Below are 56,845 nucleotides of genomic sequence, written 5' to 3' on the forward strand. Positions count from 1 at the left end.
TAGAGAGGGGGCTCGTCCCGCCACCGAAGCGCGTGTGATCCAGATCTCATGCAACCCGCGCGCGCTCTGGCGCGTGTAACAGGCGACGAGGTGCGGGTGGCGCCACTATCGGGGGTGCGCCACCCGCCGCCCCGGAGCCGGGCCGGGCCGAAGCCCATTTCTCTGAGCTTGCCGCCGAGATCGAACTCGACGATGGTGGCGCCGGGCTCGATCTCAATGCGGTGAGATTGCTGGCGGCGAGACGCTTCGCGGCCTCAGCTGCAGGATCAGGTGCGGTCATGATGGAGGTCCTCCCCGTCGAAAGTCGGCCGCTCAGGCGTTGTGCTCGGCCAGGCCCTTCGCGTGGCCTTCGTCGAGCAGCTCCTGCGCCCACGTGGTGTCGTGGATCAGGTCGACAGGCATGTTGACCTCCTTCAAGGCTCTCTCGATATTCTCGCGCCAGTGGTACGGAGCAACTGGTCGCAAGCTACTAGGTCCGGGACTACTCTTCGGTGACCGCCGCGGTGATGCGGTGCAGGGCGAAGGTGTGCAGGGACTCGCCCCGCTCGTCCTCGGCCCGCAGGTAACCGGCGCTCAGCGACACCGGGCGGACCAGGCGGGACAGGGTCGCGCCGTGCGAGTCGACATAGCCGACCCAGACTCGGGCCTTGTCGCGGACCGCCTGCTGGAGGACCGCCATCGCCTGGGTGTGCTGCTGGACCGCGGTCAGGCCGGGGATCGCCTGGCCGTGGGCGGCCCGGACGGTGACCGGCGCGCGGCGGGCGGCCCGGGTGGCGATGTCGCCGCGCCGCAGTTGTTCGACCACACCGGCCAGGCGGGGGCCGGCCAGCAGGGGCGCGGACGGCTCCGGGACGCGGGCCGAACGGGTCGGCGCACGCCGGGTCTTCGGCCTGGTCAGCACGGTGGCGCCGCCGGCGTCCTCGGCGACCGGGGCGTACCCGGCCTCGCGCAGCGCGCCCAGCAACCGGGTCACCGGGCGCGGGCTGACCAGCACGGTCGGTGCGATCCGGCGCATCTCCAGGGTGCCGAGCCGCTTGTCGGCGACCACCTCGGCGAGCAGCGCCTCGTCGTCGCTGCGCAGGTAGGAGCCGGCCGAACCGCTGCGCAGGCCGCCGTGCCGCCGGGCGGCGTCGTCGATCAGGTAGGTGAGGGTCTGCGGCACCGGGGTGCGGGACCGCCGCCGGAACAGGTCGTGCAGGTCGGCGGCCTGGTAGCCGACGTCGAGGGCACGTCGCACGCTGGCCGGGGTGACCCGGAAGACGCTGGCCCCGCCGGCTGACTCGGGTTCGGCGAGCACGTCGAGTTCGCCGGCGAGTTCGGGTTCCGGCGGGCCGGGCACCACGACGGTCAGGTCGGCCTGCACCAGGATGTGGTCGACGGGGGCGGGCAGCAGGTCGTCCAGGGCGCGGACCGCGTCGGCGTGGCTGTCCTCCGGGTGCAGGCCGAGCGGATCGTCGCCGTCGTCGCGGGGGTCGGTCAGGAGCACGCGTGCGTACGACGTGAGGGCACCGAGCCCGGTGACGCCCAGCAGCGCGGCGCCGGCCCACGCGTCCCGGTGTGCTGCCTCCCGGCCGCGGGATCGGCGGGGCGCCTGCCAGGCCAGCAGGGCCAGCAGTTCGTCGACCGGCGGGGCGGTGCCCGGGTCGAGATCGGCGAGCACGGCCAGAGCCTCGCGGCGGGCCTGGGGCGCACCGGCCCGTTCGGCGTCGGGGGCGAGGGCGTTGATCGGCCGGTCCCGTTCGTCGCGGCGGCCGATGAGTCCGGGCTGGCGGGTCATGGCGAGCCAGGCGCGGGCCAGGGCGGCCCAGCGGTGGGCGATGCCGGTGGAGCGCCACAGGTCGTACGCCCCGGTGGGCAGGAACAGGTCCGGGCCGGTGCCGTTCTCGGATTCGCCGAGCAGGCCGGCGGCGTACGTCGTCTCGATCAGCAGCGCGGCGCCGGCCTCGTCGATCCCGGCCGCTTTGGCCAGCCGTTTCAGGTCGCGGACGCCGAGCCCGCCGGTGCGCAGCACGGGGGCCGGCTCGACGGCGAGCGCCTCCAGCAGGGCCTCGGTGGCGCGGACCGCCTCCATGGTCTGCCCGGCTCCGGCGGAGTCGGTGGACCGCGGGTCCCGGGCCGGGCCGTCGAGGGTGGGCGCGGTCGGGCGCAGGACGCCGAGCGGGCCGGTGTCGCGGCGCAGCAGCATGCCCACTTCGCGGGGGAGCTCGACGAGTTCGCCGTCCGGCCGGGGGGCCCGGCCGGCCTCCGAGACGGGCACCAGCACGTGCTGGTCGACCAGCCAGCGGACCGGCTCGGCGACGGACTCCCGGTTGAGCGCCCCGACCGGGGGACCGGCGGCCAGCCGGTCCAGCACGGCACGGGCGCCGGGCGGCGCGGCCAGCACGGTGCGGCGCAGTTTGGCGCGGTCGGCGCAGAGGGCGGCGGCCCGGGGGTCGAGGAAGTCGGCGGGCCGGCCGAGCCCGGCCGGGTAGGGCGAGGTGACCTCGTCGACGGCGCCGGTGACGTGCAGCGCCCCGGCCGGGCCGTACAGCAGGAACCGGGCGCGCAGGCGGTCGATCGCCGCGTGCACACCGTCGGTGGCGGCGAGTTCGGCGATGGCGTCGACCGAGGTCAGGGCGGTGTCGGCGGCCCGGCTGAGGCGGGCCGCGTCGAGGACGGTGAGGGTGAACTCGTCGAGGCCGTCGAGACAGCGGGCGACGGAGTTGCGGGACTGGGCGCGTACGGCGAGGGCCGAGATGTCGGCGGGCACCGGCACGACGAGGTCGGGGCGCAGCTGTATGAGCGCGCCCAGAGCCTCGTCGGTCAGCGACCGGAGTTGATCGGCGAATGTGGTGGCCATCGTCTTCAACGCTAACGTTCATGGGACGATGGTGTCGGGTCCGGGCGTGGCCGGACCTCGATCTGAGGAGGACCGAAAGTGGCGAAGCCCAAGACGGCCGGAAGCTCGACGCCGGCGAACGAGCAGACCGGGCTGCGCGGAGTGGACATGAAGGGCAAGATGCACGTCTCCGAGCTCATCTCGGACCGCGCCGCCGCCCCGTCCCCCTTCGGTGACGATCAGACGTTCCCTCTTCCGGTGGAGACCCTGAGCTACCGGGCGTCCAGCCGGCACCCGTGAAAGCTGTCCCGGTCCTGGTGATCTGACCGGTTCCCCCGCTTTTCCTCAATGAGATTGCAGTTGGGTCCGGGCCGTCCGCTGGATAGCCTTGGCGTGAGCGGTTGTGTCCATTGAGTGAAGTTGAGGTCAGCGGTGCCCACGGGTCGAGTGAAGTGGTACGACGCTACGAAGGGCTTCGGATTCGTCACCAGTGACGAGGGCGGAGACGTTTTCCTTCCGAAGGGTGCGCTGCCGGCGGGGGTCACGGAACTGAAAACGGGTCAGCGGGTCGAGTTCGGCGTGGTCGACAGCCGGAAGGGCGCGCAGGCCATGGGTGTGAAGCTCCTGGACGCTCCACCGTCCCTGGCCGAGTTGCGCCGCCGTCCGGCGGACGAGCTGGCCAGCATGATCGAAGACATGATCAAGGTCTTGGAGAGCTCGGTGCAGCCGCAACTGCAGCGGGGTCGCTACCCAGACAAGAAGACCTCGCTGAAGATCGCGCAGCTGGTGCACGCGGTCGCCCGCGAGTTCGAGATCTGAGTGATAAGCGGTTTTATAGCAACGACGGCACAGCAGGAGTCAAACCCGCCGCCGCCGCGCGCCCCAACAGGGCGTCGGCGGCGGCGAGTCCGTCTTCGCCCAGCTCCAGGGTGAACTCGTTGACGTAGAGCTCGATGTGCTGTTTCACCACCGCGGGCTCCATCTCCTGCGCGTTGGCGAGCACGAATTCCTGGCTGGCGGCCGGGTCGCGCCAGCCGTGCCGCAGCGACTCGCGGATCCACTCGGTGGCGGCGGCAGGGTCGACGGTGCCGCGTTTGGCGAGGATCGCGCCGAGCGGGATCGGCAGGCCGGTGTCGCTCTCCCACCACTCGCCGAGGTCGACGAGGGCGGTCAGGCCGAACCGGGGGTACGTGAAACGGGCCTCGTGGATGACCAGTCCGGCGTCGAAGCGGCCGTCGGCGACCCCGGGCATGATCTCGTGGAACGGGACCACCTCGATGCGGGCCGGGCTCTGCTCGGCGGCCCAGAGGCGGAACAGGAGATAGGCGGTGGTCCGGTCGCCGGGGACGGCGACCGTCGCGCCGTTCAGATCGGTGCGGTCGCGGGTCAGCACGAGCGGGCCGCAGCCCCGGCCGAGCGCGCCCCCGCAGTGCAGCAGCTGGTAGTCGCCGAGCAGCCAGGGCAGAGCCGCGTAACTCACCTTGACCAGGTCGAACCGGCCGTCGAGGGCGGCCGTGTTGGTGACGTCGACGTCGGCGAAGGTCAGGTCGACGGGCGGGGCGCCGGGCACCAGCCCGTGCACTAGCGCGTGGAAAACGAAGGTGTCGTTGGGGCACGGGGAAACCGCCAGGGAAAGCGCCACGACCCCCACGCTAGTCCTGTCAAGTAACAAGTGCCCGGACACGCGGACCAGATCACAGGTTGACTCAGGGAAAAAATATTCATGTCCACCTCTGGTCTCCGAGGTGTGGTCTTTCTTACACTCCGCTTTGTTGGATCAAGTGATCGACCAAAGGGGGTGCCGCGTGACACGTTCGCTGGTCGCGGGCGTCCTGGTGATCGGCCTCGTCGGTGGGCTTCCCTCGCCCGTCAACGCCGCCGCTAACTGGACGCCGGCCCACAATCTGGAGGGCGCGTGCGTCACCCTCCAGGCCTTCAACGGTTCGACCTCGCTCGGCTATGTCTGGAAGGACTCGGTCGGATACGGCTTCAAGAGCGCTGTGGCCGGCGCCGAGCCATTCCGGCTGGAGGCCACCCAGCTCGGGCGATACCTGCTCCGCGACGGTGACGGAGCACCCCCGTACCAGAGCGTGGTCAACTGGGTGTGGGCCGGCGCCGAATACGGCGGCCGGGCCGACTGGACGATCACCACCGACGGCACCAGCCACAAGTTCGTGAACACCGAGACCGGCCAGCAGATGGGCTCCTACCTGGGTGGGCTCGGCACCGGCGGGGCCACCTTCAAGCTCGCGCCGACCACCGGATGCGCCGCCGTCCCGGACATCGCCACCGGTGTCAGCGGCACCCCCGCCCCCGGCGTCGACGCCAACGGCAAGCTGGCCGGCTGGATCGACGCGCACGCGCACATCACCGCGGGCGAGGCGTTCGGCGGTGCGCTGCACTGCGGTGACGCGTACGCCCCCGGCGGTGTCGCGGTCGCGCTCAAGGGCTGTGCCTCGCACGGCACCCTCGGCTGGGGCGCCCTGCTCGAAGCCATCATCTCCGGCACCGACCCGATCGACTCGGCCGAGGACGGCTGGCCCACCTTCAACGACTGGCCGCAGTACGACACCCTGCTGCACCAGGCGTCGTACTTCCGCAGCCTGGAGCGGGCCTGGAAATCCGGCCAGCGGGTGCTCAACGTGCTGCTGGTGGCCAACCGGGTGATCTGCGAGCTGACCCCCGAGCACACCTCCTGCGACGAGATGGACCAGATCCGCGCGCAGGCCGTCTACCTGCAGAAGATGCAGGACTACATCGACGCCCGCAGTGGCGGCCCGGGTAAGGGCTTCTTCCGGCTGGCCAAGACCCCGGCCGAGGTACGGGCCATCGCCGCCCAGGGCAAACTGGCCGTCACCATCGGTGTGGAGAACAGCGAGCTGTTCGGCTGCCGGGAGATCAAGGGCGTCGCCCAGTGCACCACCGCCGACATCGACGCCGGGCTCGACGAGCTGCAGGCGCTCGGGGTCAGCGGAATGTACCCGGTGCACAAGTTCGACAACGCGTTCGGCGGCACCCGCTTCGACGAGGGCGTCACCGGCGCCGCGATCAACGTCGGCAACCTGATCTCCACCGGCCACTGGTGGCAGGCGACCAGCTGCACCGGGCCGTCCGACAACGAGCAGCCGCTGGTCAACGACGACATCGCTCGTCTGCTCCAGCTCGGCGTCAACCTGCCGGCCGGCACGATCCTTCCGGTCTACCCGAGCGGGCCCATCTGCAACACCCGGGGATTGACCTCGCTGGGCACGTACCTCATCAATCAGATGATCGACCGCGGGATGATCATCCACCTGGACCACATGGGGGTGAAGACCGCGTCGGCGGTCCTCGACATCGCCGCGCAGCAGAACTACCCGGGTGTCGCCTCGGTGCACACCTGGTCCGACCCCGCCCTGATCAACCGGATGCTCGGCCTCGGCGGCTTCGTCGCCAGCTACGCGTTCTCCGCCCACGACGACGGCCAGGGCACCCCGACGTTCCTGGACGAGTGGCGGACCCATCGCGGTCTGGCCAACGGTTCCAAGATCACCGGGTACGGGGTCGGCACCGACGTGAACGGGCTGGGCCCGCAGGCCGCCCCCCGCCTCAACGCCGGGTCCAGCCCGCTCACCTACCCGTTCACCGCCACCAACGGCACCACCGTGAACAAGCAGGTGATGGGGACACGCACGTTCAACCTCAACACCGACGGCGTCGCACAGTACGGGCTCTACGCCGACTGGATCACCGACCTGATCAACCAAGCCGGCACCGACGGCCCGGCTCTGAAGAAGCAGCTGCTCAGTGGTGCTGAGGCGTACACCGTGATGTGGGAAAGGGCGCGTGGGTGACAACCGTCTCCCTGACGCCGGTCCGCCGGAAGTGGATGACCGCTTACGCGCTGGCCATGATCGGCGTCGCCGCCGGCTGGTTCGGGCCGATTCAGATCCTGCTCCCCGAGCAGGCGGCCCGGCTGGCCGGCGACGGCGGTAAAGAAGCGCTGCTCGCCCTGGTCACCGCCTGGGGCGCGGCAGCGTCCATGGTGGCCAATCCGCTGTGGGGAGCCCTGTCCGACCGGCTGGGCTCCCGCCGCCCGATCTTCGTGGCCGGCACCGTGGTCGGTGTGGCCGGCCTGCTCACCCTGTCCGCCGCGGACACCACACCGATCATGGTGACCGGCTGGATCCTGGTGCAGGCCGGGCTCAACGGGCCGCTCGCCGCGCTGGCCGCGATGATCGGCGACCGGGTGCCGGAACAGCAGCGGGGTACGGTCGGGGCGCTCTTCGGCGTCGCCCAGATCGTCGGTGTCATCCTCGGCACCGCGGTGGCGGTCGCCGCCGGTGACGAGACCATCGGATATATCGCGGTGGCCGTGGCGGTGCCCGCCCTCGGCGCCACCATCCTGATCATCAACCGGGAGAGCGCGATCGTCAGATCGCCCTCATCAAGGCTGCGCTGGCCGGGTGGGCAGTTCGCCTGGGCCTGGGTGATCCGGTTCCTGCTCAACCTGGTCAACGCCCTGGTCCTGGTCTATCTCCTCTACTACCTGTCGGATCGGGTGGGCGTCGACGACGCGGCGACCTGGGTGCTGGTGCTGACCGTGGTGAACGTGCTGTTCGCCGGCATCTGCGGCTTCGCCGGCGGCATGCTGTCCGACCGCTGGGAACGGCGGAAGGTCTTCGTGGCCGCCGGGGCGATCATCCTGGCCGCCGGCACCACCCTGATGGCGCTGGTCCCGACCGTACCGGTGGCGCTGATGGCCTCGATGTTGATCGGTATCGGCTGGGGCGCCTACATCGCCGTCGACATGGCCGTCATCACCCAGGTCCTGCCCGATCCGGAAACCCGGGCCACCATGCTCGGCGTCGCCAACATCGCCGGAACACTGCCCCAGCTGCTCGCCCCGGTACTCGCCGCGCCGATCGTCACCATGCTCGGCGGCTACCGGACGCTCTACCTGGTCACGGCGGGTTTTGCGCTTGTCGCGCTGGCTCTCCTGCCGCGCCTACGCTCGCTCCACTGAAAGGATCCACTGTGCACCCCCAGTTCCCACCCGGCTTCCGCTTCGGCATGTCGACCTCGGCCTACCAGATCGAAGGCGCCGCGGATTCCAAAGGACCGAGCATCTGGGACACCTTCACCGCGGCCGGCGGCACGGTCCGGCACGGGCAGGACGGCCGGGTGGCGATCGACCACTACCACCGGTACGCCGAAGACATCCAGCTCATCGCCGACGCCGGGGTGCAGGACTACCGGTTCTCGTTCTCCTGGCCCCGGGTGCTCGCCGGAGATGTCGGGTTCTACGACCGGCTCGTCGACACGATCATCGGGGCCGGGCTGCGGCCGGTGCCCACCCTCTACCACTGGGACCTGCCGCAAGAGCTGGAGGACGCCGGCGGCTGGATGAACCGGGACACCGCACACCGGCTCGCCGACTACACCGGCACCCTGGTGTCCCGCCTCGGTGACCGGGTCCGGGACTGGATCACCATGAACGAGATGAACGTGCACACCCTGTACGGGTATGCGCTCGCCGATCACGCGCCGGCTCGTGGTCTCGGACTCGGGGCGCTTCCGGCCGGACATCACCAGCTGCTCGCCCACGGGCTGGCGGTGCAGGTGTTGCGTACCCACGGCGCTCGCAGCGTGGGAGTCGCCAGCCAGCACTTCCCGGTGACGCCGGCCACCGAAACGCCTGAGGACGTCGCCGCGGCGACCCTGTTCTCCGACCTGACCAACTGGACCTTCTCCGACCCGATCCTGCTCGGCGACTATCCCAGCGAGATGATCCGGGCCGGCGCCGGCACCCCGGACGCCCAGCTGGACCGCGACCTGGAACTGATCAAGGCCCCGCTCGACTTCTACGGGGTCAACTACTACGAGCCGACGATGATCGAGGCGCCGCGGGCCGGGAAGGACTACAGCGGAGTGCTCGAAGTGGACATTCCGGACGGCATGCCGTTCTCGCCGGTGCCGGTGAAGAGCGATGAGCGCACCGACTTCGGATGGGCGATCGTGCCGTCCGGGCTCACCGAGATCCTGGTCACCTTGCGGGACCGCTACCCCACGCTACCGCCGGTGATCATCACGGAGAACGGGGCGTCGTTCCACGACGCCGACCCCGGCCCCGACGGGCGGGTCCACGACGAGCGGCGCATCGCCTACCTGGACGCTCACCTGCGGGCGGTGGCCGACGCCATTACCGCGGGTGTACGGGTGGACGGCTACTACGTATGGTCAGCCCTGGACAACTTCGAGTGGGCGGCCGGCTTCGACGAGCGTTTCGGCCTCATCCACGTCGACTTCGACACCCTTCAGCGGACGCCGAAGGACTCGTACTACTGGTACCGGGACCTGATCGCCGCCCAGCCACCCCAAAACTGACATTGCCGAGGGTGCGGCCGGTCGCGGTCGCACCCTCAAAGAAGCTGCACCAGCGTCCTCACCAGGTAGAACAGGCCGCCGGCAACGATTGCTGGTTCATCCATCGCCAGTCCGGCGGGCCGCCGCACTGGCGACGATCAGCCCACCGGCGGTGTCACCCACGGCGAACAGGACTCCGGCGAGGGGGAACACCGAGGTGACACCGACGGTCAGCGCGACGGCCGCCACGGCGATGATCACCGCGCCCAGCCGTAACCAGGAAAGATTGACCACGGCCCGGGCGAGACCATGGCCTGCCCGGCCACGCAACAGAGCGGCCATCGCCAGCAGCGCCAGGACGACACCGACGGCACCGGACATCCCCGCCACAGTGAACGGTAGAGCCTCCTCCACGGTGAAACCACCTCTCCGATGGTCGGACCATGCCACCACGCCCAGTGCGGCGACCAATCCGTCAGCCGATGCCGCGACACCGATCAGCATGGCGAGCAGCGTGTTGCCGCCGTGTTCGGTGCGGGAGGCGGTCATGCCGTGCCCGCCGGTGGCCAGTGACCCCGGAAGAATCCGCTCCTGTCGAACTTCTGTCGCAGGGCGTTGTTCGCCGTCGTACAGGCGTGTTCGAGGGTTTCGCATCCGACGATCAACGACATCGAGGCGGTCAGCGCGGCGCCGGCCGCGATGACCGGTGCCGCCGGCAGACCGAGGATCGTGGCGCTGGAGGCGACCGCGCTGACGAGGCCCACGGCCAGCGATACCAACGCCCCGATCAGGCCAGCCCAGAACAGGAAGATCCCGTTGCGAGCCTGGTCCAAGGCAGTCGCCATGCCGTCCGTGATCGTCGTTTTGATCTTCTCCAGTGCTGACTTCTGCAACGGCAACATCTGCCGGTACGCGTCCGCCGCGTCACCGTCCCAGTTGTCGTCGACGGTCAGCAGCCCGGCATCGGCAGCCTGTACCTGGCCACTGACCGGCACGCCAACCCGGTCACTCCATGCTTGAGCCGCATCCGACAGAGCTGAGGGTGAGCCCATGTTGGACAGGATTATCTGAAGGTTCTCCCAGATCCGGCCCATGAAAGCGCAGAAGTCGTCCCAGCTCTGCCGGATCGACGACTGTACCGGCTCGGGGATGAAACCCAGCTTGCTGCTGATCGAATTCTGTAGTTCGACGGTCTTGCCGTCGATGCGGTTGATGGTCGAGTTGATGCGTGCCAGCAGGACGGCCTCGGTGTCACTCACGAGGTTCCCACACTCCCTCGAGTTCTCGGGCGGCCAGATCATCATTGGTCTCGTACCGATAGGCGACCTGGTCCAGCTTCAGGCTCAGCCCGCCGTAGACCTCACTCGCCTCCTCCAGCAGAGTCACGGCCGTATGTTGCAGTTCGGCGTACGTATCCAACAGTCCGCTCGGCAGGGCCGCCCACGAAAGCTCGTTCGCTCCCAGAGACAACCGGTTCGCCTCCATCGCGGCCCGCCGGGTCACCGCAGCCACCTGCTCCCACGAGGCGGCATCGCTACGAAGTGCCTCCAACGCGGCTTGCAGAGTCATCAGACCACCAACCCGGCACGCCGCACGATCCCGAGCGGACTGTCCGCGATCAACTTCTCCACACCATGCAGAGCGACTTTCTCGTACGCCGCCCGAAAAGCGGCCGCGAGCTGCCGGTTCAGATTGGCGTCGTGCGCGTCCCGCAGCCACCGCCGGTCGAACCGTACGGCCACGACCTCACCACCGCCGGTCACCTCCACGATCACCTCGTGACGGCGACTACGCCCGGTGTGTATAGCCTCCACGGTCTGTCGCAGTTTGCCGGACACCTCATCAAGACCCCGCTCGATCGACTCGACCATTTCGAGTAGCGTCACCAGCGCTGCCTCACAGTCTCTGCCGGACATCGTTGCCGAGGTGATCGCCTCGATCTGCTGATGTGCGGCGTGGGCAGTCGGAGCCGGCTGAACGGAGCGTTCGGAGTAAGCCTCTCCCCACGCGGCCAGGCGACGAACCGCAGCTTCCCGAATCGCGTCGACCACGGCAGAGCCCAAGCGTTCCGCCGAAAGTCGTGAGCGCCAGTCGCCCGCCACGGTCACTGCGGCGACACGGCCGTTCTCGTCCAACGCTGCCGACACCGAACCAGTCGAATCCGACCCGGATTCCCCGGTCACGCCGGCCGCGACCCGCGCCCGTTGAAGCAGCGCCGCACCGTCATCTCGTAACTCGGCCAAAGCCGCTAGTCGATCATCGAACACCGGTCAGCAGCCCCCTTCGGCTATCCACGTCTTTCGAACTGTCGCAATCCTGGATACCCCGCTCAGCACCAGCGGGTTCAATCCATGAGGCTGAACAGCTCGCGGCGCTCGTTCGTAGTCGAACCGACCCAGGCAGAGCCTGAGGCTGCGGCATGGTTGCGGGCGCCGACGGCGAACATGATCGGGATAGATGACTCGACGAGACGCTGCCGACAGTTACGTTCCCGGGTGGGTTCAACGGACTCGGGAACCGTGGTCGGGAGTTTGGTCAGCTCACATCGCCGCTCCGGCTGGGGCCGTGTGTCACATAACCGGTGACACCGGCGAGCGTGAGGACCGCGGCGGCGGCGAACGCTGTGCGGCTGTCGGCCTGCTGGCCCGCCCAGGTGAGCAGGTGCAGCGCGAACGGCTCCGGGACGGCCGGGATGCCGGCGGACACGCAGCCGGTCACCACCGGCAGGGTCCAGGCCAGCCGGCGGCCGAGCAATGTCGCTGCCAGGGCGGCGAGCCCGGTGAAACCGGCCGCGTCCCGGAGGATGACGCCGGCTGGGGCGGGGCTCACGGCTGTCACCACCGAGGCCGCGACCACGAAGATCGTGGCCAGGTGCAGTGCGCGGCGGGGCACCCAGCGGATCGCCGCTGTCCGGTCCAGGGTGCTGTCCGGGCCGCCCAGACTGTGGCCGACGACGGCGACGCCCAACGCCAGGGCCAGTGCGGCAGTGGTGACGGCGTGTGGGGAATCGCCGGTGCCGAACCAGGCGACGGCCGTCATGGCCGCTACCGCCCACAGGACGCCGGCCGGTATCTCCCGGGAGCGCACGAACAACACGACAGCGGTCACCGGCCGGCTCCGATGCCCAGGGCGGCGGCCTGGTCGCCGCAGTCCAGCCCGGCGGCACGTACCGCGGTGATCCGGCGTTCCTGCTCGGCGGTGGGCAGGGCGACGAGTGCCGTCCACATCGTGTCGCGGTGGGTCTGTTCCTCGGTGGTGAGGACGGTGCCGGGCGCCGGATGGCTGCCGTGGAGCCAGGCCGCGGTGATGGCCCGGGCCCGCAGCACCTCCAGGTAGTCGTCGTCCTCGTTGGAGACGCAGATCGGGGTGCCGGCGCCGGCCAGGATCCGGGCGGTCAGTTCGGTGGAGCCGAGATTGTCGGGGTCCAGCCACGCCTCGGTGGCCGGCTGCGGGCGGCCGGCGCCGGGTGCCGCCTCGTGGACCGATACCGGCGCGTTCGGCAGTTTGGCGAGCAGGAGCAGCGCCTCGCGGGCCGGGCCCACGAGGGTGGGGAGCCGCCGGCTGTGGGCGGCGGTGACGCAGACCTTCGGCCCGCTGTCGGTGGTGCAGACTTCGGCGACCGCGGCCGGATCGATCGGGAACGCGGGCACGGTCAGCATCGGGGTGGCCAGTGCGAGCCCGAGCGCCGGCGGGACGACGGCGAGCAGCCGGACGAGGCGGTTCGATGCGAGGAACAGCACCAGCCCGCCGGCGGCCAGTCCACCGAACCACCAGGCCTGACCGGCGCTGACCGCCCCGTCGACGGTCTGGAAGTCGGAGATCGTGCTGGTGAAGTAGGGAAGCAGCAGGGCCGCTCCGGGCTTGCCGGGATCACCGAATCTGGTCAGCTCGATCGCGGCGAGCAGCCCGGCGAGGCTGCCCACCCCGAGCACGGCTGGGGTGTACGCGTACGGCAGCAGCCGACCCACCCCGAGTCCCAACAGCCCGGCCGCGGCCAGGGCCAGCGCGCCGACGGCGGTCACCGCCCACCAGCCGGTCCCGGGATGGCCGGCGGCGGTCGCGACCTTCGCCGACCCGGCGGCCAGCACCAGCAGATAGCCGGCGGCCAGGCTGAGGGCGGCGGCCAGGGCTCCCGGCCACAGCCGCCGCCGATCCGGGGCGGGTGTGGTGCCGAGCAACTCCTCGATCCGGTCGCGCCGGTCCCGGCCGGCCTGCCAGGCGCCGGCGGCCAGGGCCAGCGGCCAGAGGAGGACCAGCATGATGCGCTGGAAGACGGCGAGCAGACTCCACTGCTGATCCCACAGGGCGGTCTGCCCGGTGAACCCGAGCACGTAGAGGCCGGCGACACCGAGCACCGCGGTCACCGCCCCGGCGAGCAGTGCGCTGGAACGGCGCAGTTCGATCCCGAGGATGCCGGTCATCGCGCCACCGCCCGGTGCCGTTCGATCAGGGCGGAGTAGCCGCGTTCGATCGGGCTGTCCCCGGCGTCGGTGGAGCTGCCGGCCGCGGCGATGTCGTTCGGCGTGCCGTGGAACACGATCCGGCCGGCGTCGGCCAGCACCACGCTGGTGCAGGCGGCCGCCACGTCCTCGACCAGGTGGGTGGAGACGATGACGCAGGAGCGGGTGCCGAGGTCGCGCAGCAGTGCCCGGAAGTCGAGTCGCTGCTGCGGGTCGAGGCCCACCGTCGGCTCGTCGAGCAGCAGCAGTTCCGGCTCGTTCACGATGGCCTGGGCGATGCCGGCCCGGCGCAGCATGCCCCCGGAGAGAGCCTTCATCCGGGAGCCGGCCCGGTCGGCCAGGCCCACCCGGTCGATCGCGTTCCGGACCGCCCGGCGGCGTCCGGTGGCGGGCACCTCTTTGAGCCAGGCCATGTACTCGACGAATTCGGCAACGGTGAACCGCGGGTGGTAGCCGAACTCCTGCGGCAGGTAGCCGAGCGCCCGCCGTACCGCCCGCAGATCGCGGCCGTCCAGCAGCCGAAGCTCGCCCTGGTACGGCTTCAGCACGGTGGCCAGCGCCCGGATCAGGGTGGTCTTGCCGGCGCCGTTCGGGCCGAGCAGGCCGTGCACCCCACTGCCCAGGCTCAGGTCGACGCCGTCGACGGCCAGGTGCCGTCCCGTTCTCACCCGCAGGCCCACGGCCCGCACTGTCGTACCCACGATCATCTCCGCTCGTCGTCCGGTGCGGCTTCGATCCTGTGGCGATCCGGCCGGGGCCGCCTCAGCCGTGTTACCGAGCGGTCGCGTGATCGGTCGGCCGAAAGAACCAGGCCGCCCGGGTACGGGTGTCGTAGCGTGGCCTCCTGTGTTGATCAGGGGACTGCGGCGGGTGACGGCCGGTCTGTTCGCCGTCGTCGTCGCGGCACTTGTCGTCGTCGAAGGGCTGGACGGCCCCACGCTGCCGGCCCGGGTCGGCCTCGTCGTCAGCGGACTGTGCGCGGTGGCCGTGGTGCTGCTGGCCGAGGCCCGCCCGTCCGCTGTCGCCGGAGCCGCGGCGACCTCGGTCACGGTCACGCTGCTCTGTGGGCTGGTGCCGTCGCTGCGCCCGGAGCACACGTTCGGCATCGTGGAGTTCGGCGCGCTGTCGGTGGCGGTGATCCGGGTGTTCATGCAGCATCCGGTGACCAGGGCGGTGGGGCCGGCCGTACTGGCGATCCTGGCGATCGGGCTGCTGCCGACCAGGGTTCTTCTGCATCCGGTCAACGCACCGGTCCTGTCCCGGGACGGTGGCATGGCCGGTGTCGTACTCACCGGGTGGGTTCTGTTTCTCGCCATGCTCGGCCTGTACCTGCGCCTGCTGGAGCGCCGCCGGGCCGACGCCGACCGGCTGGCCCGGCAGGCCGAACGGCTGGATCATGCCCGGGACCTGCACGACCACGTGGCCCATCACATGACCGCGATCGTCGCCCAGGTGCAGGCCATCAGGTTCGTCACGGGCTCCGGGGCCGCGCCCTCGCCGGCGGAGCTGGACACCCTGCTGGCCGGTATCGAGAAGGTCGGTGGCCAGGCGCTGACCTCGATGCGTACGCTCGTCGGCATCCTGCGTGACGGGACGCCCGCCCCCGGCGCCCACCGCACACTGGACGAGATGCTGGCCGCTGTCACCGCAACCCTGCCGCCCGGCTATCCCGCACCGGAGGTCGCCGTCGACGAGTCGCTGGCCCACCGGCCGCTGCCCGCCGCCACCCTGGACGCGGCACATCACACCGTTCTGGAGGCGCTGACCAACGTGCTGCGGCACACCACCGGGACGACCCGGATCGACATCCGGATCCGGGCCCACCCGGAGCGGACGGGGCTGGCCGAGGTCTCGGTCCGCAACGACGGCGGTGCCGTACGGTCGTCGCTGCCCGCCGGCGGTTTCGGCCTGACCGGTCTCAGCGAGCGGGTGCGTGCCGCGGGCGGCGAGTTCTCGGCCGGCCCGGCCGGATCAGGCTGGCAGGTCACCGCGATCCTGCCGGTCTCGGAACGGGTGTGAGGGGACAGCGATGACGATTCGGCTTCTGCTCGCCGACGACCAGGACATGATCCGGACAGCGTTCCGGATGATCCTCGGCACCCAGCCGGACATCGAGGTGGTGGCCGAGGCGGCCGACGGCGAGGCCGCTGTGGAGCAGGCCCGCCGGCTCCGCCCCGACGTCTGCCTGCTCGACATCCGGATGCCGAGACTCGACGGTCTGGAAGCCACCCGGCTGCTGGCCGGACCGGCCGTTCGAGATCCGCTCAACGTTCTCATCGTCACGACCTTCGACCTTGACGAGTACGTCTACCGGGCGCTGCGCAACGGCGCCTGCGGCTTCCTGCTCAAGGACACGTCACCGAACCTGCTGGTGGAGGCGGTGCGTGCGGCTGCCGCCGGGAACACGCTGATCTCTCCGGCGGTGACCGTTCGCCTGCTGGCGCACCTGGCGCCCCGCCGCGGCGAACCCGGGCCGCCGGAGCCCCCGCCGACCGAGCCGCTCACCGACCGGGAACTCGCGGTGGTCCGGCTGGTGGCGCATGGTCACACCAACGACGAGATCGCCGGGCGGCTGTACGTGACACTGTCGACGGTCAAGACCCATCTGGCGAACGTGCAGCGTAAACTCGCCGCCCGGAACCGGGTCGAGATCGCCGCCTGGGCGTGGCGCAACGACGTCTGCTCGTCACCCTGAGACGCGCAGCTGGTCGGTGAACTGGTCGGCCAGCCGGGACAGCCGCTCCGCCCGGCCTTCGAGGGCCCATCCGTCCACCAGGCTCAGCAGGGTGCTGCCCTCGACCAGGATGATGAAGTCGTCGATCACGATGTCGTCGTCCACACCCGGCCGGAGTTCGCCCAGTTCCCGGGCCTCGCGCAGACAGTTCAGCAGGTGATCCCTTATCGACCGGTGCGAGTCCCGGCGGGACTCGGCCAGCCGGGGGTGGGACAGGGCGGCACCGGCGAACGCCACGTTCACGTGCGCGTCGGCGGCCCGTTCCTCGTCCAGCGGCAGCACCGCCTCCAGGGCGGCCCGCAGGCCGTCCAGGCCGAACAGGTCGCCGCCGATCTCGAACGCCCGCTCGACGATCCGGTCGTAGACCGCCTTCTGCGCGGCCACCAGGATGTCGTCCTTGCCGCCCAGAAAATGCGCCAGCACGCTCAGCGAACAGCCCGCCTCGTCGGCGATCGCCCTGGTGGTGGTGCCTTCGACACCTCGGGTCCGGACCACCCGCCAGGCGGCTGACAGCAGCTCCGCCCGTCTTTCGTCGTGGTCCACCAGCCTCGGCACGGCCACAGCTTAGCCACCGTCAGCCAGCTCAACCGGCGGCCGGCTGTGGATGGAACCGGAGATCACGCAGGCGGCGGGCCAGCGGCAGCGTCACGATCACCGCCACCACCGGGATCAGGAACGCCCACCGCAGCCCGACCGGCTCGGACAGCGCGCCGAGCAGCACCGCGCCGAGCAGCGCCCCACCGTAGTTGAACAGGTTCACCTTGGCGATCACCTCGTCGCTGCTGTCCAGGGCCGCCTCGCCGGCCGCGCTGAACGCCAGCGGGACCAGCACGCCGACCCCGATCCCGGCGATGGTGAATCCGGCCATCGCGGCCCAGATCGCCGGCAGTGTCACCACCAGGGCGCAGCCCACACCGCACACGATCAGCGAGGCGATGGCGACCGGCAGCCGTCCGGCCCGCGGCACCACATGGTCGGCGACGAGACGGCTGACCAGCACGGCGCCCTGGTACGCGGCGTAGCCGAGCGGCGCCACCGAGGCCGCCGCGGACAGCGAGTCGTGCAGGTAGACCGAACTCCACGTGCTGATCGCCGAGTCCACCAGGAACGCCGTGAAGATCAACATCCCGCAGACCAGGACGATCGGTCGTACGGAACGGTTACCGCCGGCATGTGCCACATTCGATCTTTCGGTACGTTCTGGCACGAACATCCGCCAGCCCACCACTCCGACCAGCACCGCGTAAACAGCCGCCACCCCCACCGCCACCGCGGCGCCCGCCCCCGTCTCCAGCGCCCCCGACATCAGCAGCGCGGCGGCGATCGCGGCGGCCGTGTACGCGGCGAACAGCCGGCTCATCACACTGCGCCCCAGCCGGGACTGCACCAGCACACCCTGCATGCTGAGCGAGGCGTCGACCGCGCCCAGCCCGATCCCGTACGCCAGAAAGATCGCCGCGAAGACCGCGTTCGGTGTCCAGAAAGTGGTGCCGGCCAGCCCCGCACCCACCAGGAACAGGCCGGAGGAGAGGGCGTACCGGCTGCCCCAGCGGGCGGCCACCTGATCGGCCAGCACCGAACCGCCGGCCGCCGCCACGACCACCAGCAGCAGGATCACCGAGACGAACGTGTCGTCGATGCCCTGCCGCTCCTTGAACGCCGGCAGCGCGGTGACCACCGCCGCATAGCCGAGGCCCTGAGCCGCATAACCCGCGCCGATCAGCCGTGCACGGGTGCCGGTGCTCACGTCCGCCATCGATGCCTCGCTCCGGAGTAGGCGGTGAAAGGTGGCGCCGATCACACGCGTTCAGCGCAGCATGACGCCCTGGATCCCCAACAGCAACAGCTTCGGTGTAAACATCTCCACGCAGCGGTCAGCCGCGATTCCCGTGCCGCGTTGCGGTGCGTTCCGGACCGCAGCGCGGCACGCAGCGCGCGGGCCCGGTCCCGTGTGCCGTGTGCCGTGTGGTGGTGCGTTTCGGGCCGAAATGCGGCACGTGGCGGGTGGGCCTGGTTCGTGTGCCGCGTTGCGGTGGGTTACCAGGTGGTGGGGAGGGCGTTCAGGGCGGGGGCCGCGGCCCGGAGCGCGGCGAACGCGTCGGCCATGCGCCAGGCGGCCCGGTCGCGGGGGCCTACCGGGTTGGAGATCGCGCGGAGTTCGGCGAACGGGACGGCGGCGCCCTCGGCGGCCACCGCCACGCCGTACCCCTCCATCGCCTCGGCGGCCGCCTGCGGGAAGCGTGCCGCCAGCCGGTCCGCGGTCGGGGCCGTGCCGGTGACCGTGGCCAGGGTCAGGACGTCGCCGGGCACCGCGTGGGGCAGTGCCTCCCGCAGGGCTTTGACCAGCACCGGGTCGGCGGAAAGGACACTGCTGCCGAAGCCGAGTTCCTCGATCGGCAGGAAACCGCCGGGAGATTCCGCACCCAGGTCGGCGGCGATGCTGCGGGTGGCGATCACCAGGCCGCCGATCTCGGTGCGTCCGGGGAAACCGCCGGCGATCCCGGCGCTGATCACCGCGCGGTAGGGGCGGGAGGCGAGCAGCCGCGCGGTTCCGGCGGCGGCCGCGGCGGGCCCGACGCCGACGGCCTCGACCACGATTCGCTCCGGGTCCAGGTGGTCCCGGAAGGATTCGGCTTCCGCGCTCACCGCGGTCACCACCAGAATCGGGTACGCGTTCACGAGTCCTCACCGTTCGCGGAGTCACTGTCGGCGGAGGACGGCCGGTACACGTGATATCCGGGTGGTGCCGCCGGATGCGCGGTCCCGCCGTCCGCATCGGAGCCCCGGCCGGAGTGTCGTCGAGTGGTCGGCTCGGTGGGATCCAGCCGGGTGGTCGCCTCGTCGCCGGGTTCGCGTTTCTGCTGCGGTGCCGGATCGGTGGTGGCTTTCCGCCTGCCCTGCCACCAGCGTCTTCCAGCGGGCGCGGGATCGAGGTCCAACTGCCGGGTACGGCCGTCCCGGGAGGTGTCCCGGCTCGTGGGGGCGCGCTCGGGCCCGGTGGCGCTGTCGGTTCGGAAGTCGTCCTCGAACTCGTCGAAGGGGTCACGGGCCTCGGATGGGGACGGGTGGGCCTCACCCGTACCGGCGCGAGGGTTTGATCTTGATGGGTCGTCCAGCTCGTCGGAGAACAACGCGTCGGTGTCGTCGCTGACCGGCACGCCCGGCCGGCCGGCCAGGCGCTCGTTGCGCAGGCGGGTGGCGGACCAGACCGCCCGCGCCGCAGCCAGCACCGCCAGCAGGGCCGCGAACCCGATGCCGAGCCGCCCGGCCACCGGGATCAGGCCCAGACCGCCGCCGGCCACCCAGGCCAGCATCAGAGCCGTCTCCGAGTGGGCGAACGCGGTGGCCCGCTGCCGTTCGACGACACGCTCCTGGATGCTGGCGTCGACGGCCAGCTTGGCGATGCCGCTGAAGATCGCGGTCAGCAGGGCCAGCAGGGTCACTATGGCCAGGTTGAAGAAGATCGTGGTGAGGACCGCCATCGTCGCGGTGATCACCAGGCCGCTGGACTGCAGGGCGAGCGGGCGCCGGATGCGCAGTCCGGTGCCGGCCGCGGTGGACAGGAAGGTGCCGAGAGCGAGCGCGCCGCCGACCAGGCCGACCGCGGTGCCCCGGCCCAGCTCCCAGCCGGCCAGCGAGGTGTCCACCTGGCCGCCCATGATCGCGAAGGTGAGGAAGAGCAGCAGGAAGCCGTAGAGCAGCCGCAGGCTGGTGCTGCCGATCAGGGTGGCGACGACCAGCTTGCCGGAGAGCGGGCGCTCGGTCCCGCGGCCGATGCCGAGCACGGCACGCCAGGCCCGGGGGAGCGCCTCGGGTGGGTCGGAGTCGGCGCGGGGTGGCAGGCGGAGCGCGACGACCATGCCGGCGATGAAGATCAGGGCGGCCACCCGCAGTGGCCACTGTGGGCCGAACGTGAAGGCGAGCAGGCCGATCGGGGCGACCAGGATGCCGGCGAACGTCCCGTACACACTGGCGCGTGCGCCCACCTGGGACAGCCCGACACCCTCCGGGAGCAGCCGGGGGACGGCGGCGGAGCGGGCCACCCCGTACGCCCGGGAGAGCGCCAGCACCCCGAACGCCGCCGGATAGAGCCCCCAGCCGAGCAGGTTGTCGGACATCACGTAGGCCAGGAAGGCCCGGCCCAGGAAGGTGGTGGCCAGGGCGTACCGCCGGCCGTGCCGGAAATGGTCGAGCAGCGGGCCGACCACCGGCGCCAGCAGCGCGAACGGCACCATCGTGATGAGCAGGTAGAGGGCGACCTTGCTGCGGGCCTCGCCGAGCGGGACGCTGAAGATCGTCCCGGCCAGACCGATCGCGATCAGGGCGTCACCGGCGCAGGAGACCGCGTGCAGATCGAAGAGCCGGATCATGCCGGTCTCGCCGGCGGCGCCGCGGGCGCGTGCCGATCCGACCCGGCGGGTGGCCCAGGCGCCGCCGCGCACCGATCCACGCACCAGCAGCCGGGCGGCTTTGACGCCGGTGCCGACGGTGCGTCCGAGCGTGGGAAGCAGCGGCATGGAACCATCCTGACTGATGTGGGCGACCCGCGTCCCGTTCCGGTGCCCGGCGATCCGCAAGGCCCTCGCTGTCCGGGTATCTGGGGAGTCGTTGCGGGCTCCGGGGTTCGGTAGGCAACAATGGGCGGGTGACCTCCAGGACCACCTCCCGCGCCGCCCGACTCGACCAGGTCTGTGCCGATGCCGTCGGGGTGGCACGTGGTGCCATCACCGAAGTGGACCCGGCCGACATCGGCGATCATCTCGACGCTGTCGCCGAGGGCGACCGTGTTGTAACTCACTTCTTCGAGAGTCATCTCGACGGATACAAGGGCTGGCGGTGGGCGGTCACGGTGACCCGTGTGCCGCGGAGCCGGCACGTCACGGTCTGCGAGACGGTTCTGCTGCCCGGCCCGGACGCGCTGCTCGCCCCCGGCTGGGTGCCGTGGAACGAGCGGGTCCAGCCCGGCGACCTCGGTGTCGGCGACCTGATGCCGACCGCCCCCGACGACGACCGGCTGTCCCCGGGCTACGTGCTCAGCGACGACGCCGCGGTCGAGCAGGTCTCCTGGGAGCTGGGCCTGGGCCGGTCCCGGGTGATGTCCCAGGAGGGCCGGATGGAGACGGCCCAGCGGTGGTATGACGGTGACGCCGGCCCGGAGGCCCCGATCTCGTCCGCCGCCCCGCGGAACGCGCGCTGCGGCACCTGCGGTTTCTACCTGCCGCTGGCCGGTTCGATGCGGATGATGTTCGGCGTCTGCGGCAACCTGTACGCGCCTGACGACGGCCGCGCGGTCGCCGCCGACCACGGTTGTGGCGCCCACTCCGAGGCCCTGCTCAGCGCGTCCGAGCAGCCGGTCGACGAGCTGCCCACGGTCTACGACGACAGTGAGGTCGAGGCGGTGGCGGTGAGCCGCGGCCACGGTTCGGTCGAGGCGGGCGAGCCGGCCGAGGATTACGGCCACAGCTAGGCCTCAGGCCGTCCGCTGCTCCTCCACCACCCGGACCTCCGGGTGGGTCAGCGCCCTGCGCCGCTTGCGGCCCCGGTCGTGCACCACCATGGTCAGCGTGCCCGGGATGCCCCACAGCAGCCCGGCCAGGCACACCTGGACCACGTGCGCGGGCGCGCCGGCCAGCCAGGTGCCCAGCAGGGCGATCGCGAAAGCGGCCACACCGGCCAGCGCGAACGGGACCATCGGTGGGTCCAGCGGTGCGGGCCGAGGTTTCGTCCCGGTCACCACGGAGAGAGCCGACAGCGGGCCGTCGGTGCGCGTGGCGGGAGACAGATCACTCACTCTGTCAGGGTACGGCCACTACGCATCGCATCCGCGCAGCACGTGAGAGTTGTAACATCGCTCGGTTTTTGTCGCCGAAACGCAGGTCTGACAACATGCGCGCGTCCCTCGCGCATACCGAAAGAGTCTCATGAATGCCTTCGACAGGTTTTTCGAGATAACCCAGCGCGGCTCGACGTTGAGCCGCGAGATCCGTGGCGGTGTCGTCACCTTCTTCACGATGGCCTACATCGTCGTCCTCAACCCGCTGATCCTGGCCGGCGGTGTGGACAAGGACGGCGCCCAGCTGCCGATCACCGCCCTGGCCGCCGGGACCGCGCTGGTCGCCGGCCTGATGACGATCCTGATGGGGGTGGTGGGCCGGTTCCCGCTGGCCCTGGCCGCCGGCCTCGGGGTCAACGCGCTCGTCGCGTACGAGATCGCGCCCGAGATGACCTGGGCGGACGCGATGGGCCTGGTCGTCATCGAGGGTGTGCTGATCGCCATCCTGGTGCTGACCGGGTTGCGTACGGCCGTCTTCAAGGCGGTGCCGACCCAGCTGAAGACCGCGATCGGCGTCGGCATCGGCCTCTTCCTGATGATCATCGGGCTGGTCGACGCGGGCTTCGTGCACCGCGTGCCGGACGCCGCCAACACCACCGTCCCGGTCGAGCTGGGCACCGGCGGCAAGCTGATGACCTGGCCGATCGTGGTGTTCGTGATCGGTCTGCTGATCACGCTGGTGCTCTTCGTCCGCAAGGTCAAGGGCGCCATCCTGATCGGCATCCTCGGCACCACCGCGATCGCGATCGTGGTCGAGGCGATCGCGAAGCCGGGCGGCTGGTCGCTGAACACGCCGGCGCTGCCCGAGCAGATCATCGACACCCCCGACCTGTCGCTGCTCGGCCAGTTCAACGTGCTCGACTCGTGGACCACGGCCGGCCCGCTGGTCGTGCTGATGTTCATCTTCACGCTGCTGGTGACCGACTTCTTCGACACCATGGGCACGATGGTCGCGGTCGGGCAGGAGGGTGAGCTGCTCGACGCCGAGGGCATGCCGCCGCGTACCAAGGAGATCCTGCTCGTCGACTCGGTCGCCGCGGCGGCCGGCGGTGTGGCCAGTGTGTCGAGCAACACGTCGTACGTGGAGAGCGCCTCCGGTGTCGGCGAGGGTGCCCGGACCGGTGTCGCCAGCCTGGTGACCGGCGCGCTGTTCCTGGTGGCGATGTTCTTCGCGCCGCTGGTGAAGGTGGTGCCGTTCGAGGCGGCGTCGACCGCCCTGGTGGTGGTCGGCTTCCTGATGATCACCACGGTGCGGCAGATCGACTGGTCGGACTACACGATCGCGGTGCCGGCGTTCCTGACCGTCACGCTGATGCCGTTCACGTACTCGATCTCCAACGGCATCGGCGCCGGGATCATCACGTACGTCCTGCTGAAGGCCGCGACAGGCCGCATCAAGGAGATCCACCCCCTGATGTACGGCATCGCCGCCCTGTTCGTCCTGTACTTCGCCCGGGGTCCCCTGGAATCCTGGATCCTCTGAGTTTCTTCCAGCCGTCACCGGGCGCTCCTGCCCGGTGACGGCTGTCATACGGGTTAACGGATGTCGTTAGCAATGCTCATTAGCTAAGCTAAAGACCGTGACGGAGCGGGTGATGACTACGGAGCGCACCACGGCCGAGATACTGGCCAAGACGCTGCGGGATGCGATCATCCGGTTCAGCCGGCGAGTCCGGCAAGCCCGCCCGGTGGGCGATCTGACGTTCAGTCAGCTCTCCGCGCTGACCAGCCTCCAACTGGCCGGTGCGCTGACTCCTCGTGAGCTCGCCGACATGGAGCGGGTCCAGCCCCCGACGATGACGAAGATCGTCGGCAAGCTGGAGGAGCGTGGGCTCGTCGCGCGGACACCCCACCCCACCGATGGCCGCCAGGTGATCCTGGCCCCCACCGACGAGGGCCGGGCGGTCTACGCGTTCCACGAGCGAGCCCGCAACGAGTGGCTGGCGGTCCAGTTGGACCAGCTCACTCCGGAGGAACGGGAAACCCTCGCGGCTGCTGCGGAGATCCTGCAGCGGGTCGCCCGCGGCTGACAGCAGGCCCCAGGTCGTTCCGCTTCGTCACCTGACGATGACGCGTACGACGAACAGGGGCTGTCTTGGGCACCACCTTCCGATCCCTAGGGGTTCCGAACTACCGGCTCTTCACGATCGGGCAGCTGGTGAAGCTGGTCGGCGTGTGGATGATGTTCACCGCCCAGGACTGGCTGGTCCTCGAACTCTCCGACAACTCCCCGGGCGCGCTGGGCATCGTCACCGCACTGCAGTTCGTCCCGGTGATGCTGCTGACCCTCTGGTCCGGCCGGCTCGCCGACCGCTACGACAAACGCAAGATCCTGATCGTGGCCAACGCCGCGTTCGCGTTCTTCGCCGTGGTCTTCGCGATCCTGGTCGCCTCCGGGGTGGTCGAACTGTGGCACGTGTTCGTGTCCGCGCTGTTCCTCGGCATCGCCAACGCGGTGGAGACCCCGGTCCGGCAGTCCTTCGTCTCCGAACTGGTCGAATTGCACCTGCTGCCCAACGCCCTGGCCCTGTCCGCGGCCACCTTCAACGTCGCCCGGATCAGCGGCCCGGCCCTGGCCGGTGTGCTGCTCGCACTGCTCAACACGCCGGCGGTGTTCCTGATCTCGACCGCGCTGGCGATCGCCCCGGTCTTCACCTACCTGCGGATGCGCCCCGCCGACCTGTACCGCACCGAACGCAAGGACCGCGGCAACGCCCGGGTCAGCGACGGCCTGCGGTATGTCGGCAAGCGCCATGACCTACTGCTGCCGATCTTCATGATGTTCGTCATCGGCATGATCGGCTTCAACTTCCCGGTCACCCTGGCCGCCCTCGCGAAGATCGAATACGACGCCGGCCCGTCCACGTTCGGCCTGCTCACCACCTGCCTGGCCATCGGATCGCTGGGCGGCGCACTGGCCGGCAGCCGGCGAACCGCCCGCCCCAGCGCCTACCTGATCATCGCGGCCGGCCTGCTCTTCGGGATCTTCGAGATCGCCGTCGGCTTCGCTCCCAACTTCGTGACCGCGGCCCTGCTGCTCGTCCCCACCGGCTTCTTCTCGATCTACCTGGCCCAAGGCTGCAACCACCGCGTCCAGATGGGCGTCGACCCGGAATTCCGCGGCCGGGTGATGGCCCTCTACGTGCTGGTCTTCCTCGGCACCACACCGATCGGGGCGTCGCTGTCCGGCTGGTGGGGCGAACACTTCGGGGTACCGTCCAGCATCTGGGCGGCCGGCGTGGTCAGCTTCCTGGCCGCGGCCGCCGCGCTGGTCTGGGAGCTGAAGACGAGCGGAGACCGGATTTCGGTACGCCTACGCCCTCGACCCCGTCTCCACCTGATCAGCCCGCCCGCCCCGGTCGTCACCACCGAGGTGGACGTGCCGGTCGAGTCCGCGACGATTCCGGTGGACGTCCCACGCGCCCGAACCGGCTCCGGGGTAAAGGTCTAGAGGGTCACCAGGCCCGTTTCGGCCCGCCCGGGTCTGGCCCGGTTTCGCTTTGCGGTACCGAACGTTCTTGCTGCCTGGGGTACGCCGGGTCCGGCCCGGTTTCGCTTCGCGGTACCGAACGTTCTTGCTACTTGCGGCCCGCCCGGCCCGTCCTGCCTCCGTCTGGCCCGGGTCTGGTTCGGTTCCGCTTTCCGGTACCGAACGTTCTTGCTACCGGCTGCCGCCCGCCGGGTCCGGCCCAGATCTGCTCTGCGATACCGAACGTTCTTTCTTGCGTTCGGCGTCCCCGGTTCGGCGCCGGTCCGGGATTCCGTCCAGCGGATGCGTTTCGGCCCGGCCCGTCGTCGCGCCTTGCGTGCCCGCTCGCCCAAGCGCCTTGCGTGCCCGCTCGCCCAAGCGCCTTGTGCGCCCGGCCGCCTGCTCGGCTTGTGCGCCCGACCGCCCGCTCGCCTTGCGCGCCGGAATCCGGGGAAAGGCGGGAAGATCCGTCCATCGCTCAAGATCACTTTTTGAGATGCCGTATTCCGAGGTCAACGCGGGTGAGGTTGGCACGATCGACTCCTCCGAACGGGTATTCCGGACTGGCCGGTCAGGGCCTAGCGTCGAACCGTGGCGATCGCGCACATTGCTGTGCTCTCGGCGGCGCTCTCAGCGCTGCTGATATTTCCGTGTGCCGCAACGATCCTTCTCAGCGGCAAACCGTCCGACCTCCGCCGCATCCTCACCCGGGACGGCCGGAAGGAGTTGAGGGCCCGCGACCTCCGTGAGCGGTCCGGTTCCCGGCACCTGGCCCGCCGCCGCCGGCGCATCGACCGGGGGCCACGCAGTCGTGGCGACCGGACCACCATTCGACGGCTGGACCGTGGCCTGCGTTCCTGGGATCAGGCCCGCCTGGCCGCGCTCAGGCCGCCGGCCATCGAGCAGATCGCGTTCGACCTGCGCCGTCTGGACCATCAGCGCCGCAATCCGCCGTTCCACTCCGAGGTGCTGCTGGTCGCGACGATGCGCAGCTATGACGCCCGCTTGCGGCTGGCCTGCGGCTGCCTCGGCATCGAGGAGTTCCTGGAACCGCTGGACGGCATCGAGCGGGACATCGAGCGGGCCCGGATCGAGCTCGAACTGGCCGCGGCCGGCCTGGTGTTCCGGCACGACCCGGGCCCGCCCACCTGACCTCGGTCCAAGCCGATCCAGCGCCGTCCCGCCTGACCTGGCCAGGACGGTCCGATCCAGCCTGACCAGGCAAGACCCATCCAGTCCAGCATGATCCAGTCAGGCAAGATCCGGCCTGACCTGGTCTGGGGTGGCCTGGTTGCCACAGCGCCTACGGCGGCTCGGCTCGCGTCGGGTCGCTGGCCAGTAAGAACCACCAGACTCCGGCAACACCCCGAGGAACGACGGCTGCTTGCGACCTCAGATCGCTGGGCAGCTGGTACCTGGGCGTGGGGTGCGCACGTTGATCAGGTACCGCTCGGTCGCCTTGCGGATGCAGGCGCTGTCGAATGAGTTGACCGCGTGGCCGGTGCCCTCATAGGTGAGCAGGGTCGCGCCGGTCTGGCGGGCCACGTTGCGCGCCCACTCGTGCGGGGTCGCGGCGTCGAAACGGCTGTTCAGCAGGAGAACCGGCGGCACGCCCTTCCACACCAGCGGGCCCTGCGGGTTGCGGACCTCGGCGGTGTGGCCGACACAGCTGAGGACCGCGGCCCACGCCTGCGTGTTGAGTTTCATGTCGGGCGCCACGCGCGCCAGCTTCTTGCGGTACGCCCGCACTTCGGCCACATCGCGAACCGGAAGCCGCCAGTCGGAGCAGAAGATGCCGTTGATGTCCTCGATCGGCTCCACGGTCGCGGCCGCTTCTGCTGTCGGGTCCGGGGACGGCTCCGCGGCGGACAAGTCGGTGAGCCGGTCGGCCAGCTCCGGCCAGTACGGTCCGCCGAACATGCTCTGGATGTCGTCGAGCAGGGTGAGCGGGTCGGTCTCGCCCAGCTCGCCCGCCTCAGCGCGTGCGTGCAGGTCGGCGACGACCTTGCGGACGTCCTTGCCGTGCAATGCGCACTCGTCGGTCCCGGCACACCACTCGACGAAGCGGTCGAACACCTGCTGTGCGGCGACTGTCTCGCTGCGCAGGAAGTCCCAGGTCGTGGCGCGGCTGTGGTCCATGTTGCTGTCGAGCACCAACGCCCGCACCCGGTCGGGGAACACCTGGGCGTACTGCTGGCCCATCATGCTGCCGTACGAGATGCCGTAGAACGTCAGTTTCTTGTCGCCGACCGCCGCGCGCACCGCGTCGATGTCTCGCACGACGCTCAGGTTGTCGAGGAACCCGGCCAGCGGCCCGCTGATCTCATGGCAGCTCTCGGCCGCGGCCCGGTTGCCGGCTCGCAGCTCGTCGAACTGTGCGGCGGTGGTGGGCAGGTAGTGCGCCGCGGTGAGATCGCTGGGCAGGCATCGCATCTGCCCACTGCCGGCGACGCCGCGAGGATCGAAACCCACCAGGTCGAACCGGCGGAGCACCTCGGCCGGCAGGTGGTCGGCGAACCCGCCCTTCACCGAGGCGACACCGGAGCCGCCGGGCCCGCCGGGATTGATCACCAGAGTGCCGATGCGGGCCCGGGGATCGCCGGCCGGCCGTCGGGCCAGCGCGATGTCGAGCGTCGCACCACCGGGCTTGGACCAGTCGATCGGGACGGTCACACTGCCGCATTGGACCTCGGCCCGGTCGTCGCAGGTCGCCCATGTGATCGCCGGGGTTGCGGCCTGAGCGGCGGTCGGAGCCGCGCCCAGTGTGATGACGGTGGCCAGCGCGGTGATGGCGGCGCTGGCGAGGCTGGGTTGTCTCATCTGTGTCCTCGCTCTCGTCTCGAACTCGTTATGCGCTCCATGTATACACCGGGTTTATAGTTGTCGTCAGGCGAGGGGCAGGGCTGGTCGAAGGAGGGCGGATGTCGATGTCGACCGATCATGGGCACGTCGAGCTGGTCGTGATGGCGTTTCGTTGCCGGCACTGGCATCGGCACCCGGTTGCCGGGCGCGATGACCGGGCTCGTCGGCGAGCTGACGCCTGTGGCGGGCTCGGGCGAGCAGTGCAGGCCGCGAGGTGTGACGTGGGCGCCGAGTTCCTCCGGGGCCGCACGTCGAACCACTTCCGCACCGGTCAGCGACGTCTGTTCCCACGCCCTGGCGGCATCAGGGCCGGATTGCGCGGCAGAGCGGGGCGACGGGTGCCGGAGCTGATCGATGGTCCGGCCAGGCGGCGGCGAGGGCGGCGCCGGTCAGGGCACGGCGGTGACGATCTCGCAGTTCGCGGTGGTGTCGTTCGGGCGGACCTCGGCGGTGTCGCCGGTCGTGTGCGCGCCGCCGTCGAGGCTGTCGGCCGCGGTGTCGTAGTCCGAGCCGCCGGCCCGGTCTACCGAACCGTTCAGCAGGTCGTCGCCGTCGTCGCCGAAGAGCCGGTCGGCGCCGGTGCCGCCGTGGAGCCGATCGTCGCCCTCGGCGCCGTAAAGGGAGTCCGCGCCGGGACCGCCGGAGACCCGGTCGTCGCCGAACCCGGCGTCGACGGTGTCGTTCCCTTCGGCGTCGAGGATCGTGTCGTCGCCGTCTCCGGCCCAGGTGAAGTCCTTGCCGGCGCCAGGGAAGACCAGGTCGTCGCCGTCGCCGCCGTTCAGGTGATCGTCACCGGAGCTGCCGAGCAGGGTGTCGTCGCCGATCCCGCCCTGCAGCAAGTCGCCGCCCGGCAGTGCGCCTCCCCGCAGGAAGTCGTCACCCTCCCCGCCGTAGATCTTGTCGGCGCCCTGATCGCCGTTGAGGGAGTCGGTGCCGGTGCCGCCGTAGAGCCGATCCCGGCCGGTGCCACCGCGCACGTCGGCGTAGAGCGCGGTCTTGTTGGCGAAGACGTCGTTCCGGTCGCCGAGCCGGACGTCGACGGTCACCTGACCGGTCGAGCGGATCGCGCAGCGCACCTTCGTCACGTCGCCCTTGACTGCTGTGCAGCCCTTGCCGGTGCGGATCCGGTGCCGGTCGTCAACGGTGACCGTGTTGCCGGAGCGGAAGATCTCCACCTGGTTGGCCTTGCCCGTCCCGGCGACGAACTCGACGTGCTGGGCGTCGCCGGAGACGAACACCCGGGCCCGGCCGGAGGTGGCGGCCATCGCGGGCGTGCCGGTGGCGAGGACCGCGACGGTGACCGCGACCGCCGTCAGGAGGCGGGACGACAGGGTGGCACGTGCCATCGGACCTCCCGGAAAGTCACTGCAGGTATCCGTTCCAGAGCCGATGGTATTCCCCGCCCGCGCTGCTGACCAGGGAGAACTCCTCGACCGTCCAGGCTGGCCCGGTGTAGTCGGCCAAGGCGTCGGCAATCCGTTGGTCGAACCGGTAGGAGACCGTCAGATGCGGACTGAAGGGCCGTGGATCGGCAGGGAGGCCGACGGCGGTCAATGAGGAGCGCACCGTCGCCTGGAAGTTGTGCAGTGCCGGGCCGTCGCTCGCCACACCGGCCCAGACGACCGGGCCGAACCGTCCGGCCCCGGACAGTCGAAGACGGAACGGCGTGATCAGGGGCATCGCACTCAACGCGCGCATCACCGTCGCGCGGTCCGGTATGCCGCTTTCACTAGGGGAATATCTTTCGCGTGGAGTACCGCCCTTGTCCGGTATCTCCCCGAGGAAGAGCAGCGTGATGTGCCACTTCGCGGCCTGGCGCGCGGAGGCGGAGAGGTGGGCGGAGGCGGAGAGGTGGGCGGAATCCGAGAGATGGGCGGAAGCGGAGAGGTGGGCGGAGGTAGTGCGGTTGGTGGACGCGGTGTAGTTGCTGGAGGTAGCGCGGTGGATGGAATCAGCGCGGCGCGCGGAGGCGGCCTGATGTGCGGGGGCGCCGTGGCGGGTGGAGGTGTCGTGGTTCGCGGGGGCGGCCTGATGTGCGGGGGCGCCGTGGCGGGTGGAGGTGTCGTGGTTCGCGGGGGCGGCCTGGTGCGCGGGGGCGCCGTGGGGCGGGGCGGGGCTGGACTCCGGCGCGGACGCTGCTGGTAGGTGGTGGCGCAGGTGTTCGCGGGCTTCCTCGGACGGGAAGAGCGCGACGAAGAGGCGGCTCAGGAGGACTCGCGGGCCGCCGGGCCGCCGCCGAACAGGACGTCGTCCCAGCTCGGCAGGCGCTTGCGCGGCTTGTTGCTCTCCTCCGACTCGGTGCCTGCCGGCGACGGGGCCTGGCCGACCGTGCGGCGGGGGCGCAGCACCGCCAGCGACGGCACCGCCGGGACCTCCTTGGGCAGGTCGGAGTCGTCGTCGAAGGCCGAGCCGGAACCGCCGCCCATCAGGGCCGCGGCGCCCCCGCCGACCGGGCGGCGGGCCGCAGTGTCCAGGCCGCGGCCGGACGAGCCCTCCAACGGCCGGTCCAGTGAGGCGAGCAGGGCGTCCCGGCTGGCGCGGATCGAGTCGCGGGTGCCGGCCCGGGCGGCCGGGTCGGCGCTGGGCAGGCCGTGGCCACCACGGCTCGGCTCACTGCTGCGGGCCGGGCCGGGCAGGCCGTGGCCGCCCCGCTCCGGTGCCGGCTCCTGGCCGAGGATCTGGGTGGGGCGCTCGGCGCACAGATACTGCGCCATGTCGTCGTGCGGCGAGACCACCTGGCGGCCCTTGTCGAGGTCCCAGATGGCCTGCGCGGTGGCTTTGCCGGACGGCCAGGTGGCGATGATGCGCCAGGTGCCGTCGTCGCGGCGGAACGCGTCCCAGGAGATCTTCTCAGTGTCGATGCCGTGCTGGGCGAGACGGCTGTCGACCACCTCGGCGAGCGGCTGACCGGAATCGGACGTCTTCAGCCGGGTGCGGCGGGCGTGCTGCGCCAGCATGGCGCGCTCCTGAAGGACCGGGCCGGCGTAGCGCAGGACCCGGTCGACGGGCACACCGGCGATCCGGGCGACCTCCTCGGCGGAGTCACCGGAGCGGATCCGGGCCTGGATGTCACGCGGGGAGAGGGAGGGCGTCGCATTCTCGGTGAGCACGGCGACGGCGGTGCCGGGGGCGGCGGGGCCCTCGGTCAGGACTCCGGAGACCCGATCGTCGATGGGTAGTGCGAGAAGGCGCCCGACCTCATCGGCGAGCACGAGAGCCTGTCCGTCCTCGGAGAGGGCGACGAAGCGTACCGGCCGCATGCGTTGCCTCCGTCTCGTCGCGTTGGCCTGTGCTCCCGAGAGTCATTCACGGGGGCGCGTTTCGGAACACGGTACGCGCCCCGGTCACCCAATGGGGGTATGCCACGCCGTCAAACTGCTGACCAGCGGAGATGATCTTCGCTGTCGTCATCGGTCATGAATACCCCCAGCCAACTATTCGTACCATCCCGATCGGAAGTCCGCGATCAGAGACGCTCGACGACATAGTCGATACAGGTGGTGAGAGCGGCCACATCGGTCGGGTCGACGGTCGGGTAGAGCGCCACCCGGAGCTGGTTGCGGCCGAGCTTGCGGTACGGCTCGGTGTCCACCACGTCGTTGGCCCGCAGCACCTTGGCGATCGCGGTGGCGTCCACACCCTCGGCGAAGTCGATGGTGGCGACCGCCGCCGACCGCAGCGCCGGATCGGTGACGAACGGCTCGGCGAACGACGACCGGTCGGCCCAGCCGTAGATCGCGGCCGCGCTCTCCGCACTGCGCTTGACCGCCCAGGAGAGTCCTCCCTGCGCGTTCATCCAGTCCACCTGCTCGGCGGCCAGGAAGATGGTGGCCAGGGCGGGCGTGTTGTACGTCTGGTCCAGCCGGGACTGCTCGATCGCGGTGACCAGGTCGAGGAACTGCGGGATGTACCGCTTGGACGCCTTGATCGTGAACGCCCGCTCGATCGCGGCCGGCGACATCAGGGCCAGCCAGACACCTCCGTCCGAGCCGAGCGCCTTCTGCGGGGCCAGGTAGTAGACGTCGGTCTCGCGCAGGTCGACGTCGAGGCTGCCACCGCCCGAGGTGGCGTCGGTGAGCACCAGCGCGCCCGGGTCGGCGCCGGCCACCCGGCGGACCGGCACGGCCACCCCGGTGGACGTCTCGTTCTGCACCGAGGCGTAGACGTCGACTCCGGCCTCGGCGGTCAGATAGGCCGCCTGGCCGCCCGGCGCCCGGTGCACGGTCGGCTCGGCCAGGAACGGCGCGGTGGCGACCGCCTGCACGAACTTGGCGCCGAACTCGCCGAACTCGGCGAACTGCGCTTTCTCGCGGACCAGGCCGAACGTCGCGATCTCCCAGAACGCGCTGGTGCCGCCGTTGGCGAGGACCACCTCGTAGCCGTCCGGCGCGGCGAAGAACTCGGCCAGGCCCCGGCGCAGGCGGGCCACCTGGTCCTTCACCGTGCTCTGCCGGTGGGAGGTGCCCATGAACGTGCGGGACACCGCGGAGAGCGCCTCGACGCCTTCGGGACGGACCTTGCTCGGCCCGGAGCCGAACCGTCCGTCGACGGGCTTGATCGCGTCAGGGATCCGGATGTCAGTCACGGTCACACATTATGCGGGAGCTGATCCCAGCCCTCGACCTCCTGCGGCTTCCGCGGCCCTGGTCCCACATAGTGGAGGCCGGGGCGCAGGATCCGGTTGAGCCGCTTCTGCTCCAGGATGTGCGCGCTCCAGCCGGCCACCCGGGCGCAGGTGAATATCGACGTGAACATGTGCGCCGGGACCTCGGCGAAGTCGAGCAGCACCGCGGCCCAGAACTCGACGTTGGTGAACAGGTCCTTGTCCGGCTTGCGCTCCCGCAACTCGGCCAGGGCGGCGGTCTCCAGGGCGGCTGCCACCTCGTATCGCGGGGCGTTGAGATCCTTGGCGATCCGGCGGAGCACCTTGGCCCGCGGGTCGACCGCGCGGTAGACCCGGTGGCCGAAACCCATCAGGCGCTCGCCACGGTCCAGGTAGTCCTTCACATAGGCCTCGGCGTCGCCGGCCCGCTCCACCTCCTCCAGCATCTGCAGCACCCGGGTCGGTGCGCCGCCGTGCAGCGGGCCGGAGAGCGCGCCGATCCCGGAGGAGATGCAGGCGGCCGCGTCGGCGCCGGTGGAGGCGACGATGCGGGCGGTGAAGGTGGAGGCGTTCAGGCCGTGCTCGCAGGCGGCGATGAAGTAGGCGTCGACGGCCTTGACGTGACGCGGGTCCGGCTCGCCGCGCCACCGGCGCATGAACCGCTCCACGATGGTCTCGGCCTTGTCGATGTCCTTCTGCGGGACGGCCGGCAGGCCGAGGCCGCGGGCCGCCTGGGCGACGAAGGAGAGCGCGGTCACCGAGACCCGGGCCAGATCCTTGCGGGCCTGCTCGTCGGAGATGTCGAAGAGCTGGGACAGCCCCCAGTAGGGCGCCAGCATGGCCACCGCGGACTGCACGTCGACGCGGATGTCCCCGGAGTGCACCGGCACCGGGAACGGCTCGGCCGGTGGCAGGCCCGGCCCGAACCTCCCGTCGACCAGCAGGCCCCAGACGTTGCCGAAGGAGACCTGTCCGATCAGGTCCTCGATGTCGACGCCGCGGTATCGCAGCGCGCCACCGTCACGATCGGGCTCGGCGATCTCGGTCTCGAACGCGATGACGCCCTCGAGCCCCGGCTTGAAGTCGGTCACGGCACTCCCTGTGGAACCGAACTGCGGTGGGTGATTCATCTTGCCCGCCGGGTAACCGCCCGGTCGACCCGCCGCGATTGTGCTCTCGATGACACCCATCCTGATTCACCTGACGTTTGATGGCGGGGGACTTAGCGTCGTTTCCGTCCCTGGGGCGAGTGGAGGAGCTGCCGTGGTCACCGAACCGCCGTCACCGGCCGGGATGCGCCGGGACTACACCGAGTGGCCGCCACTGACCGAGAGCGGACTGGCGGCGACGTGGCCGGAGCAGTTCGCGAGCTGGTTCGCCGACGCGACCGCCGCCGGGCTGCCGGAGCCGAACGCGATGATCGTGGCGACCGCCGACTCGCGGGCCCGGCCGTCGGCACGGACGGTGCTGCTCAAGGCGTACGACGGCGATGGTTTTGTGTTCTTCACCAACTACCGGTCGCGCAAGGGCGCGGAGGCGAGCGAGAACCCGTACGCCAGTCTGGTCTTTCCGTGGTTTCCCATGCAGCGCCAGGTGATCGTGGCCGGGGCGGTGGAACGGGTGGGCCGGGCCGAGACCGAGGAGTACTTCGCGTCCCGTCCCCGGGGTTCCCAGCTGGGCGCCTGGGCCAGCCCGCAGTCGACGGTGCTGCCCGGTGCGGAGTCACTGGACGCGGGGCTCGCGGCGGCCGCCGAGCGATTCGACGGTCAGCCGGTTCCGCCTCCACCGCATTGGGGCGGATTGCGGGTACGCCCGGACACGGTGGAGTTCTGGCAGGGCCGCAGCAGCCGCTTGCACGACCGGCTGCGATTCCGGCGTACCGGCGACGACTGGGTGGTCGAGAGGCTCGCGCCTTGAGCGAGGGCGCCACCGAGCCCCGGTCCTGGATGATCGACACCCGGCCGCTGAGTGTGCCGACCTTCCGGCGGACCTGGATCGGGAACAGCGCGGCCTATTTCGGCTTCCAGTTCACCGCGGTGGCGGTGCCGGTGCAGATGTTCGCGATCACCGGGTCGGCCACCTGGGTCGGGCTGCTGGGCGTGGCCGGGCTGGTCCCGCTGCTGATCTTCGGGCTCTGGGGTGGTGCCGCCGCCGACGTGGTGGACCGCCGCAGACTGCTGCTGTTCAGCTCGGTGGTGACCTGGGTGACCACGGTGCTGCTGCTGGTCCAGGCGGTGCTCGGGGTGCGCAGCGGGCATCTGCTGCTGGCGCTGATGGCGGTGCAGTCGGCCGGGTTCGCGGTGAGTTCGCCGGCCCGGCAGGCGATCGTGCCGCGGATCGTGCCGGAGCCGCTGGTCCCGGCGGCGAACACGCTGAACTACACGGCCACCACGGCCGGCGGGGTGCTCGGGCCGCTGGCCGCCGGGCTGATCATGGGCATCTGGTCGACGGACAGCGGGATCGTCGTCGCCTATGCCTTCGACGCGCTGCTGTTCACCGTCACGTTCTGGGCGACCTGGAAACTTCCCGACATTCCCCCTGGTGTACGGGTGGGGGAGGCCGAGAAACCGAGTGCCGGCCTGCGCGGCATCGTGATCGGGCTGAAGTTCCTGGTCACCCAGCCGGTGCTGCTGCTCTCCTTCGCGGTCGACCTGGTCGCGATGGTGTTCGCGATGCCCCGGGCGCTGTTCCCGGCGGTGGCCGAGGAGCAGTTCGGCGGGGGAGCGGCGGTCGGCTGGCTGTACAGCGCGATCGCCATCGGCGCGATGGTCGGCGGGCTCACCTCCGGCTGGATCGGCCGGGTGCGGCGGCAGGGGCTGGCGCTGATCGTCGCGGTGGTCGGCTGGGGTCTGGCGATCGGGCTGGCCGGGATGGCCACCAGCCTGTGGCTGATGGTGCTGCTGCTCGCCGTGGCCGGGATGGCCGACCTGGTCAGCGCGGTCTACCGGCAGACGATCATGCAGACGTTCGCGCCCGATCACCTGCGCGGGCGGCTGCAGGGGGTGTTCACCGTGGTGGTGGCCGGCGGGCCGCGCCTCGGCGACCTGCGGGCCGGTGCGACAGCCGACCTGACCAGCGTCGGCACCTCCTGGGTGGGCGGCGGTCTGGTGGCCGCCGGGCTGGCCGTGGTGCTCGGTCTCAGCTCACCGGCGCTGATCCGCTACCGGCCCGAGCGGGACGGGGTGGCCGACCGATAGTGTCGCGGGTATGAGCGCAGAGTCAACCGCCAAGTCCGGCGTCCAGTGGTCGATCGAGGCGGGCGGGCACCGGGCCGTCCTGGCGGAGGTCGGCGGGACGCTCCGGTCGTATTCGGTCGGCGGTGTCGACATCCTGGACGGGTTCACCACCGAGGAGATCTCCCCCGGTTCGGCCGGGCAGATCCTCGCGCCGTGGCCCAACCGGATCCGGGACGGGAAGTACGAGTTCGAGGGCACCGCCTATCAACTCGCGCTGACCGAGCCGGCCCGCAGCAACGCCATCCACGGCCTGGTCAACTGGTCCCGCTGGCGGCTGGTGTCGCAGGCGGCGGACGCGGTGACGCTGGAGTTCGACCTGCCCGGCCAGGTCGGCTACCCGTGGTCGCTGGTGCTGCGCGCGCACTGGTCGGTCTCGGCCGACGGGCTCAAGTGTGTGCAGGAGGTCGTCAACACGGCCGACACGAACGCCCCGTGGGGTTACTCGGTTCACCCGTACCTGCGTCTGCCCGGCCTGACCGTGGACGAGACGGTGCTGCACGTGCCGGCCGGCTCCCGGATCATGGCCGACAGCCGGCTGCTGCCGATCGGCGCCACCAAGATCGCCGGGACCGAGTTCGACTTCACCGAGCCGCGCCGGATCGGTGACCTGGTGCTGGACACCACCTTCGGCGACATCGACTTCGACGCCGACGGGATCACCTCGGTCACCCTCGCGGACGCCGGCTCGGACCGGCGCATCGTGGTGTGGGCCGACGGCAGGTTCCGCTACTGGCAGGTCTTCACCGCCGACACGCTGCACGGCGAGCGGTTCCGCCGGTCCATCGCGGTGGAGCCGATGACCTGCCCGCCGGACTCCTTCCGGACCGGCCGGGACCTGGTCGTCCTCGCTCCGGGCGAGACCTGGTCGGCCTCCTGGGGCATCCGCTTTTAATGGACTTCGACGAGGTGGTCCGCCGGCGGCGGATGGTGCGGGGGTACGACCCGGACCGCCCGATCCCACCCGAGCTGGTCGACAAGATCGTCCGGCACGGGCTGCGGGCGCCGTCGGCGGGCTTCTCTCAGGGCTGGGCCTTCCTGGTGCTGACCGAGCCGGCCGACCGCGAGCGGTACTGGGCGAGCACCGCTGGTGACGGCCCGGCGGACGGCTGGCTGACCCGGATGCGGACCGCGCCACTGATCATCGTGGCGCTGTCCAACAAATCTGCATATATTGATCGATACGCGGATGCCGACAAGGGCTGGACGGACCGGGACGAGTCACGCTGGTCGGCGCCGTTCTGGGACATCGACACCGGGTTCGCCGCCCTGCTCATGCACCTGACCGCGGTCAACGAGGACCTCGGCTCCTGCTTCATCGGCCTGCCCGCGGCCCGGGTGGGTTCGTTCAAGGAGGCGTTCGGGGTGCCGGCCGAGTTCAGCCCGGTCGGGACACTCACGATCGGCTATCGGGGTGCCGACAAGAGGTCACCGTCACTACGGCGCGGCCACCGGCCGGTGGACGAAGTGGTGCATCATGGCCGCTGGGCCTGATCGGCCCACGGTTACGCTGGATTACGGTTCTCACGGAAAGGGCAGCCGCAGTGATCTTCAAAGCGGTCCGGGACGGAGCCCCGTACCCCGATCACCACACCACGCTGAAGGCGTGGGCGGAGATTCCGCCGCGCCCGATCCGGCTCGCCGATCTCATCACCACCAAGCGTGAGCTGGCACTGGACAAGCTGCTCGCCGAGGACTCGACGTTCTACGGCGATCTGTTCCCCCACGTCGTGGAATATCAGGGCCACCTCTACCTGGAGGACGGGTTGCACCGGGCGTTGCGCGCGGCCCTCCAGCAACGCAATCAGATCCACGCACGTGTATTGATCGTGGAGGACTGACGCCTCACCCGTTAGCTTGAATCCATGGGTGTCAGACCTCTTGACCTGCTGGATCTTGACGATTTGCTGAGCGAGCAGGAGCGCGGCGCCCGCGCTCTGGGTCGCCGGGTGGCCGACGATCACGTCCGGCCGGCCGTGGCGGAGTGGTATGAGAACGGCGATGTCCCGGTCCGTGAGCTGGCCATCGAGTTCGGCAAGGCCGGGCTCTTCGGGATGCATCTGAGTGGGTACGACCTGGGCGGCTCGACCACCGTCGCGCTCGGGCTGGCCTGTATGGAGCTGGAGGCCGCCGACTCCGGGATCCGTTCGCTGGTCTCGGTGCAGGGCTCCCTGGTGATGTACGCGATCTGGCGCTACGGCTCGGAGGAGCAGAAACTCCGGTGGCTGCCGGAGCTGGCCGCCGGCCGCTCGATCGGCTGCTTCGGCCTGGCCGAACCGGATCACGGCTCCGACCCGACCGGCATGTCCACCCGGGCCACCCGGGACGGCGACGACTGGATCCTCGACGGCGTCAAGACCTGGATCCTCAACGCGCCCATCGCCGACGTGGCGATCGTCTGGGCGAAGGCCGAGAAGGGTGTCGTCGGGTTCGTCGTGCCGACTGACGTGACCGGTTACACCGCCCGGGAGATCAGCCACAAGATGTCGCTGCGGGCGTCCAGCACCGGCGAGATCAGCCTGGCCGGGGTTCGCCTCCCGGACAGCGCCCGGCTGCCCGGCGCCCGCAGTCTGATGGCCCCGCTGTCCTGCCTGACCGAGGCGCGGCTGAGCATCATCTGGGGGGTGCTCGGGGCGGCCCGGGACTGCCTCGACACGGCATTGGACTACGCCGGCACGCGAGAGCAGTTCGGCCGGCCGATCGCCGGTTTCCAGCTCACCCAGGCCAAACTCGCCGACATGGCCCTGGAACTGCAGAAGGGGTTCCTGCTCGCGCTGCATCTGGGGCGACGGCGGGACGCGTCCGACCGGCCGCTGCGGCCCGAGCAGATCAGTGTCGGGAAGCTGAACAACGTCCGGGAAGCCATCAAGATCGCGCGGCAGTGCCGGACCATCATGGGTGGCAACGGGATCCTTTCCGAGTACCCGGTGATGCGTCACGCCAGCAATCTGGAGAGTGTGCTGACGTACGAGGGCACCTCGGAGATTCATCAGCTGTCGATCGGTCAGAAATTGACTGGTTTGAACGCCTTTGCGCACTGATCGACGTGCGGAATGTCGCACCCCCTCCGTACCTTTAGGGCATGGCCGAATCGCCTTCCCCCGCTGACCCCACGGCGCCCGTCCCCCGCGAGTCCACCAGCGAGTTCCCGGTCGTGCGCGAGCCCGGCCAGGTCCCGCCGGCGGCTCCGGGGCCGCCCGTCGCCGAGGCGGTCGAGCACAAGCCGAGCACCTTCGCCCGGCTGCTGATCTTCGTCTTCTTCATCTTCGCGTTGATGGTGCTCAGCTGTTTCGGGCTGCGGGCGATCAACGTGCTGCCCACCTTCGACAACCCGTTCGCCGATCAGACCACCGACCGCAGCCAGCCGGTGCTCCTGCAGTCCATGCGTGACCTGGAGCGGTTCGTGGCGGCCGACGGCACCTTCCAGGTCATCGTCGACATGCAGGAGAACAAGGACAACATCCCCGACTTCCTGGTCAACCGGCGCACGCTGTTCGTCGGGTCGGGCACCGTGGAGACCTATGTCGACTTCAGCGTCCTCTCCGGCGACGCGCTGAAGATCGACGAGGAGAAGAAGACGATTGAGCTGACCCTGCCCGCGCCGCAGCAGTCCACCGCGGCGCTCGACATGGAGCGCAGCTATGTGGTGGCCGAGGAGCGCGGCCTGTTCAACCGGATCGGCGACGCCTTCAGCAACGACCCGACCAAGGAGCAGAAGGTCTATCAGCTCGCCCAGCAGCGGATCACCGAGGCGGCCCGGGCCAGTGGGCTGGACCAGCGGGCCCGGGACAACACCCAGCGCATGCTGGAGAGCCTGTTCGCCCGCCTCGGCTACACGACGGTGACGGTGACGTTCACCGCCCCGTAAGCGTGACGGCTCCGGGCGCGCCGCGCCCGGAGCCCGAAACCGCTACGTGGTGACGTCGGGTGCGCTCCGCACCCGNNCGGTTCCGGTGCGGATCGCACCGGAACCGGCCACGGTAGGGTCAGCGCTCGTTCGGCATCAGGAACCAGAGCGCGATGTAGATCAGGAACTGCGGGCCGGGCAGCAGGCACGAGACGACAAAGAGCAGCCGGACCGTGTTCGGGCGCATCCCGAAACGCTGGGCCAGGCCGGCGCAGACGCCGGCGATCTTGCGGTTGTGTCGGGGGCGGGAGAACGTGCGGCTCGTGAGGGGGCTGGTCACTCTCATCCACTCCTTCGGCGGTGGTCCGGTTGTTGTCTCCCGGACCACTTCAACGGTAAGCACGGAGTGCCCGCCCTCCCTCGTTCTACGGATGGATGCCGGCGGGCAAGCTCCCGTAAGGGTCTCCCGTACCCGGTGGACGCCCACTGTTAACCTGAGGCGGTTTCGGGCCCGGTGGCCCGGCCCGGTGCGCACGTGCCGTCCTGGCTGCTCAAAGCCCGGCCGTGGGTGACCCCTGACAGGCGAGGGCCAGGCCCGGTGAGATCCGGGCCGGATATGGCCTCGGTCACGACAGGACCGGCCGGACGTGCCTGACTCGTTGGTTCCAGAGTGTGCGCTCTTCGAGGAGGCAATGCGGTGGTGCTCGGGTGACGCTGGCCGTCCTGACCCCCCGGACCGGACGCGACATGCCGGACAGCGAGGCCGACCGGCTCGCCGGAGATCTCACCGCCGCTCTGCGGGCGGCCGGGGTCACCGTGATCGACCGGCTCGCTCCCGGCAGCGACGAGGGTGGTCACCTCCGCGATCTGGCCCGCCGTGCCCGCGACGCCGGTGAGCCGCTGCTGATCTGCGCCGACAATCTGGTCGCCCACGGCAGCCTGCTCTGGACGCTGGCCACCGAGCCGGCCGGCCGCAGCACCGTGCTGGTGGCCGCCGACCCGGACGGTGACCTCAAGGAGGACCGGGGCCGGGTGATCCCCGCGCCGCCGGGCGCCGGGACGACGCGGTTCCTGGGCGCGATGTGCGTCGCGCCGGCCGATCTGCCGCTGCTGGAGAAGGCCGCCGACCAGCCGGAGCCGCTGGCCCAGATGCTCGCCGACGGGTTCGTGCCGGTGGCCACCCGGGTGCGGCTGCTGCACGCCGAGCAGGTGGACCGGCCGGAGCGGCTGGCCGCCGCCCGGGACGCGATCGCCGCGATCGACGAGGACAAGGCGCGCCTGCGGTTGGCGGTGAAGGAGCAGGACGACTTCTTCACCACGTACGCGGTGAGCACCTGGTCGCCCTGGGTGACCCGGACGGCCGCCCGCCTGCGTCTCACGCCGACCGCGGTGACCGGTCTGTCGGTGCTGTTCGCGGTCGGCGCGGCGCTGCTGTTCTGGCAGGCGTCCCGGCCGGCGATGATCCTCGGCGGGATCCTGCTCTACCTCGGGTTCGTGCTCGACTGCGTGGACGGGCAGCTGGCCCGGTACACCCGCAACTTCGACGCGTTCGGCGGCTGGCTGGACACGATGGCCGACCGGGCCAAGGAATACACCGTGTACGCCGGGCTGGCCGCGGGCGCCGACCGGATGGGCCTGCCGTACGCGTGGCCGCTGGCGATCACCGCGATCCTGTTGCAGACCGCCCGGCACATGACCGACACCTGGTACGGCGCCCTGCACGACGAGGCCGCCGCCCGTCCCGCCCCGGCCGCCGCGGCCGGGGGAGTCGGGGCCCGGCTGACCGCCGCCTCGGTGAAGGCACAGAGCCAGCGCGGCTCGCTGATCTACTGGGCCAAGCGGATCGTGGTGTTCCCGATCGGTGAGCGCTGGGCGCTGATCTCGGTGCTCGCCGCCGTCTCCAACGGACGGGTCACGATGGCCGCGGTGGTCGGCTTCGGGCTGCTGGCGGCCGCCTACACGCTGGCGTTGCGGTCGTTGCGGGCGCTGTCGATGCGGGTCGGGGTGCTGCACACGGTCGACACCATGCGGCACCGCGACGACGGCCCGCTGGTGCGGTCCATCCTGAGCCGGGTCGGTGCCGGGCGGCCGTTGCCGTTCGCCGCCCTGTTCACCGTGTACGCCCTGGCCGCCGTCGCGGTCCTGGCCACCGGCGACCCGGCCCGGTACCCGTGGCTGCTCGCGCTGGTGGTGGTGCCGGTGCTGGTCACCGGTTTCCCGGCCCGGACCCGGCACGGCGGCGCCCTGGACTGGTTGGTGCCGGCCGCGCTGCGGGCCGCGGAATACCTGGTGGTGGTCGCGGTCGGGCTGTACGGCTCGGTCCACCCGGCGGTGATCTTCCTGCTGCTGTTCACGCTGACCCTGCGGCACTACGACCTGACCGCCCGGATGGAGAAGGGCGCGCCCGCCACCGGTGCGGGCGGCGCGCTGCTCGGCTGGGACGGCCGGGTCCTGTTGCTGGTGCTGGCCGGTCTGCTCGGCTACGCCACGGTGGGCACGGTGGCGCTGGCCGTCGCGGTGGCGGTGTCCTTCACCGTGACCGCCGCGAAGGACTGGAAGGCGTCCCGCTAGCCGGCAGCCACGCGTGCCGCCTAACGGTGCGAAACGCACCGCAAGTAACCACACGGCGTAACCCGAGGTCGTGCGTGGCCCGTCGCGGTGCGAATCGGACCGTAAGTTGGCACGTGGGGTGGCCCGGGGTCGTGCGTGGCTCGTTGTGGTGTGGATCGGACCGTAAGTTGGCACGCGGGGTGGCCCGGGGTCGTGCGTGGCCCGTTGCGGTGCGAAACGCGCCGTAAGTTGGCACGCGGGGTGGCCCGGGGTCGTGCGTGGCTCGTTGTGGTGTGGATCGGACCGTAAGTTGGCACGCGGTGCGGGGCGCATTTGCCCGGCGGCCGCGTTTTGGTCGGGTGGGGCGCCGTTCTCGCGTGGTCGAAGCGTGCATTTGTGGCTGCTTTTGTGGGGCTGTGGGGCGTACATCCGAATGGTTGTTATGTGCACGTTCACAGCCGTGACCTGCGTGTTCACGAACCGGTAATCGAATGATCACTATGTGCAAATGGCACTTTCGCCCGATGGCGAAGCATTGACGCCCCTCGCAGAGTTAGGGCCCGATCGCGGACCGTCGTGGGTTTCGGGATCGCACTCGATGCGGGAGGTTGACGGTGTCCACCGTCGCGCTCAAAGACGTCACCAAGATCTGGCCGGACGGCACCTACGCCGTCGACAACGTCAGCCTGGAGGTGCGGGACGGCGAGTTCATGGTCCTGCTCGGGCCCTCGGGATGTGGCAAGTCGACGGTGCTGCGGATGATCGCCGGGCTGGAGGATCCCACGCGAGGGGACATCCTCCTCAACGGTGAGCCGGTGCTGGAGCTGCCGCCGCGGGACCGCAGTATCGCCATGGTGTTTCAGGATTTCGCGCTCTATCCGCACATGACCGTCGCGGAGAACATCGGTTTCCCGCTCAAGCTGTCCGGTGTGGAGCCGGCGCCGCGGCAGGACCGGGTGGGCACGATCGCCGGCGCGCTGGGCATCGGCGAGGTGCTGGGGCGGCGTCCCGGCCAGTTGTCCGGCGGGCAGCGGCAGCGGGTGGCGATGGGCCGGGCGATGGTGCGCCGGCCGGGGATCTTCCTGATGGACGAGCCGCTGTCCAATCTCGACAGCGGGCTGCGTGCCGAGCTGCGCGCGGAGATCACCGGGATGACCCGGGAGCTGGGCGTGACGACCATGTATGTGACGCACGACCAGTCCGAGGCGCTGACCATGGCGGACCGGGTGGCGATCATGCGCCGGGGCGTGCTGCAGGACCTGGGTACGCCGACCGAGGTGTACCGCCGCCCGGCCACGCTCTACGTCGCGGCGTTCCTCGGCTCGCCGAAGATGAATCTGCTGGAGGCCGCGGTCTACGTGCACCTCGATCAGTACATCGCGCTGAAGTTCGGTGAGCAGGCCCTCTACATGCCGTGGAACGACCCGCGGGCACGGGCGGTGGCCCGCTACCACGGCGAGCGGATCGTGGTCGGGATCCGGGCCGAGGCGCTCACCCCGGTCACCCCGGACACTCAGGGCCCGGTCTTCCAGGGGCGGATCCGCTACCTGGAGCACCACGGGCACGAGTCGCTGGCGTATCTCGACATCGGCGCCACCGCGATCGTGGTGGACGAGACGGGTTCGCCCGCGGTCTCCCCGGACGCCGGCGGCGGTGGTGCCTTCAAACGTGCGCTGCAGCGACTTTCCCGTTCGAATTCCGGCCCGGATTCGACCCCGGGGGGACAGCCGGACCTGTTGAACGATCCCGGCCGGCACCACCGCAAGCCGGCCGAGCTGTCCGTCCGGCTGGCTCCGTACCCGCAGGTTTCACCTGGTCATCCGCTTGCGGTGGCGGTTCGGCTGGATGCCCTGCACTTTTTCGACGAGCGCGGCGACCGCATCGACGTGGGGTGGCGCTGATGAACGAGTCACGCCACTTCCGGGCGCGTTCCAGTACGCCTGCTGCCACCGAACGGCCACAGCGCGTAGGCTGCACCACGGTGGAGGACAGGACCGGCCGAAGCGTGCGCTCGGCTCTCGACGGGGAGCCGAGGATCGATGCCGCCCCGCCACGGGTGTGGCCGGTGTTGCTGGACCGCGCGTTCGGCCCGGACGACATCACCGTCCTGCGGCACGAGTCGACCCGGGTGATGGTGGCCGCGGGTCTCGGCGGGGATCGCCTGGACGGCTTCGTGCTGGCCGTCAACGAGGTGATCACCAACGTGGTGCTGCACGCGGGTGGTGAGGGCCGGATCGTTCTCAAGATCGAGGGCGGTTCGGTGTGGTGCGTGGTCACCGATTCCGGCCCGGGCATCCCGGGCGCCTATCTGGACGGCCCGCACACGCCCGAGGCGTTCGAGGTCGGGGGACGCGGTCTGTGGCTGGCGCACCAGTTGTGCGACGAGGTCACCACGGCCACCGGCCCGATCGGGACCTCGATCGGACTGCGGATCGGCATGGACGCGGTTCGCGCTTCTTAGTGAAACACCTGGTTGAACGTGTTGTGAAACGTCCTGGAAATGTGAAGGTGCCCTTCAGGTCTCGCCGCTGAACGTCTCCGGCTACATTGGGCGCGTGCTCGGACTTCCTTCACAGGTGACCGCTTGCCTCTTCGATCTCGACGGCGTGCTGACACAGACCGCGCTCGTCCACGGTGCCGCATGGAAACAGACGTTCGATTCATTCCTGGAATCATGGGCCGAACGGCATGATCAGGAATTCGTGCCATTCGATTCCGGAGCCGACTATCACCGATATGTCGACGGCCGGCAGCGCGCCGACGGCGTGCGGACCTTCCTCGCCTCCCGCGGCATCATCCTGCCCGAGGGCGAGCCCGACGACGCTCCCGACCGGGAGACCGTCAACGGGGTGGGCAACCGGAAGAACATCCTGGTGCTGCAGAAGATCAAAGAGGGCGCCGTCGAGGTCTATCCCGGATCCGTCGAGTACCTGAAGGCGGTCAAGGCGGCCGGTCTGCGCCGGGCTGTCGTGTCGGCGAGCGCCAACTGCAAGGACGTCCTGGAGGCGGCGGGCATCGCCGACCTCCTGGAAGCCCGGGTGGACGGGGTCGTCGCGCGGGAGCGGGGCCTGCCCGGCAAGCCGGCTCCGGACACCTTCCTGCTGGGTGCGAAACTGCTCGGCATCGATCCGGCGAACTGCGCCGTGTTCGAGGACGCACAGGCCGGTGTGGCCGCCGGGCGCGCGGGCGGGTTCGGCATCGTGATCGGGGTGGACCGGGTGGGCCAGGCCGACGCGCTGCGCGAACACGGTGCCGACGTGGTCGTCACCGACCTGTCCGAACTCCTCCAGCCGTAGATCCGTCTTCCATCTGTAAAGACCTCCTGATCAGTTACGAGAGGCACGACCGTGATCCGTGAACGGGCTTATCCCGTCGACCCATGGCACATCCGGGAGACCCGGCTCGACCTGGACCTGCTGGCCCAGTCCGAATCGGTGTTCGCTCTCTCGAACGGGCACATCGGGATACGCGGAAACCTGGACGAGGGCGAGCCGCACGGCCTGCCCGGGAGCTACCTGAACTCGTTCTACGAGCTGCGGCCGCTGCCGCACGCCGAGGGCGGGTACGGGTTCCCGGAGTCCGGCCAGACCATGGTGAACGTCACGAACGCCAAGCTCATGCGCCTGCTGGTGAACGACGAGCCGTTCGACGTCCGGTACGGCGAGCTGCGCTCCCACGAGCGCTGCCTGGACCTGCGCAAGGGCGTCCTGGAACGGGTCGTCGAGTGGGTGTCGCCGTCCGGGCAGGGCGTGCGGGTGCGCACCATCCGCCTGGTCTCCTTCACCCAGCGCGCCGTGGTGGCCTTCCTCTACGAGGTGGAGCCGCTGGACACCGCGGCCCGGCTGATCCTGCAGTCCGAGCTGGTGGCCAACGAGCAGCTGCCGCCGATGAGCAAGGACCCGCGGGTGGCCGCGGTGCTGGACCGGCCGCTGCAGGCCGAGGAGATGCTGGAGCAGCGCACCGGCGGCATCCTGGTGCACAAGACCAAGGCCAGCGATCTGCGGATGGCCGCGGCGATGGAGCACCTGGTGGAGACGCCGGGCCGGCACGCCATCACCACCGAGGGCCACCCGGACTGGCTGCGCACCACGGTGGCCTGCCGGCTGGAGCCCGGCCAGACGCTGCGGGTGGTCAAGCTGGCCGCCTACGGCTGGTCCAGCATGCGCTCGCTGCCGGCCCTGCGCGACCAGGTCGGCGCGGCTCTGGCCAGCGCCCGGCTGGACGGCTGGGACGGCCTGGTCCAGCAGCAGGAGGACTACCTGGACGCGTTCTGGGACCACTCCGACGTCAAGGTCGAGGGTGACCCGGAGGTCCAGCAGGCGGTCCGCTTCGGCCTCTTCCACACGTTGCAGGCCGGCGCCCGGGCCGAGCAGCGCCCGATCGGCTCCAAGGGCCTGACCGGACCGGGGTACGACGGCCACACCTTCTGGGACGCCGAGACCTTCGTGCTGCCCGCCCTGACCTACACCCAGCCGTCCGCGGCGGCCGACGTGCTGCGCTGGCGGCACTCGACCCTGGACCTGGCCCGGGAGCGGGCGCAGACGCTCGGTCTGCAGGGCGCGGCGTTCCCGTGGCGGACCATCCGCGGTCAGGAGTGCTCCGGGTACTGGCCGGCCGGCACCGCGGGCTTCCACATCGCCGCCGACATCGCCGACGCGGTCCGCCGGTACGTGCAGGCCACCGGCGACTACGACTTCGAGCGTGAGGTCGGCCTGGAGCTGCTGGTGGAGACCGCGCGGCTGTGGCGTTCGCTGGGGCACCACGACCGGCACGGGCGCTTCCACATCGACGGTGTCACCGGTCCGGACGAGTACACCGCCATCGTGAACGACAACATCTACACCAACCTGATGGCGCAGCAGAACCTGATGACCGCGGTCGAGGCCTGCAAGCGGCATCCGGACCTGGCCCGCAAGCTGGGTGTGGACGACGAGGAGACGGCGTCGTGGCGGGACGCGGCGGCTGCCGTGCACCTGCCGTACGACAAGGAACTGGGTGTGCACCAGCAGTGCGAGGGCTTCACCCGGCTGCAGGAGTGGGACTTCGAGAACACCCCGCCGGAGGGGTACCCGCTGCTGCTCAACTACCCGTACTTCGACCTGTACCGCAAGCAGGTCATCAAGCAGGCCGACATCGTGATGGCGATGTACATCCGGGGTGACGCGTTCACGCCGGAGGAGAAGGTGCGCAACTTCGCCTACTACGACGCCCGGACCGTCCGGGACTCGTCGCTGTCCGCCTGCATCCAGGCCGTCCTGGCGGCCGAGACCGGGCACCTGGAGCTGGCCCACGACTATCTGGGCGAGGCCGCCCTGATGGACCTGCACGACCTGCACCAGAACGCGCGGGACGGCGTGCACGTGGCGTCGCTGGCCGGCACCTGGATCTCGCTGGTCGCCGGGCTGGGCGGCATGCGGGACTTCAACGGCCAGCTCAGCTTCGCGCCGCGGCTGCCCAGCCGGATCAACAACCTGGAGTTCTCGCTGCTCTGGCGGGAGCTGCGGCTGCGGGTGAGCGTCACTGCGGACGAGGTGACCTACTCGCTGCGCAACGGTGGCGGGCAGGCCCGGCTGACCCTGCTGCACCACGGTAAGGAGATCGAGGTCACCCAGGTCCGCCCGGTGACCATGCCGATCCCCGCCGCGGTGCCGGCCGGCCCGGCGCCGGTCCAGCCGCACGGCCGGGCCCCGGTCCGCCGCGCGGTGCACTGACCGACCACAAGGAAAACGCCCCCGCTCTCGTGGAAGAGGGCGGGGGCGCTTTTCTACGTGTCGTTACAGCATGGAGACGTGTACGTGGTCGGTGTGATCACTGACACCGTGGTACGCCTTCCAGCCCGACGCCGGGAACCAGATCTGCTTGTACCAGATCACGTAGTAGATCCCGAGTGCGTCGGCGTTCCGTACCAGGAACGCGGTGAGGTTGTTGCCGTACTTCATCTCCTTGGTGCTGTCCGCCGAGGAGAATCCGCTCTTCTGCAACGACCAGTCACAGGCCCGGCCCTTGGGGTGCTCGAACGGCCCGCCGGTGCGGAAGCACCCGACGAACATGTCGAAGCCGGCCTTCTTGGTCTCTTTGTACATGTTCAGCGTGCGCTTGGTGATGCAACCGCTGGTGGTGGGGTCCTTCTCGGTGCATCCCTCGGCGGAGAAGCCCCCGCTGGAGTTGCGCGGCGCGGCCTTCGCCTTGTCCGACTTGGCGTCCACCAGGCCCTGGTTGACGGTCTGGTTGATGCCGGTGCTGGCGCCGACCAGGTCGAGCTGCTTCTCGGCCGATTCCTTCTGCTTCGCCAGGACGTCGAGCTGCTGCTTCTCGTTCTTGAGTTCGGCGTCGAGAGCCGCCTTCTTGCTGGTGACCTCTTCGATCACCGCGTTGAGCTCGCTCAGCTTCTTGTCGTGCAGCGTGTTGATCTCCTCGAGCGAGACCGCCTTGCTCAGGAAGTCGTCCGAGGAGCTGCTGTCCAGCAGGAAGGTGACGGTGCTCAGGTTGCCGGTCAGGTACTGCTGACGGGCGATCGAGTTGACCTCGGGGATCAGCACGTCCCGGCGGGACTCGGCCGCCTTGATCTCGCCGGCCAGCTTCTTCTGGTTCTTGGTGGAGGCGGCCACGGCCGCCTTCGCGGAGACGAAACGCCGGTTGGTCGACTCCATCAGGCTCGACATGAGCCCGTCCGACTTCGTCTCCGAAGACGGCGCCGGGTTCTCGTCACCGGGTTCCGCGGACGCGGGCGAGGCCGGTGCCAGGAGCATCGCGGCGGTCACCAGCGGTGCCAGGGCAAGTATCAGCCACCGGCGGGGACTTGCTGTCATCAACAGTTCCTTCCGTGACTCCGCCGACCGAGTTAGCTGACGGGTTCGGGACGGAAGCAATCCCTACCGCAACTGCGGATACACCCCAGTGACCTGGTTCCCCGGTTCGTCTCGCGACGATTGGGCGGTGGCCTGCCGGCAACTCGGGGGCGGTGCCGTCCTGGCAGGACCGGCGGCCAGTTTACCCGAGATATCGCCATGGATCAGGCCCCGGTGAGGGCCAATGCCGTTACTGTCCACTGACTATCCGTAATTGCTGTCACGGCGTGTATCGGGGCAAATGCAACGCGTACCAGAACTGTCGATACTTGGATCGAGTGGGTATGGTCGTGGCGGTTCCCGCGCGGGAACCGCCGCCTAATCGTCATCAATGACGAGCCGGGGATCCATTTGTTCTCCGGGGTGAATCCGCGCACAGCGGTAGGGATTTCCTTCGTCCCGAACCCGTCAGCTAACCCGGTCGGCGGCCGACGGAAGGAAATGCCTGTGCAGCAGAACACTGCGCGGCGATTAGCGGCATTGATGGCGCTGCTCGTCGCCGCGTGCGGACTGGCCTACGCCCCCACGGCGGCCTCCGCGGCCCCCATCCTCACCGCCCCCGGCGACTCCGGAGACGACGGCGAGGGCGGCTCCAAGTCCCTCATCGAGCAGCTCGAGAAGGCCTCCAGCGGCTACGTCAAGGCCCAGAAGAAGCTCAAGGCCTCCAAGGAGCAGCAGGTCAAGCTGGCCGCCGAGATCAAGCGGCTGGACGCCGAGGTGGGCCCCAAGCAGAAGACCCTCGACCTGCTGGCGACCCAGGCCTACACGGCCGGCCGCGCCGGGCCGATGGCCACCCTGCTCGGCTCCGACTCGGCCGAGGGCTTCCTCGGGCGGGCCGAGACCCTGGCGCTGGTGGCGACCGACCAGAACCGGGCGATCCAGGACATCAAGACCACCCTGGACACCCAGCAGAAGGCCAAGACGGCTCTCGACGTCACCATCAAGGACCAGAGCAAGCAGGTCACCGTGATGGCGAAGCAGAAGCAGAACGCCGAGGCCGCGCTGAAGAAGGCGAACCAGGGCGCCGCGGCGGGCAGTTCCTCCGACGGCGGTGGCAGTGCCTCCGCCCAGCCGGCTCCCGGCAATCTCGGGTCGGGTTGCACCGAGACCGACCCGACCGGCACCGGCGGCTGCCTCACCCCGCGCACCCTGCACGCGCTGAAGCAGGCCAAGTCCGCCGGGTTCACCCGATTCACCAAGTGCTGGCGCACCCAGAACAGCGGTGAGCACCCCAAGGGCCGGGCCTGTGACTTCTCCTCCGAGAAGGGCACCTTCGGCGGCGACGCCACCGGTGCGGACAAGCGCTATGGCGACAACCTGGCGAACTACTTCATCAACAACGCCGGCAAGCTCGATGTGCTCTACGTGATCTGGTACCGCCGGATCTGGCTACCGAGCAGTGGCTGGCGGGCCTACAGCGGGGCGGGCGGCGACCCGTCCAGCGACCACACCAACCACGTGCATCTGTCGATCGACGGCTGACCGCACGCGCCGGCGGCTACGAGGCCTATCACCTGCGGGTGTAGGCCTCGTACTCTTTCATCACGTCGGCGGTCGGGCCGTCGGCGCGGATCGTGCCGGCCTCCAGCCAGATGCACCTGTCGCAGGTGTCCCGGATCGACTGTTCGCTGTGGCTGACCAGGAACACCGTGCCCGCCTGGCCGCGCAGCTCACGGACCCGCTGCTCGCTGCGCTTGCGGAATTTGGCGTCGCCGGTGGCCAGCGCCTCGTCGATCAGCAGCACGTCGTGCTGCTTCGCGGCGGCGATGGAGAACCGCAGCCGGGCGCCCATGCCGGAGGAGTAGGTCCGCATCGGCAGCGACGAGAAGTCGCCCTTGTCGTTGATGCCGGAGAAGTCGATGATCTCCTGCTTCTTCGCCGCCACCTCGGCCGGCGACATGCCCATCGCCAGGCAGCCCAGCTCCACGTTGCGGTCGCCGGGCAGCTCGTTCATCAGGGCCGCGTTGACACCGAGCAGCGACGGCTGGCCGGACGCGTAGATCGCGCCCTTGGAGACCGGCAGCAGCCCGGCCACCGCGCGCAGCAGCGTCGACTTGCCGGAGCCGTTGGTGCCGATCAGGCCGATCGCCTCGCCCTTGTAGGCGATGAAGCTCACACCCTTGACCGCGTGCACCTCGCGGATGTTGCCGGCCTTCGCTCCGGTCACCAGCCGCTTGAAACTGGCCAGCGGGCTGGAGTTCGGGGCGGCGCCCTGCTGGACGCGGTAGATGATGTGGGCGTTGTCCGCGATGACGGTGGGGGTGCGCTCGCTGTCAGCCACGGCCGTAGCCCTTCTCTCCACGCCAGAAGTACACGTAACCACCGAGGCCGACGATCAGGCTCCAGATGGCCGCCTGGATCCACAGCACGGTGGGGGGATTGGCCAGCTCGACGTTCTCCAGCAGCGCGTGGCGGGCCAGCTCGATGAAGATGAGCAGCGGGTTCGCCTCGACCACCTGGAGCTGCCAGCCGCTCAGCACGTTCTGGAACATGGTGACCGGGTAGAGCACGGCCGACCCGTACAGCCAGAACCGCATGATGAACGGGATCAGCTGCTTGACGTCGCGGACCTTCGAGCCGTAGCGGGCCATGAACATGCCCAACCCGACGTTGAAGAACGACTGGAGCAGGATCACCGGCAGGAGCAGCAGCCACTTGACGGTGATCGGCTCGCCGGTGGCCAGCACGATCACCATCAGGACCACCGCCGCGACCAGGAAGTTCCTGATCTCCACCAGCGCCGCGGAGAGCGGCAGGCTGGCCCGGGGGAAGTGCAGCGCCCGGATCATGCCCAGGTTGCCGGTGATCGCGTTCGTCCCGGTCTGGACCACCGACTGGGTGAACTGGAAGACGAAGACACCGATGCAGAGGTACGCGATGAAGTTGTCCATCGACCGGTGTGTGTTCAGCACCAGGCCGAAGATCACGAAGTAGACGGCCGCGTTGATGACCGGGGTGAGCACCTGCCACACCGCGCCGAGCTTGGTGTTGCCCAGTGAGGACGTCATCTTGGCGCTGGCGTGTGCCTGGATGAAGTGCCGGTAGGACAAGAGCTGCCGGGTGTACTCCGGAAGGCTGGGCAGCCGACCGGACGCGCTCAGGCCGTTACGCCGGGCCAGCTCCTTGAGGGGGAGCCCGGTGTCGGCCGGGGCGACCGCCGTATCTGGCATGGGGTCGTGCTCCGATCTAGTCGGCCCGCTGGGGACGGCGGAATCCGATGCCTGGTGCGAGGTCACGGAAATCAGCATGACAGGCTCCCGCCGACGCCGATGGAACGGGTTCGTATCGACGTCAGGTGGACGGTAGCCGACCAAACGGCGGAACGCAACCGTTACGTCGTAGCGCTATAGTGGCCGGGTGGCGACAAACAAGCGCGCACCAGCCGGAGCGGCGGTGCTCCGAGGCGACATCACCGTGGCGATCCGAAATGCGGTCATGAGCGAGCTGGCGGAGGTGGGTTACGGCAGGCTGTCCATCGAAGCCGTCGCCCGTCGCGCCGGTGTCGGCAAGACCGCGATCTACCGTCGGTGGAGCAACAAGCTAGAGATGGTAATGGAGATAGTCTCCGATGTCGCGGAACGAAAGGTTCCACTTCCCGACACCGGAAGTTTCACCGGCGATCTCCAGCTTCTCCTGCTGATCGTCAGCACGGCCCTCAAGCACCGGATGGCCTCGCAGATCATCCCGGACCTGATGGCCGAGGCGGCCCGCAACCCGCAGATCGCCGAAACCCTGCAGCGGGCCATGCGGACCCACCAGCAGGCCGTCGGGGAGAAGCTGATCGGTCAGGCGATCACCCGGGGTGAGCTGCCCCAGGGCACCGACCCGGACGTCGCCGTCGACATGATCCTCGGCCCGCTCTACTGGCGGCTGGCCGTGGCCCGGCAGCCGATCACCGACGAATACATGGAGAAGTTCACCGCGGCGGTCACCGCGGCGCTGCGGGCCACCGGCTGATTCGCACCCGTACGGGTCCCGGATCGCTCCGTTTCGCAACTCGGGAAACCCAGCGACCCGGACCGTCGGTGCCGACCGGAGAGGGCGTCCCCAGCCCCGACGGAAGCCGAGAACGATGCCCACCACCTGTGACCCGCACGTCGACTTCACGGTCCTCGACGCCGCCTCCCTCCTCGCCATCGCGATGGGCGGCACGGCCGGCACCGACTACGGTTCCGGTGCGATTCACCCGCGGGTGGTGACCAGCGCCGCGGTGACCGGGGCGTGGCGGAGCCCGGACGGCACGGTGCGTCTCCGGCTGCACACCGACGGCACGTTCGCCGGTGAGGTGGCCGGGCGCCGTCGTCATGCCCGCGGCACCTACGCCATCGACGGCGAGTCGGTGGTGCTGCACGACGAGTCCGGGCTGCGGACCCCGATCCACGTCCACGACGGCGAACTGGAGATGGCCGGCCACCGTCTGCGCCCGGCGGGGTAGACCCCGGGCCCGGCGGGCCCGATGCTGTGCTGGTGATTCACTGGCTGAACAGCCCGGCCGTGACGGCGTTCGGAGTGCCGACCTCGTGGGCGGAGGTGCTGGGTTTCGTCACCGGACTGCTCACCGTCGGCCTGCTGGTCCGCCGGCACATCCTGAACTGGCCGCTGGGCATCCTCAACGTCCTGCTGCTGATGGTGGTCTTCTGGACCGCCGGCCTGTACGCCGACGCCGGCCTGCAGATCGTCTACGTGGTCCTGGGCGCCTACGGCTGGTGGGCCTGGCTCTACGGCGGGCAGGACCGGACCCGCCTGGTGGTGCGTGCCACCACCCGCGCCGAGTGGTTCCTCCTGGGCGTGGCCGGGGTGCTGCTGACCGGCGGGCTCTGGCTCTTCCTGGACCGGCTGACCGGCTCCACGGTGCCGCTGGCCGACGCGCTCACCACGGCGCTGTCCCTGCTGGCGACCTATGGCCAGACCCGCAAGCTGGTGGAGAGCTGGTGGATCCGGTCGCGCACTGGCACCGGATCGGGCCGGGCGCGCGTGGCTGGCTGGCCCGGCGGGTGATCGTGGTGGGCGCCGAGTCGACCGGTACCACCACCATGGCCCGCGCGCTGGCCCGGCATTTCCGGTCGCGGGGCGGCCCGTGGGCGGGGACCCGGTGGGTGCCGGAGTTCGGCCGGGAGCTGACCGGGCGCAAACTCGCCGCGCTGCGGACGGACCGGCCGGACGCGACGATCTTCGACGTCACCTGGGACCGGGCCGATTTCGTGACGGTGGCCCGGGAGCAGAGCGCGGCCGAGGACGCCGCCGCCGCGGCCGGTTCGCCGGTGCTGTTCGGGGACACCGACGCCTTCGCCACCACGATCTGGGAGGAGCGTTACCTGGGCAGCGCCTCGCCGGAGGTGCACGCGCTGGTCCGCGCCCCGGATCTCTACCTGCTCACCGACTGTGCCGGGGTGCCGTTCACCGACGACGGCCTGCGTGACGGCGAACACCTGCGGCGCTGGATGACCGAGACGTTCCGCGCCCGGCTCACCGCCGGCGGTGTCCCCTGGTCAGAGCTGACCGGTGGGTACGGGTACCGGCTGCGCGCCGCGATCACAGCGGTCGACGCCCTGCTGTCCGGGGGCTGGAATCTCGCCGAGCCGATCAAGCCTAAGGAGCCGTCGACCGCGGCCGAACGGTAGGGGACACCGACCGAGAGGACGTACATGCGGCGCACCGGAATCGCGATCACGCTGGCGGCGACAGCACTGGCCCTGGCCGGGTGCGCGGCGCTGACCCGCGGCGGCAGCGGCGACGGCAGCGGCGGCGACACGTCCGAGGGGTCGACCGCGAAGCTGGGCAGGCAGTGGATCCAGGTCGACCAGGGCAAGGCGACACCCTCGCCGAGCGTGACCTTCGGTAAGCCGGGCGCGACGCCGTCGACCTCGATCTCCGCGCCGACCCCGGACCCGGGCTGCACCAAGCTGTGGCCGCGGACCGACTGGCGGGTGCTGATCCCGATCGAGGTGACGGTGGGCAAGGGCTCGGTGAAGGTGGAGTGGCCGGCCCAGTTCGACTCGAACTACCGGGTCACGGCCGTACCGCAGCAGCTGGTCTCCGGCGCGCAGCCGGAACCGGTCTGGAAGCCGGTCGCCGCCGGGACCGGATGCACGGTGACCACCACGATCACCGGGCTGACCTCGGGCGCGCCCTACATCGTGTGGCTGGACGCGCCGAACACCGGCCGGGCCGTGGACGGCACCCGGCACCTCTACAGCGGCCGCTCGGGTGTGATCTACCCGAAGTAGGTCACCACTCGGCGCCGGCGCGCTCCACGGTCAGGATGTCGAGCCTGGTGGGGGTCAGCCGGTACTTGGTCATCCGGGTCAGCGCCGGGCCGTAGACGTGCACGCTGACCGCCGGGCGGGTCGAGCGGTTCTCGATGCGGTGGATGTGGTGGCTGCCGAACCGGCGGCCGGCGCCCTCGCCGAGCTCGCGGGAGACGACGCGGGGGATCCCGCCGGAGACCGCCACGGTGTCCTCGGCGAGGGTGCCGCCGTGCACGAAGAAGGCGCCCGCCGAGCCGCCGTGGTCGTGGATCTCGGTGGCCTGGCCGGGCAGCCAGGTGAGCAGCCAGACCTCGTGGTCGGCGGCGACGTGCAGCCGGTGGTACCACCTCTCGACCGGGTTGAAGCGTGGTGCCACCGCCCATTCCTCAGCGCGTGCCGAGAACCTCTGTGCGATGGCGAGATGGTCGAGTCGAACCTCGGTGACGGCCACGGTGCCCCTCCAGGATTAGGATAGTTATCCTATAGACCTGATAGGTTTTATCACAAGATCGCCGGGCGGATGTGGGGAATCCGGGATCCGGTATCGAACTCGAAAGAGGCTTGGTGACCTTTGCCTCTTTCGAATGAGGGTGCGAAAAACTTCACTGAGCGACCGGTCGGGCACGCAGCGTGGCTCAAATCGGTCGATGTGTCACCGGATCGGCCGACCCCCATCGGCCGTTCCGGCGAAATACGCTGCTCAGCCGGTCCCTGCCCAATCGAGAAAGCTATATGGTGACCAGCGCCGCCGTGAACCGGTTGCCGGAGGCCCGCCACTTGGGCCGCCTCCGATGTCTCGGCCCAAGGCCCTGATACACCGAGGACGGACCTGTGCTGAAGTCTCGCCGCGGACTGCTCGCCGCCGGCATCATCGCCGCCGTGGTCGGCTCCATCGGAGTCGCCTCGACGCTCAACGCGGGCGCGGAGCAGATCCCGGCACCGGCCGAGGCGCCGGCCGCCGACCCGGCCTCCGGCCTGACGCCGCCGGCCACGCT

At 70.1% G+C, this 56,845-nt stretch carries 56 protein-coding genes and 2 riboswitches (1 of these 58 running past the window's edge); of the genes, 31 read left to right on the plus strand and 25 right to left on the minus strand.

Annotation, left to right across the window (positions count from 1 at the left end):
- Positions 1–481: 481 nt before the first annotated feature.
- On the minus strand, positions 482–2,839 hold the full coding sequence (locus tag ACQ0O7_RS07875; protein WP_430781108.1) for a helicase-associated domain-containing protein: 2,358 nt from the start codon (positions 2,837–2,839) through the stop codon (positions 482–484).
- A gap of 78 nt (positions 2,840–2,917) precedes the next feature.
- Between ACQ0O7_RS07875 and ACQ0O7_RS07880 the strand changes: the two genes are divergently transcribed.
- On the plus strand, positions 2,918–3,118 hold the full coding sequence (locus ACQ0O7_RS07880) for a hypothetical protein (RefSeq protein WP_430781109.1): 201 nt from the start codon (positions 2,918–2,920) through the stop codon (positions 3,116–3,118).
- A gap of 132 nt (positions 3,119–3,250) precedes the next feature.
- Positions 3,251–3,637 carry a cold-shock protein gene (locus ACQ0O7_RS07885; RefSeq protein ID WP_430781110.1) on the plus strand — a complete coding sequence of 129 codons (387 nt, stop codon included), beginning with the start codon at positions 3,251–3,253 and terminating at the stop codon, positions 3,635–3,637.
- Between the two features lie 13 nt (positions 3,638–3,650).
- On the opposite strand, the gene ACQ0O7_RS07890 is transcribed toward ACQ0O7_RS07885, so the two are convergent.
- Positions 3,651–4,460, minus strand: a complete 810-nt coding sequence (locus ACQ0O7_RS07890; RefSeq protein WP_430781112.1) for a 1,4-dihydroxy-6-naphthoate synthase — start codon at positions 4,458–4,460, stop codon at positions 3,651–3,653.
- A gap of 163 nt (positions 4,461–4,623) precedes the next feature.
- Here ACQ0O7_RS07890 and ACQ0O7_RS07895 point away from each other — a divergent pair, with 163 nt between their 5' ends.
- The 3 genes from ACQ0O7_RS07895 to ACQ0O7_RS07905 are packed head-to-tail and all read left to right on the plus strand — an operon-like array spanning position 4,624 to position 9,184.
- Positions 4,624–6,651 (plus strand): hypothetical protein, encoded by a 2,028-nt coding sequence (locus tag ACQ0O7_RS07895; RefSeq protein ID WP_430781113.1) that lies wholly within the window; start codon positions 4,624–4,626, stop codon positions 6,649–6,651.
- Positions 6,648–7,823, plus strand: coding sequence for an MFS transporter (locus ACQ0O7_RS07900; protein WP_430781114.1), 1,176 nt, complete (start codon positions 6,648–6,650; stop codon positions 7,821–7,823). The genes ACQ0O7_RS07895 and ACQ0O7_RS07900 overlap by 4 nt, the downstream gene beginning before the upstream one ends.
- A gap of 11 nt (positions 7,824–7,834) precedes the next feature.
- Entirely contained in the window at positions 7,835–9,184 is a 1,350-nt protein-coding gene (locus ACQ0O7_RS07905) for a GH1 family beta-glucosidase (RefSeq protein ID WP_430781115.1), read from the plus strand.
- Between the two features lie 96 nt (positions 9,185–9,280).
- Here the strand turns inward: ACQ0O7_RS07905 and ACQ0O7_RS07910 are convergent, their stop codons facing one another.
- From ACQ0O7_RS07910 to ACQ0O7_RS07940, 7 genes are all read right to left on the minus strand, one after another.
- Positions 9,281–9,712 carry a hypothetical protein gene (locus ACQ0O7_RS07910; RefSeq protein ID WP_430781117.1) on the minus strand — a complete coding sequence of 144 codons (432 nt, stop codon included), beginning with the start codon at positions 9,710–9,712 and terminating at the stop codon, positions 9,281–9,283.
- Positions 9,709–10,422: a WXG100 family type VII secretion target gene (locus ACQ0O7_RS07915; RefSeq protein WP_430781119.1), complete on the minus strand. Its 714-nt coding sequence runs from the start codon at positions 10,420–10,422 to the stop codon at positions 9,709–9,711. The genes ACQ0O7_RS07910 and ACQ0O7_RS07915 overlap by 4 nt, the downstream gene beginning before the upstream one ends.
- Positions 10,415–10,732 (minus strand): hypothetical protein, encoded by a 318-nt coding sequence (locus ACQ0O7_RS07920; RefSeq protein WP_430781120.1) that lies wholly within the window; start codon positions 10,730–10,732, stop codon positions 10,415–10,417. Before ACQ0O7_RS07920 ends, ACQ0O7_RS07915 begins: the two co-directional genes overlap by 8 nt.
- Complete coding sequence (locus ACQ0O7_RS07925; protein ID WP_430781122.1) at positions 10,732–11,406, minus strand: hypothetical protein; 675 nt, start codon at positions 11,404–11,406, stop codon at positions 10,732–10,734. The genes ACQ0O7_RS07920 and ACQ0O7_RS07925 overlap by 1 nt, the downstream gene beginning before the upstream one ends.
- Positions 11,407–11,698: 292 nt before the next feature.
- A complete protein-coding gene (locus tag ACQ0O7_RS07930) occupies positions 11,699–12,271 on the minus strand; it encodes a hypothetical protein (protein ID WP_430781123.1) in 573 nt (190 codons plus the stop codon).
- Positions 12,268–13,584: a hypothetical protein gene (locus tag ACQ0O7_RS07935; RefSeq protein ID WP_430781124.1), complete on the minus strand. Its 1,317-nt coding sequence runs from the start codon at positions 13,582–13,584 to the stop codon at positions 12,268–12,270. The genes ACQ0O7_RS07930 and ACQ0O7_RS07935 overlap by 4 nt, the downstream gene beginning before the upstream one ends.
- Positions 13,581–14,330: an ATP-binding cassette domain-containing protein gene (locus ACQ0O7_RS07940; RefSeq protein WP_430781125.1), complete on the minus strand. Its 750-nt coding sequence runs from the start codon at positions 14,328–14,330 to the stop codon at positions 13,581–13,583. Before ACQ0O7_RS07940 ends, ACQ0O7_RS07935 begins: the two co-directional genes overlap by 4 nt.
- Before the next feature lie 139 nt (positions 14,331–14,469).
- Between ACQ0O7_RS07940 and ACQ0O7_RS07945 the strand changes: the two genes are divergently transcribed.
- Both ACQ0O7_RS07945 and ACQ0O7_RS07950 read left to right on the plus strand, forming a co-directional pair.
- Positions 14,470–15,642 carry a sensor histidine kinase gene (locus ACQ0O7_RS07945; protein ID WP_430781126.1) on the plus strand — a complete coding sequence of 391 codons (1,173 nt, stop codon included), beginning with the start codon at positions 14,470–14,472 and terminating at the stop codon, positions 15,640–15,642.
- 10 nt (positions 15,643–15,652) lie between these two features.
- Complete coding sequence (locus ACQ0O7_RS07950) at positions 15,653–16,318, plus strand: response regulator (protein WP_430781127.1); 666 nt, start codon at positions 15,653–15,655, stop codon at positions 16,316–16,318.
- On the opposite strand, the gene ACQ0O7_RS07955 is transcribed toward ACQ0O7_RS07950, so the two are convergent.
- The 4 genes from ACQ0O7_RS07955 to ACQ0O7_RS07970 form a co-directional block, all read right to left on the minus strand.
- Positions 16,310–16,912, minus strand: coding sequence for a TetR family transcriptional regulator C-terminal domain-containing protein (locus ACQ0O7_RS07955; RefSeq protein ID WP_430781128.1), 603 nt, complete (start codon positions 16,910–16,912; stop codon positions 16,310–16,312). The two genes, ACQ0O7_RS07950 and ACQ0O7_RS07955, sit on opposite strands and share 9 nt — an antisense overlap.
- A gap of 28 nt (positions 16,913–16,940) precedes the next feature.
- A complete protein-coding gene (locus ACQ0O7_RS07960) occupies positions 16,941–18,113 on the minus strand; it encodes an MFS transporter (protein ID WP_430781129.1) in 1,173 nt (390 codons plus the stop codon).
- A gap of 281 nt (positions 18,114–18,394) precedes the next feature.
- On the minus strand, positions 18,395–19,036 hold the full coding sequence (locus ACQ0O7_RS07965) for a futalosine hydrolase (RefSeq protein WP_430781130.1): 642 nt from the start codon (positions 19,034–19,036) through the stop codon (positions 18,395–18,397).
- Positions 19,033–20,874, minus strand: coding sequence for an MFS transporter (locus ACQ0O7_RS07970; protein WP_430781132.1), 1,842 nt, complete (start codon positions 20,872–20,874; stop codon positions 19,033–19,035). The genes ACQ0O7_RS07965 and ACQ0O7_RS07970 overlap by 4 nt, the downstream gene beginning before the upstream one ends.
- A 68-nt stretch (positions 20,875–20,942) precedes the next feature.
- On the opposite strand from ACQ0O7_RS07970, the gene ACQ0O7_RS07975 reads away from it, so the two are divergent.
- A complete protein-coding gene (locus tag ACQ0O7_RS07975) occupies positions 20,943–21,824 on the plus strand; it encodes a DUF3027 domain-containing protein (RefSeq protein ID WP_430781221.1) in 882 nt (293 codons plus the stop codon).
- A 3-nt stretch (positions 21,825–21,827) separates the two neighbouring features.
- On the opposite strand, the gene ACQ0O7_RS07980 is transcribed toward ACQ0O7_RS07975, so the two are convergent.
- Positions 21,828–22,148: a DUF2530 domain-containing protein gene (locus ACQ0O7_RS07980; protein ID WP_430781133.1), complete on the minus strand. Its 321-nt coding sequence runs from the start codon at positions 22,146–22,148 to the stop codon at positions 21,828–21,830.
- A gap of 130 nt (positions 22,149–22,278) precedes the next feature.
- On the opposite strand from ACQ0O7_RS07980, the gene ACQ0O7_RS07985 reads away from it, so the two are divergent.
- From ACQ0O7_RS07985 to ACQ0O7_RS08000, 4 genes are all read left to right on the plus strand, one after another.
- On the plus strand, positions 22,279–23,673 hold the full coding sequence (locus ACQ0O7_RS07985) for an NCS2 family permease (RefSeq protein WP_430781134.1): 1,395 nt from the start codon (positions 22,279–22,281) through the stop codon (positions 23,671–23,673).
- Between the two features lie 97 nt (positions 23,674–23,770).
- A complete protein-coding gene (locus tag ACQ0O7_RS07990; protein ID WP_430781135.1) occupies positions 23,771–24,220 on the plus strand; it encodes a MarR family winged helix-turn-helix transcriptional regulator in 450 nt (149 codons plus the stop codon).
- A gap of 65 nt (positions 24,221–24,285) precedes the next feature.
- The gene (locus tag ACQ0O7_RS07995) at positions 24,286–25,641 is read left to right on the plus strand and encodes an MFS transporter (RefSeq protein WP_430781136.1); all 1,356 of its coding nucleotides are present in this window, start codon (positions 24,286–24,288) and stop codon (positions 25,639–25,641) included.
- A 609-nt stretch (positions 25,642–26,250) separates the two neighbouring features.
- Positions 26,251–26,811: a hypothetical protein gene (locus tag ACQ0O7_RS08000; RefSeq protein WP_430781137.1), complete on the plus strand. Its 561-nt coding sequence runs from the start codon at positions 26,251–26,253 to the stop codon at positions 26,809–26,811.
- Between the two features lie 240 nt (positions 26,812–27,051).
- Here the strand turns inward: ACQ0O7_RS08000 and ACQ0O7_RS08005 are convergent, their stop codons facing one another.
- The 6 genes from ACQ0O7_RS08005 to ACQ0O7_RS08030 all read right to left on the minus strand — a co-directional run bounded on the left by ACQ0O7_RS08005 (position 27,052) and on the right by ACQ0O7_RS08030 (position 34,215).
- A complete protein-coding gene (locus ACQ0O7_RS08005) occupies positions 27,052–28,479 on the minus strand; it encodes an alpha/beta hydrolase (protein WP_430781138.1) in 1,428 nt (475 codons plus the stop codon).
- 431 nt (positions 28,480–28,910) lie between these two features.
- Positions 28,911–29,867, minus strand: a complete 957-nt coding sequence (locus ACQ0O7_RS08010; protein WP_430781139.1) for a calcium-binding protein — start codon at positions 29,865–29,867, stop codon at positions 28,911–28,913.
- A 16-nt stretch (positions 29,868–29,883) separates the two neighbouring features.
- Positions 29,884–30,777 (minus strand): 2'-5' RNA ligase family protein, encoded by an 894-nt coding sequence (locus ACQ0O7_RS08015; protein ID WP_430781222.1) that lies wholly within the window; start codon positions 30,775–30,777, stop codon positions 29,884–29,886.
- Positions 30,726–31,781, minus strand: coding sequence for a septation protein SepH (gene sepH / locus ACQ0O7_RS08020; protein WP_430781140.1), 1,056 nt, complete (start codon positions 31,779–31,781; stop codon positions 30,726–30,728). The genes ACQ0O7_RS08015 and sepH overlap by 52 nt, the downstream gene beginning before the upstream one ends.
- A gap of 206 nt (positions 31,782–31,987) precedes the next feature.
- The gene (serC, locus tag ACQ0O7_RS08025) at positions 31,988–33,112 is read right to left on the minus strand and encodes a phosphoserine transaminase (RefSeq protein WP_430781141.1); all 1,125 of its coding nucleotides are present in this window, start codon (positions 33,110–33,112) and stop codon (positions 31,988–31,990) included.
- Positions 33,109–34,215 (minus strand): citrate synthase 2, encoded by a 1,107-nt coding sequence (locus ACQ0O7_RS08030; protein WP_430781142.1) that lies wholly within the window; start codon positions 34,213–34,215, stop codon positions 33,109–33,111. Before ACQ0O7_RS08030 ends, serC begins: the two co-directional genes overlap by 4 nt.
- 202 nt (positions 34,216–34,417) lie before the next feature.
- Between ACQ0O7_RS08030 and pdxH the strand changes: the two genes are divergently transcribed.
- The 7 genes from pdxH to ACQ0O7_RS08065 are packed head-to-tail and all read left to right on the plus strand — an operon-like array spanning position 34,418 to position 40,225.
- Complete coding sequence (gene pdxH, locus ACQ0O7_RS08035) at positions 34,418–35,041, plus strand: pyridoxamine 5'-phosphate oxidase (RefSeq protein WP_430781223.1); 624 nt, start codon at positions 34,418–34,420, stop codon at positions 35,039–35,041.
- Between the two features lie 29 nt (positions 35,042–35,070).
- The gene (locus ACQ0O7_RS08040) at positions 35,071–36,321 is read left to right on the plus strand and encodes an MFS transporter (RefSeq protein WP_430781224.1); all 1,251 of its coding nucleotides are present in this window, start codon (positions 35,071–35,073) and stop codon (positions 36,319–36,321) included.
- Positions 36,322–36,331: 10 nt separating this feature from the next.
- The gene (locus tag ACQ0O7_RS08045) at positions 36,332–37,252 is read left to right on the plus strand and encodes an aldose 1-epimerase family protein (RefSeq protein ID WP_430781143.1); all 921 of its coding nucleotides are present in this window, start codon (positions 36,332–36,334) and stop codon (positions 37,250–37,252) included.
- Positions 37,252–37,851 carry a nitroreductase family protein gene (locus ACQ0O7_RS08050; RefSeq protein ID WP_430781144.1) on the plus strand — a complete coding sequence of 200 codons (600 nt, stop codon included), beginning with the start codon at positions 37,252–37,254 and terminating at the stop codon, positions 37,849–37,851. The genes ACQ0O7_RS08045 and ACQ0O7_RS08050 overlap by 1 nt, the downstream gene beginning before the upstream one ends.
- A gap of 50 nt (positions 37,852–37,901) precedes the next feature.
- A complete protein-coding gene (locus ACQ0O7_RS08055) occupies positions 37,902–38,198 on the plus strand; it encodes a type II toxin-antitoxin system VapB family antitoxin (protein ID WP_430781145.1) in 297 nt (98 codons plus the stop codon).
- A gap of 24 nt (positions 38,199–38,222) precedes the next feature.
- Positions 38,223–39,398, plus strand: a complete 1,176-nt coding sequence (locus tag ACQ0O7_RS08060; protein WP_430781146.1) for an acyl-CoA dehydrogenase family protein — start codon at positions 38,223–38,225, stop codon at positions 39,396–39,398.
- Positions 39,399–39,439: 41 nt separating this feature from the next.
- Positions 39,440–40,225 carry a DUF4230 domain-containing protein gene (locus tag ACQ0O7_RS08065; RefSeq protein WP_430781147.1) on the plus strand — a complete coding sequence of 262 codons (786 nt, stop codon included), beginning with the start codon at positions 39,440–39,442 and terminating at the stop codon, positions 40,223–40,225.
- Between the two features lie 118 nt (positions 40,226–40,343).
- On the opposite strand, the gene ACQ0O7_RS08070 is transcribed toward ACQ0O7_RS08065, so the two are convergent.
- On the minus strand, positions 40,344–40,544 hold the full coding sequence (locus tag ACQ0O7_RS08070; RefSeq protein WP_430781148.1) for a PspC domain-containing protein: 201 nt from the start codon (positions 40,542–40,544) through the stop codon (positions 40,344–40,346).
- A 368-nt stretch (positions 40,545–40,912) separates the two neighbouring features.
- Here ACQ0O7_RS08070 and ACQ0O7_RS08075 point away from each other — a divergent pair, with 368 nt between their 5' ends.
- The 5 genes from ACQ0O7_RS08075 to ACQ0O7_RS08095 all read left to right on the plus strand — a co-directional run bounded on the left by ACQ0O7_RS08075 (position 40,913) and on the right by ACQ0O7_RS08095 (position 48,465).
- Positions 40,913–42,775 carry a DUF5941 domain-containing protein gene (locus ACQ0O7_RS08075; protein ID WP_430781149.1) on the plus strand — a complete coding sequence of 621 codons (1,863 nt, stop codon included), beginning with the start codon at positions 40,913–40,915 and terminating at the stop codon, positions 42,773–42,775.
- 593 nt (positions 42,776–43,368) lie between these two features.
- Positions 43,369–44,655, plus strand: coding sequence for an ABC transporter ATP-binding protein (locus ACQ0O7_RS08080; protein ID WP_430781150.1), 1,287 nt, complete (start codon positions 43,369–43,371; stop codon positions 44,653–44,655).
- An 80-nt stretch (positions 44,656–44,735) separates the two neighbouring features.
- A complete protein-coding gene (locus tag ACQ0O7_RS08085) occupies positions 44,736–45,215 on the plus strand; it encodes an ATP-binding protein (protein WP_430781151.1) in 480 nt (159 codons plus the stop codon).
- A 94-nt stretch (positions 45,216–45,309) separates the two neighbouring features.
- Positions 45,310–46,050, plus strand: coding sequence for a beta-phosphoglucomutase family hydrolase (locus ACQ0O7_RS08090; protein ID WP_430781152.1), 741 nt, complete (start codon positions 45,310–45,312; stop codon positions 46,048–46,050).
- 51 nt (positions 46,051–46,101) lie between these two features.
- Positions 46,102–48,465 (plus strand): glycoside hydrolase family 65 protein, encoded by a 2,364-nt coding sequence (locus ACQ0O7_RS08095; RefSeq protein ID WP_430781153.1) that lies wholly within the window; start codon positions 46,102–46,104, stop codon positions 48,463–48,465.
- A 63-nt stretch (positions 48,466–48,528) separates the two neighbouring features.
- Here ACQ0O7_RS08095 and ACQ0O7_RS08100 read toward each other — a convergent pair whose 3' ends face one another.
- On the minus strand, positions 48,529–49,563 hold the full coding sequence (locus tag ACQ0O7_RS08100) for a coiled-coil domain-containing protein (protein ID WP_430781154.1): 1,035 nt from the start codon (positions 49,561–49,563) through the stop codon (positions 48,529–48,531).
- A 4-nt stretch (positions 49,564–49,567) separates the two neighbouring features.
- A riboswitch (cyclic di-AMP (ydaO/yuaA leader) is annotated at positions 49,568–49,700 on the minus strand.
- A gap of 207 nt (positions 49,701–49,907) precedes the next feature.
- Positions 49,908–50,045, plus strand: a riboswitch (cyclic di-AMP (ydaO/yuaA leader).
- Between ACQ0O7_RS08100 and ACQ0O7_RS08105 the strand changes: the two genes are divergently transcribed.
- Positions 50,044–51,084, plus strand: coding sequence for a coiled-coil domain-containing protein (locus ACQ0O7_RS08105; RefSeq protein WP_430781155.1), 1,041 nt, complete (start codon positions 50,044–50,046; stop codon positions 51,082–51,084). (Overlaps the previous riboswitch by 2 nt.)
- Before the next feature lie 28 nt (positions 51,085–51,112).
- Here the strand turns inward: ACQ0O7_RS08105 and ACQ0O7_RS08110 are convergent, their stop codons facing one another.
- Together ACQ0O7_RS08110 and ACQ0O7_RS08115 are read right to left on the minus strand one after the other, a co-directional pair.
- Positions 51,113–51,883, minus strand: a complete 771-nt coding sequence (locus ACQ0O7_RS08110) for an ABC transporter ATP-binding protein (RefSeq protein WP_430781156.1) — start codon at positions 51,881–51,883, stop codon at positions 51,113–51,115.
- Positions 51,876–52,772: an ABC transporter permease gene (locus ACQ0O7_RS08115; RefSeq protein ID WP_430781157.1), complete on the minus strand. Its 897-nt coding sequence runs from the start codon at positions 52,770–52,772 to the stop codon at positions 51,876–51,878. Before ACQ0O7_RS08115 ends, ACQ0O7_RS08110 begins: the two co-directional genes overlap by 8 nt.
- Before the next feature lie 223 nt (positions 52,773–52,995).
- Here ACQ0O7_RS08115 and ACQ0O7_RS08120 point away from each other — a divergent pair, with 223 nt between their 5' ends.
- The 5 genes from ACQ0O7_RS08120 to ACQ0O7_RS08140 all read left to right on the plus strand — a co-directional run bounded on the left by ACQ0O7_RS08120 (position 52,996) and on the right by ACQ0O7_RS08140 (position 55,829).
- Positions 52,996–53,559, plus strand: a complete 564-nt coding sequence (locus tag ACQ0O7_RS08120; protein ID WP_430781226.1) for a TetR/AcrR family transcriptional regulator — start codon at positions 52,996–52,998, stop codon at positions 53,557–53,559.
- A 115-nt stretch (positions 53,560–53,674) separates the two neighbouring features.
- A complete protein-coding gene (locus ACQ0O7_RS08125; protein WP_430781158.1) occupies positions 53,675–54,037 on the plus strand; it encodes an Atu4866 domain-containing protein in 363 nt (120 codons plus the stop codon).
- Positions 54,038–54,069: 32 nt separating this feature from the next.
- Positions 54,070–54,600: a nicotinamide riboside transporter PnuC gene (pnuC, locus tag ACQ0O7_RS08130; RefSeq protein WP_430781159.1), complete on the plus strand. Its 531-nt coding sequence runs from the start codon at positions 54,070–54,072 to the stop codon at positions 54,598–54,600.
- Entirely contained in the window at positions 54,534–55,223 is a 690-nt protein-coding gene (locus ACQ0O7_RS08135; RefSeq protein WP_430781160.1) for an AAA family ATPase, read from the plus strand. Before pnuC ends, ACQ0O7_RS08135 begins: the two co-directional genes overlap by 67 nt.
- Before the next feature lie 24 nt (positions 55,224–55,247).
- The gene (locus ACQ0O7_RS08140) at positions 55,248–55,829 is read left to right on the plus strand and encodes a hypothetical protein (RefSeq protein ID WP_430781162.1); all 582 of its coding nucleotides are present in this window, start codon (positions 55,248–55,250) and stop codon (positions 55,827–55,829) included.
- A gap of 1 nt (position 55,830) precedes the next feature.
- Here the strand turns inward: ACQ0O7_RS08140 and ACQ0O7_RS08145 are convergent, their stop codons facing one another.
- The gene (locus tag ACQ0O7_RS08145) at positions 55,831–56,301 is read right to left on the minus strand and encodes a cysteine dioxygenase (RefSeq protein ID WP_430781163.1); all 471 of its coding nucleotides are present in this window, start codon (positions 56,299–56,301) and stop codon (positions 55,831–55,833) included.
- A gap of 380 nt (positions 56,302–56,681) precedes the next feature.
- Here ACQ0O7_RS08145 and ACQ0O7_RS08150 point away from each other — a divergent pair, with 380 nt between their 5' ends.
- On the plus strand, positions 56,682–56,845 hold the 5' portion of the coding sequence (locus ACQ0O7_RS08150) for a neprosin family prolyl endopeptidase (protein ID WP_430781164.1). 907 nt of this gene lie beyond the right edge of the window; only the first 164 of its 1,071 coding nucleotides appear in the window; its start codon is at positions 56,682–56,684; the stop codon falls past the right edge of the window.

Source organism: Actinoplanes sp. G11-F43, from assembly GCF_050589265.1.
Lineage (GTDB): Bacteria > Actinomycetota > Actinomycetes > Mycobacteriales > Micromonosporaceae > Actinoplanes.

Coding starts and splice junctions, on each gene's coding strand:
- ACQ0O7_RS08105 (WP_430781155.1), top strand. CDS start 50,044: ATGCCTGTGCAGCAGAACACTGCGCGGCGATTAGCGGCATTGATGGCG.
- ACQ0O7_RS08045 (WP_430781143.1), top strand. CDS start 36,332: ATGAGCGCAGAGTCAACCGCCAAGTCCGGCGTCCAGTGGTCGATCGAG.
- ACQ0O7_RS08040 (WP_430781224.1), top strand. CDS start 35,071: ATGATCGACACCCGGCCGCTGAGTGTGCCGACCTTCCGGCGGACCTGG.
- ACQ0O7_RS07910 (WP_430781117.1), bottom strand. CDS start 9,712: ATGACCGCCTCCCGCACCGAACACGGCGGCAACACGCTGCTCGCCATG.
- ACQ0O7_RS07935 (WP_430781124.1), bottom strand. CDS start 13,584: ATGACCGGCATCCTCGGGATCGAACTGCGCCGTTCCAGCGCACTGCTC.
- ACQ0O7_RS07950 (WP_430781127.1), top strand. CDS start 15,653: ATGACGATTCGGCTTCTGCTCGCCGACGACCAGGACATGATCCGGACA.
- ACQ0O7_RS08010 (WP_430781139.1), bottom strand. CDS start 29,867: ATGGCACGTGCCACCCTGTCGTCCCGCCTCCTGACGGCGGTCGCGGTC.
- ACQ0O7_RS07970 (WP_430781132.1), bottom strand. CDS start 20,874: ATGCCGCTGCTTCCCACGCTCGGACGCACCGTCGGCACCGGCGTCAAA.
- ACQ0O7_RS07920 (WP_430781120.1), bottom strand. CDS start 10,732: ATGACTCTGCAAGCCGCGTTGGAGGCACTTCGTAGCGATGCCGCCTCG.
- sepH (WP_430781140.1), bottom strand. CDS start 31,781: ATGCGGCCGGTACGCTTCGTCGCCCTCTCCGAGGACGGACAGGCTCTC.
- ACQ0O7_RS07940 (WP_430781125.1), bottom strand. CDS start 14,330: ATGATCGTGGGTACGACAGTGCGGGCCGTGGGCCTGCGGGTGAGAACG.
- pdxH (WP_430781223.1), top strand. CDS start 34,418: ATGCGCCGGGACTACACCGAGTGGCCGCCACTGACCGAGAGCGGACTG.
- ACQ0O7_RS08065 (WP_430781147.1), top strand. CDS start 39,440: ATGGCCGAATCGCCTTCCCCCGCTGACCCCACGGCGCCCGTCCCCCGC.
- ACQ0O7_RS08140 (WP_430781162.1), top strand. CDS start 55,248: ATGCGGCGCACCGGAATCGCGATCACGCTGGCGGCGACAGCACTGGCC.
- ACQ0O7_RS08005 (WP_430781138.1), bottom strand. CDS start 28,479: ATGAGACAACCCAGCCTCGCCAGCGCCGCCATCACCGCGCTGGCCACC.
- ACQ0O7_RS08100 (WP_430781154.1), bottom strand. CDS start 49,563: ATGACAGCAAGTCCCCGCCGGTGGCTGATACTTGCCCTGGCACCGCTG.
- ACQ0O7_RS07960 (WP_430781129.1), bottom strand. CDS start 18,113: ATGGCGGACGTGAGCACCGGCACCCGTGCACGGCTGATCGGCGCGGGT.
- ACQ0O7_RS08125 (WP_430781158.1), top strand. CDS start 53,675: ATGCCCACCACCTGTGACCCGCACGTCGACTTCACGGTCCTCGACGCC.
- ACQ0O7_RS07985 (WP_430781134.1), top strand. CDS start 22,279: ATGAATGCCTTCGACAGGTTTTTCGAGATAACCCAGCGCGGCTCGACG.
- ACQ0O7_RS07875 (WP_430781108.1), bottom strand. CDS start 2,839: ATGGCCACCACATTCGCCGATCAACTCCGGTCGCTGACCGACGAGGCT.
- ACQ0O7_RS08050 (WP_430781144.1), top strand. CDS start 37,252: ATGGACTTCGACGAGGTGGTCCGCCGGCGGCGGATGGTGCGGGGGTAC.
- ACQ0O7_RS08115 (WP_430781157.1), bottom strand. CDS start 52,772: ATGCCAGATACGGCGGTCGCCCCGGCCGACACCGGGCTCCCCCTCAAG.
- ACQ0O7_RS08060 (WP_430781146.1), top strand. CDS start 38,223: ATGGGTGTCAGACCTCTTGACCTGCTGGATCTTGACGATTTGCTGAGC.